The following is a 57671-nucleotide window of genomic DNA, read 5'->3' on the forward strand; positions in this document are numbered from 1 at the left end:
TTCAATTCTTTACCTGTGCCGCTCAGGGAAATACCGAGACGACGGCTCAATTTAAATTTAGGACCAGTGTAACGTGCCATTATAGAGTTAACTCCTTCATAATTAAAATTTGAGTTGGGGCTCTCTTTGCGCTCCAATTTGTTCGGCGCTACCTAGTAAGGTGAGACGCACTACTGACAGAAAAGTTCAGCCGCTGTCCTGTCAGCAACAAATAAGATGAGGGTGACACAAACTGTTACGCCCAAAATTTAAGATCCGCACAGTAGATAGTTTCTGCCGTACAGTCTTTTTCAATAATATATATTATATGTAATGGTGGGTCAATGTCAAGAAGAGAAAAAGAATGAAAACGTCAAAATTTGTCGATAGGGCTTTAGAACTAAAAAAATGGGACGAATTTCTGAAAAATGGATGCAAATTTCTAAAGTTGAGAGTAAAATAGATCATATTATGAGCTATAGTGGTGTATAGCCGCTGTCTTGGTACAGCTAATTTTGCTGTGAAGGAGCGCCTTAATATGTCGGAATTTTCAACAACGGATCAGCAAACGCTTGACAGTAAAACAGTCCAGGCTAGCGGTGCTCCGCTGTTTGATGATAAAGGATATACGTCTTTTGCCTGGCTCCAGAACATGGATATGACACCCTATGATTACCCCTATATTAATCAGCTTCTCGTCCAAGGATATCGGAATTGGTTACAGCAGAGCAATGGGATATCCTGGATCAACGAAGAGTACACTGCTGTTTTTAATTTTACAGGTGTTCGAGTTGCTGGTAGGGAAGAAGACGATGACGAGGATTTAGAGTTGGTCGAGCGTTGTTGCATATCTAGAGAGATGGAAGTGAGCCAGCGTAAGCTTCGAGACGGGAGCCTTGCGTTTGTATACATGGTTCCCATACTATGCCGCAATTACAGGAGAGAGCCCTTTGCTGCTCTTCGTTTTACACGGCCTGCTCAACATTCTGTCTCAAATCAGGATGCATTGTTAGTGGCTTCTTTGCATTTTAGATCCTGCTTTTACTCAAAGTTTGAGTATATATTTATGGAAGACATCCTGGGGATGCAGAGTCGGAGCGAACGTGAAGGCAGACGCCGCTCTATTTTATTTCAGATTGTAAAACGGATGCATGACAAGATTGATGTGGAGGGTGTGCTGGACGAAGTATTCGGAAGCATCGCCTATTTGTTTCCCCATGTGGATATCACGTTGTACATGAGTCAGGATCGGCACAGTCGAAATCCTCAGGTTAAGCCTTTGTTACTGCATGAACGGGACGAGGATGTATGTGTCCGTGCATTTATGAAAGGGCAAATGGCTGTGAATGAGCCTACTGGTTTACAAGATGAAATAACTGAAATCGGTATCCCATTACGTGGCAAGCAAGGCGTATACGGTGTTTTCCATATGATTCTTCCGGCAGGAGCGGGTAGTATGGAGAAAGTGGATGTAGAGCTGATTGCGATGATGGCAGATACAGCTGGCACCGCATTTGAAAATGCGAAACTACTGGAACAATCGAATGTACTAATCCATGAATTACGGCTCATTAATGAACTGGTTCAGCGTTTGAATCAGAGCCTCAAATTAAATGAAATATTTGAGTTTGCTGTGCAGGAGTTACTAAAAATGTTCTTGGCCGACTTTTGTTGTATTGTGCAGTTGGAGCAGGATGAAAGCTGTTTTAAGGTTATGTCGAGCAATGTGGAAAGTTTAAAGCTGGAGAGCTACCCTCGGGAAGGTGGATTTGCTGGGCTGATATGCAAAACAGGAGAACCTGTGATTGTGTCAGACTATAGAAAAGATGGGAAAATATCTTCTCGGTTTATGGATACAACAGACTCTCAGTCTTTGATGGCTGTGCCTATGAAGAACAGAGGTACTCCTAGAGGGGTTATATTATTGTCGAGCAAGCTTCCGCACTTCTTTTCTTACGATAATTACAAGATGCTGCAAATGCTAGCTCCTCACATCGGGCTGGCTGTAACCAATGCTATGTTGCATGCGGAGGTACGGCGTCTGGCGAATATGGACATGTTAACAGGTTTGTATGTACGTCATTATGTAGACCGAATTATTCAGGAACATCAGGAAAAGGACTTCTGTGGCTCTCTTATCTTGGTAGATATTGATCAATTCAAGCAGGTGAATGATATGTATGGCCATCAGACGGGTGACGAAATTCTTAAAAACGTCAGCAATATTGTTCGTTCGGCGACTCGTGACGAGGATGTATGTGCCAGATGGGGTGGAGAGGAGCTTGCCATTTACTTGCCACAGTTGGGGGTACAGCAGGCACTGGAATATGCAGAAAAAATACGTTACCGCGTACAGTATGAAACTGATCCTCAGGTGACTGTTTCCTGCGGGATTGCTGAATGGAACTGGCTGGACGAGCAGATCAGTATCGAATCTTTATTTTATAGGGCTGATATGGCCTTGTATGAAGCGAAAAATGAAGGGCGTAATCGTATAGTTATTGATCATATTGGTGATATGTAGAGAATATTCCTTAGGGAATGTTCTCTTTTTGTCTTGCATAACCGATTGTGGACAGGTAATCCTAAGCGTAACGATAACATGGATGTTCTGCAAAAAAATTTTATCATGATTACAGTTATGCTTAGGATAGGACGGATGATGGTATGTATTGGAGAAAGCAATGGGTGATGCGGGGTTGTGTGTTTCTAATCATATGTGTGTTAGGCGGTTGTACACTGGATCGACAATATACCCCTGAGCAGATTTTTAGAAGAGCTGTTGCGGGAATGGCTGGCAAAGAGAGGGTAACATTTACTGGACAGACTGGGATCAGGGCTAACGGCGGCTTACCTCCGACTAAACAGTTTAAATATACTGGAGAGGTGACTAATCACGATGAACTGATCATGCAGTGGGAAGCTGCAGAGAATTTCCGTAAGCAAGGCGACCATGTAGCCCTGACAAAAGATAAGACAAAGTCTGGTGTTGCACATGAACGGTTCCTTCGTCAAAAAGGAAAATGGATTGCGCTGGCATCTGGGGATACCTCTATGGCCCAAAATGGCATGTTGAATCGTTTCAATCCAATTCAGGAGCTTGAGGAATTAAACACACTGAATAAGAACGTTCGTATGGAACAGGGAGCTGCCCGAGGAACTTGGGTGGTGAGGATTGAACCAGAACCTGCCTCGGCAAAACGTTGGTTGAAAGAGCATCTAATGGAAGAAATGAATGCGTTAAATCCTCAAACTGGGATATTAAATGCGCAGTATACAGCAACGAACCAAAAGCTGCAACAAAAGCTGAGCCAAGTATGGAAGCAAAGTTGTGAAGATATGAACAATCAGCTAGAGCATTCCACTGTGCGGACTGTGTACCATTTAACAATAGATCGCCAAACGGGTTTACCCTTAAAGCTGTCATCTGAATGCCGAATTTCCCGACAGGTTACGAATGAAGAACAACATCAAGAGGCTCTGATAACCAGAGTTGCTTTTGAGGACTACAAGTAACGGAGCGGGCATGATACAATGGATTTTGAATTAACCGTTGTTCAAAAAGAGTGAAATAAAGAAGGAGAGACGCTACATGAAAGATCCTAGAATACTTAAGCTGGCGGAAAACCTGGTAGGTTACTCTGTTGAAGTACAGCCTGGAGAAAATGTATTGATCGAAATGATCGGTACAGAACGTGACTTGCTTAACGCCATTATTCATGAAGTTGGTAAAAAGGGCGGAAATGTTTTTGTTCAGCTTACAGATCGTAAGGTACAGAGCGCTATGCTTCGCAATGCGACAAAGGAAATGCTGGAAACCTGGGCTGAAATTGATCTCAACCGCATGAAGCAAATGCACTGTTACATCGGAATTCGTGCAGGGGAAAATGTAAATGATCTGTCAGATGTACCGGAAGATAAAATGAAAATGTATAATTCCATTTATCAGCATGCGGTACATAGCGAACAACGTGTAAAACACACCAAATGGGTAGTGTTGCGTTATCCGAATGACAGTATGGCTCAATTGGCCAATATCAGCACCGAAGCATTCGAAGATTTTTATTTCGATGTATGCAACCTGGATTATGCTAAAATGGACAAAGCTCAAGATGCATTGGCAGATCTAATGAACCGGACAGACAAAGTACGGATCAGCGGTCCAGGTACAGACCTGAGCTTCTCGATCAAGCAAATTGGAGCCATTAAGTGTTCGGGCCAATGTAATATTCCAGACGGCGAAGTATACAGCGCGCCTGTACGTGATTCAGTTAACGGAACCATCAGCTATAATGCACAAACTCTGTACAATGGAATTACTTTTGAGAATGTTAAATTCCGTTTTGAAAATGGTAAAATCGTGGAAGCGACAAGCAACGATACAAAGCGGTTAAATGATATTCTCGATTCCGATGAGGGAGCACGCTATATTGGCGAGTTTGCAATCGGGTTTAACCCGCACATTTTACATCCAATGAAGGATATCCTGTTTGACGAGAAGATCGCAGGTAGCTTACACTTTACACCAGGCCAAGCTTATGAAACAGCGGATAACGGTAACCGTTCTTCGATTCATTGGGATTTGGTGCTGATTCAGCGTCCAGAATACGGTGGCGGTGAAATTTACTTTGATGATGTATTGATCCGTAAGGATGGGATTTTTGTGCTGCCTGAACTGGAGCCTTTAAATCCTGAAAACTTGAAATAACGATATCTGTTCTTGCTGAGAAAGCGATTTCAATGTATCATTATGAATGAGCATTGATACATGACAATCCAGTAAAGCGAGGGATCTTACTATGTCCAACAATAATGCGGTGGTTGTTGAAATTGCACAGACAGCGAGCAAATTCACTTCTTCCATCGTCCTTCATTCCGAAAATAAGTATATTGATGTGAAAAGTATACTGGGCTTGTTCACGACCTTGGTCAGCAGCCACAGTTATGAACTGCACGTTCACGGCCCTGACGCCGAGGAAGCCAAAAAAGCGATTGTTGAGGTATTCCAGAAGCATGGTCTGCACATTTCAGTAGCCACCTAACTTATTGAGGAAGCAAAAAGCATCCCTACCTGTAACTGTAGGGATGCTTTTTTTGTCAGGTTCTTGTATTAGCCTGCAATTTGGTCTAATATTAAGGTTAGGACGTCTTGTGCGACATTGAGACATAGGGGGGAAGAATCCATGACTTCATCTGATTTGCAGGAACAATTGAATATCAAGGCCGTTAATCTGCTTCAGGAAGATGCAGATAAAATAAAGAAGCTTATTGAAGTACAGATGGAGAATCTGGCAACCCGTTATTGCCCTCTCTATGAGGAAGTGCTGGATACTCAGATGTACGGATTTTCCAAGGAAGTGGATTTTGCGGTTCGCGCCGGACTTCTTCCGGAAATGGTAGGTAAACAGCTGGTCAGTGAGCTGGAACGCAATCTGGCTATTCTATATGAGGCCATGAATAATAAGGCTAATTAGGAAGACGGTTGAATGAATGAGAGCATGCGAAGTTTGAGAGCATGCTTTTTTTGATGCCTTTTTTAAAAGGGGACGAGGGAACTAGTTCACCTTTGCCCTTGAATTTTGAAAATTTAAGCGGCTATATCATCTTAAAAAATTCAAGAGCAACAGTGACCAGAAGATGAAGTGAAACTTTAAAACCATTGGAAGCTATACGAGGAAGAAGGATACACCTAACAATACATACACTACCAGCAGCATGAGTCCCTCATACCAGTTGGTTGAGCCGTCCTGGGTGATGGATTTGGCGATAAATACAGCGACGGCAATGGCTACCAGTTCAATGGTGGTGAAAACGATATTCATCGTATTTCCCATAAAGTAACTGACAAAAATCAGTACAGGGGCAACGAATAGGGCAATTTGTAAACTGCTGCCGACCGCAATTTCGACAGCTGCACCGATTTTGTTCTTCATGGCCAGTAAAATGGCGGCACTATGTTCAGCTGCATTACCAATAATAGCAACAAGAAAAGCACCTACGAATAATTCGCTGAGTCCAAATTGAGCCGTAAAGATCTCCAGTGTACCAACCAGCCATTCACTGACAAAAGCGACCATAACAGTAGCGAGTACCAAATACGTAATGGATTTATTTCTTGACCATACAGGAGCATGTTCATGTGGCAATTCCTGATCTTTTTGTTCGGTTACATCAGCCAAATAGTCTTTGTGCGTAATCATAGAAAAAATAAGCCACGCAATATACGCGACAATGAGCGTGCCTGCAACAATAAGGCTGAGTGTATCTGATTCGCTATCCGTGATCACATGTGTGTTCAAAAAGACAGCTGGAACGAACAAAGCGATAACAGCCACAATCATTAGGGAGCCGCTTAAACCAGCCAGCGATATATTGAAATTTTGTACTTTGTATTTCAAACCGCCAGCGAACAGACTTGCTCCGAGCACCAGCAGTAGATTGCCGATGATCGAACCGGTAAGGCTGGCCTTTACCATATCGTAAAGGCCCTCTTTGACAAGAAAGATGGCGATAATTAGTTCGGCTGCGTTACCGAAGGTAGCATTTAGGAATCCACCTAAACGTTGGCCAGCATAATGTGCGACACTTTCAGTCGCCCTACCGAGAAAACCAGCTACAAATACAACGGAAATCGCACAAATGACAAATTGGGCTATGGCATTCCAGTGTGTGTAATGACCGACTGCGCTAAGAGCGAATGTCACTATAAGCAAAGCGGGAGATAACCATTTTTTCAATGAAGAGCACCTCGATATCAATAGTTGTGTACAAGTTTGGTGAATACTGTCACTTGTATGGATTTTCTAAATTAATATACCCAAAACGATATAGGTTGTAAACGAACGATATTTTTCATATGTAAGGTTTGCATTTGGTGTGGCTGAGGCTTTACAATACAAATAAAGGATGGATGAAGGGGGACATAGGTCATGGCAGAGCAAATTCAACAACTGGAAGCAGGAAACATCAAGATTTCCAACGATGTCGTAGGAAAAATTGCCGGGATGGCCGCATTAGAGACACCAGGCATTGCTGCAATGTCTGGCGGTTTGTCGGAAGGCTGGGCTAAAAGGCTGAGCGGTAAAAATGTGCAAAAGGGCGTATCAGTGGAGGTTGGACAACTGGAAGCTGCCATTGATCTACGTATTATCGTGCTCTACGAAACACCTATTCATGAGGTGTCCCGAATTCTTCAGCAAAATGTGCGAGAAGCCGTCGAAAGCATGACGGGTTTGCGGGTTGTGGAAGTGAATGTAAAAGTGGAGGGTGTCGCCTTCAAGGACGATGCAGTGTAATAGAGTCGTCACATGCTAGATGGACATTTTTCGCCAATGGTATAGATGCAGGAATTCCCTGCGATAACCCGAAAAAGAACACGAAAACTGGTGGTTATAAAACGCCAGTTTTTGTTTTGTGAATTTACCTGTATAGTATTTTTCAGACAGACTCGTAAGGTAATACATATACAAAAAAAGAACTTCCAATGCCACCGCGAATAGTGGTCATATGGAAGTTCTTTTTTTAACGATAACGGTTGGCTCTGCGAGTTTGGAAACGATTGGGGACTTCATTGCGGACGGTTACCCCTGTAGTGCGTTCCTGCACTGCTTGTTTGGTGTTCTCACGAGAAATACTGAGCATAATGCCCATGGAAAACATCATGATAAGTAGGGAGGAGCCACCAAAGCTAATAAATGGAAGCGTCACACCAGTGATTGGAATGGTTTGGGTTACCCCGCCGATATTAATGAAGGCCTGAATCGCGATCAAGCCCATGATGCCAGTACCCACCAACGTTCCGAACGGATCATGACAACGAAGTGCGATGATCATGCCTCGCCAAATGAAATACAAATATAGCATCAGGAAAATAGCTGTTCCGATAAATCCAAATTCTTCACCAATGACAGAAAAGATAAAATCATTAAACGAGTTGGGCAGATAATGCAGCTTGATAATACCTTTACCAAAACCTGATCCGTTTAGGCCGCCCTCGCCAATAGCTTGCAACGACTGAACCAGATTGTATCCCGTTCCTTGTCTATACTTCTCGGGATTAAGAAAGGCTTGAAAGCGTCCGATTTTATAATCTTGCTTGGCAGCTGCAGTTTGCCCATTTGTGCTATCGGAATTTCCTCCAAACAACGAGCCAATACCAAATACAATGGAAGCACCCAGCACGAGCAGGAGGATTGATGCTGTAATGTGCTTGACGCTTGCTCCCCCGGCATAAATAATCAAGCCACTGGTGGCTACCAAAATAAAGCAGGAGCCTAAATCCGGCTGAAGCATGATGAGTCCAGCAACAAAGCCTACAATGACAGTTACAGGTATGTAGCCAGTCCGCAAATCTCTAAATCGATCTCCTTTTTTGACAATTAGTGCGGATAAGTAAAGGATAATGGAGATTTTTGCGAGTTCTGTTGGCTGGAAGCCAATACTACCGAATCTGAGCCAGCTTTTTGCGCCGTTAAGAGAGCCTGTAAAAAGAACGATGATTAGCAGTAATATAGTTATGAAAAATAAAGGCACAAAGAGCTTTTTATATTTTTCCATCTTAATATTCATAGCTACCAGCATAATAAATAGTCCAAGTACAGCAAATGCGGCCTGGCGCTTCACAAAATATAAGGAGTCAAAATTGTATTCTTTATTCAGCAGAGCTACGCTGGAGCTGGAGCTAAATACCATGATGACACCGAATCCAACCAGCAACAAAGTGAGGATCAGCAATTGGAAATCCGGTGTCCCTCTTCTTCGAGTCTCCGGCTTCGTATTTCTCATATCAGCTTCCCCCGGTATTCGCCGCAAGGTATATTCCTCGCAGACGTTTATCATTTTATCGTTTATCCATTTTATCATAGTATGTTTGATAGGCTTCTGCAACCATCTAGAGCAACAGATATCACAACAATTCCATATCTGCTACAATAGGATAAAAATAAAGATTTGAGAGAAACGGCACATACAGGGTAAGCTGCATGACTGATCGGGAACTTGCCCGATGTCTTAAAAGGAGAGGTGGAGCATAATGACACAACAAGCGATGGACCAGACCTGGTTCGATCAATTACAAGAAAGTATGGTGGAGTGGAGAAGACATTTACATAAGAATCCCGAAATTTCTTTTCAGGAAAGCAAAACCGCAGCTTTTGTAGCAGACAAGTTAGAAAGCTGGGGAGTAGAAGTTCGCCGACAGGTAGGGGGACACGGCGTTGTAGGTACCATTCGTGGTGCCAAACCTGGACCTGTCGTTATGTTGCGTGCCGATATGGATGCTCTTCCTATTCAGGATGAAAAGGAATGTGAATATCGCTCCAGCGTGGATGGAGCCATGCATGCGTGCGGACATGACGGACATACGTCTGTTTTGCTTGGGACCGCATATTATTACAGTCTGAACCGCGATCAGCTGGAAGGAGAAATCCGATTTTTGTTCCAGCCTGCGGAGGAATTGCTGCCTGGAGGTGCGGTCCATGTAATCAAAGACGGCGTGCTGGAAGGCGTGGATGTCATTTATGGCATTCATTTATGGACACCATTTCCGGTCGGGACCGCTGCGAGTTGTGCCGGGCCATTGATGGCGGCGGCCGACGATTTTTATATTGAAATTACGGGTAAGGGTGGGCATGGTGGCATGCCCCAGTCCACTAATGATAGCGTGGTGGCAGGTTCGGCTCTTGTTATGCAACTACAAAGTATCGTAAGCCGTTCAGTCGACCCGCTAAGACCTGCTGTGTTAACCGTGGGAACCATTCAAGGGGGCTCTGCGCAAAATGTAATTGCGGAAACCTGTCGCTTGAGCGGAACCATTCGTACGTTTGATGAGCAGACCCGGACGGTCATGAAGGAGCGACTGCATGAGGTAACTGAGCTTACAGCAGCCACATACGGGACATCAGCCCATATTCGCTACATTATGGGATACCCGCCAGTTGTCAATGATGCCCAAGAAGCGACTCGCTTTTTTAAGGAAGCAAAGTCTGTGTTCGGCGAAGGGAATGTACAGGAAGCGTCAAAATTGATGCCAGCCGAGGATTTTGCGTATTATTTGGAACGTGTGCCAGGTTGTTTTATGTTTGTAGGGGCGGGGAATCCGGCTAAAGATGCAATTTATCCGCATCACCATCCAAAATTTGATTTTGATGAGGATGCTATGATCAACGCAGTTCGTCTGTTTATTGCTATGTCTAATGGGTATGCTGCTGGGCGGAAAGAAGGGGCAATAAACGGCTAATACGAATTAAATTGGGAACATGCAATCAGGAGTATGAGCTGAATGAAATGGGGTACCCTACTCTTGAAAAGGAGGGAGTACCTATGAAAAAGGTTCAGGAAGTTATGACTAAAAAATGTGTAACGGTTACCCCGCAGGATAATATTTACGAAGTAGCGGTCAAAATGAAAGACAATGATACGGGCTTTATCCCAGTTGTGGAAAGCGAAGGCAGTGACAAGCTGATCGGTGTGGTAACGGACCGTGACCTTGTTATTCGCGGCTATGCGGCTAAAAATTCTGGCTCTGGTTCGGTGGATACGGTAATGACCACAGGTATTCGTACAGCCAGTGCTGACATGTCGGTGGATCAAGCAGCTGAACTGATGGCAGAGCAGCAAATCCGTCGCTTGCCTGTAACAGAAGGAGATCGCCTGATCGGGATTGTTTCGATTGGGGATTTGGCTGTGCGTAATATCTTTGCAGACAACGCCGGAGAGGCACTTAGCCAAATTTCCGAGCAGGTACACTAGAAAAATAATAAGGCAGACATCAGTTTGGGACGGTCTTTATCCCAAGCTTCTGATCAGGAGTTCAACCCGATTATGGGTTGGACTCCTTGCTATTCCGGTTGATAGTACGAATAAACGGATAAGCTATTTAGTATAGAACTTTGAGTGCCAGGAGGTAGTTATGAATCCAGATCATCCTTGTATTGTACAACGTGATTTTACTATTTTGCTGGAAATGGGCTTGCCTGATTCGGAATGGGCTCGTTCACAGTTGCAGATTTATGCGGAGTTAATTAAAAGCCCGTCTGCTTTTCATACATATCACATCACTCCATTGTCGCTCTGGAACGCAGCTGCGCTCGGGTGGAGTGCTGAAGACATTCAAAATAGTTTGCACTCTATGTCGCGTTGGGATATTCCACGTGATTTGTTAAACGATATTGAACAGCTTGTTTCTCGTTACGGGACATTGACGCTGTCACGGGCAAGTGTAAAAGAAGTACAACCTTGCGGTACAGAACCGCTTAACGCGTATCGTGATGAACATGAACCAGACAGAGGTACAAAGACGAGAAAAGCTACCGACACGTATACCATGGGTGATCGCTTGATCTTGGCAGCAGAGACTCCAGTTTTACTGGATGAGCTTCTGAACAAGAAAGAGCTAAAACAGCTTGGTTTGCTTCGCACCAATGAGACAAATGTATCCGTACCGCCTGAAAACCGAGGCTTGCTCAAGCAGGAATTAACTCGCTTGGGATATCCCGTGATGGATACGGCAGGTTATCTTGAGGGGAATGAGCTTCGTTTTACCTTGGGGAAGGGACAGACGAAGTTGCAGCTCCGTGATTATCAGGTGAAAGCCGCCGATGCATTTGAAGGCGCAGACGGATTAGGGGGGAGTGGTGTACTGGTACTCCCATGCGGAGCCGGAAAAACAGTGATCGGTATGGCGGTGATGAATCGGCTTCAGTGCGAGGTGCTTATTTTAACCTCCAATACTACATCCGTGCGGCAATGGATCGAGGAATTAAAGCAAAAAACGAACATTCCTAGCGATTCTATCGGGGAATACAGTGGTCAGAAAAAGGAGGTGCAACCGATTACGGTGGCAACCTATCAGATTTTGACGCATCGTCGTACCAAAGACGGAGAGTTTGAACATATGAAGCTGCTGAGTGAGCGGAAGTGGGGACTCATTATTTACGATGAGGTGCATTTGCTGCCTGCGCCTGTATTCCGGGCGACGGCTGACATTCAGGCTACCCGCCGTTTGGGACTAACAGCTACGTTAGTGCGAGAGGATGGGTGTGAGCGGGATGTTTTCTCTTTAATTGGACCCAAACGATATGATATGCCGTGGAAGGAACTGGAGCGGCAGGGTTGGATCGCTCAGGTCGATTGTGTAGAGCTGCGTTTGCCCATGACCACTGAACTTTTGGAGCGAAGTATGCGTGCTGAAGGTAGACAGCAATACCGAATTGCAGCCGAGAATCCAGTTAAGCTGGAGGCCGTACGCAGTCTGCTGCAGCAACACAAGGGGCTACCAACGCTTATTATTGGTCAATATTTAGATCAGTTACGTAAATTGGCACAGGAACTGAACGTCCCGTTGGTTACGGGTTCCATGACTCAGAGCGAGCGGGTACGTTGGTTCGATGCGTTCCGCAAGGGTAATATTCAAACCCTATTAGTCTCCAAGGTGGCGAACTTTGCAGTGGATTTGCCGGATGCAGCGGTGGCCATCGAGGTATCGGGCAGCTTTGGTTCCCGTCAGGAAGAGGCACAGCGACTTGGCCGCATTTTGCGCCCAAAGGCAGGCGAGAATAAAGCTTATTTTTATGCATTAGTGACGGAGAACAGCAGAGAGCTGGATTTTGCAGCACGTCGTCAGCTGTTTCTGATTGAGCAGGGTTATGAATATGCGGTTCACAGGTTTAATGGGACGGTGGCCAGCAGAAGCCAGGAGAACGAGACTGAAGATGGCGGAAAGAAAAAGGAGGCCTAATTAAGGATGGGCATAACGAATACGCAAGGCAGTTGGAAAGAGCTTTCCGCGGATGAACTGCTGGTGCTTAGACGATGCTTTATTCGGTACGCGGCACAGCCTATGAAGGAAGAGGAGCCTATGCAGCTTACTCGAGGTACCTTAAGCGGAGTCGAAACAAAACTTGCACTCCATGAGCTCCGCACCCGTGGGTGGCTGGAGGCAGTCATCAAATCGTGGGGTGAACGGATTTTATATATTCCGGTTGATCGGCTACCCGCTCTGTACGATATGTTGTTAGAACAAACTCCAATGAACAGAATACATACGGATCATCCGACAACGATACATGAGGCAATGACAGGATTGGAGTCCGAATTGCTGCATGTGTTGTCACGTATTGCGGTACAGGGAGTCCCTTTGACAGCTAAAGGAACCATACATAAGCGGTCATTGCAAAAATTGAATGAACTGACTCCCTTTCATGCAGAAGACCTGGAGGGACTAGGCTTACATTATGCGCATGCCGAGCTGTATCCAGTCCAAACAGTAGTAATGATCGATTTACTATTCAGCTTGGGGCTATTAGTGAAAGAAACGGTGTCTCTTCGCATTCAGGAAGCGGAACTGGCGACATGGATTCGTTTGTCTGCTGAGCAAATGCGCAAGCATATTTTTGCTATCCTCATGGAAAGGTACGGCAAGGCTGAAGCGTCCATGCAGCATTTTCGCTATATGCTATGTGCCGTCTCGAAGTATGTAGGAACAGATGGGTGGATATCTATTCAGCGTTTGCTGCAATGGATGCTTCAGGTGGGATTAATGCCGCAGAATAGTTTAAGTGGAAAGGATTCTACGAACAGAACCCTTATAGACATTGTTCCTACAATCACAAATATCGAAGAGCTTGCGGATGAAAGGGCATCTGATTTTAATTTCAACGGTACTCTTATGGAAGAGATAAAGGGTTGGCTGAAAGGCCTAACTGCTTTTGGAATGGGGGATTGGGGCCAGACCACATCAGGCGAGCTGTGTTTTCGCTGGAATGTCTCCGTGACAGATCTGCTCTGTGCACAGAATGACGAGGAAGCACATCAAGAACAAGGTGCCTTTTATGTGCAGCCTGATTTTGAAATATTGGTCCCACCAGATGTGGCATATGATGTGCGCTGGAGATTGGAATGCTGTTGTGAGCGTGTGTCAGGGGATCGGATGATTGTCTATCGAATGACCAGAGGGAGTGTTACAGAGGCAATCGAGATGGGCATGAAGGCCACAGCGATTCCCGCTCTTTTGGACAAGTACAGCCGGACAGGTGTGCCTGAACATGTACGGCTGGCAGTAGAGCAGTGGGCAGGCGATGTCGGACGAACGGCTTTTGCGACGGTAACACTGTTGCGGTGCGGCACTCAGGAGGATGCGGACTTGGTTGCACGTCATCCTGCGCTGAAAGGATTACTGGAGAGACTCGGCGACAAAGATTTTATTATTCCGGCACGTTCTGTTGAAAAAATACGAAAAGCACTCACTGCAATAGGATTAAGTCCGCGTCTTGAGCCAGAAGGTGTAGATGAGCCAGCTCATCATTATCCATTGTTGACAGAGGCAGAGAATCTAGATTCAGGTCGTGCACTATTTTCCCAAGAGGGAAGAGCTGGTTTGGTTTATACAGGGCGCACGTTGCATTTTTATGAGCAAGAGCACACTTTGCCTGATCCGTCTGACTATTTTCCGGAAAGATCCACAGTCCCCTCTTCATGGACGAAAGAATGGAGGAGTTACCATACTTCCACTTCCAGGCAGTTAATGGAGCAAGCGATCCGTTGGCAGGCAGCGGTTGGACTGCGAATCGATGGGAAAGACGTTAAATGGATACCGGAATCAGTGGTTTCCGGTGAACCTTGGAGTGTCACAGGCTGGTACGCCTCTGAAATGGATGAGCAAATACCTTCTCGTGTGACTTTGCAGCCAAGTGATTGGTCTGATATGAGGCTGTTGGTTTCTTTTACATAGTAGCGCCAGGAAGTGCATGAAACTCCTTCTTCTCAAAAGGAGGATGTGGTATGATAAATGAGTCTACTTTTATTGGGTAGAACTTTATATAAAGTGAGATGACATTCATGAGCGTAGCCGAGTTAAACACGGTCAATATGGCAGAAGTGCTTATTAACGCCTATGAATTGGGCGATATGGTCAACCGGTCCTTCGAGGTATCGGATTATTTATATTGGAAGCAGCGTGTGGAATCGAACCCGTCTATTCAGGCGTGTGTACGCAAGCTGGATGCCAAAAAGGAGCTTTTCGCTGAAACGGAGCGTTTTGGGCATTTTCATCCAAATTACCATGAAGCGAAGGATGCAGTGCAGGTTGTTGAACTGGAACTGGAGCAATTTGAGGCTGTTAAGGAGTTCAAGCGCGCTGAAAAGGCGCTGGATGATATGCTTCATGCCATGTCTGAAACGATTGCATATTCTGTGTCCGAGACCATTAAGGTGCCGAGCAACGATCCAAATGTGAAAAAGGGCGGATGCGGCAGCGGAGGGAAATGCTCCTGCGGATAGGCCATAGGAATGATACGGAGGGGAGATGAAGCGAGTGTTTGCCGAGCGGACAGGGTACATCATTTGGGTAAGCGATATCAAGGCTGCCCGCAATCTGGAGAAATACGGAAATGTCCACTATATTTCAAAGCGTATGCATTATGTAGTTATTTATATGAATGCGGATCGGGCAGAGGACACCGTTAAAAATATTCGCAGACTTTCCTATGTGCGTAAGGTTGAGCGCTCTTTCCGAAATGAGATTAGGACGGAGTACAACGACGATAAGGAAAAGATGAAAGAATATGAAATATAAGCTTTGATTGTCTATACATTGCGTTTCTCAAAAAAAGGTCAGCCTGCGGGCTGGCTTTTTTTTGTAAAGTCAGGACTTTTGCATACCGATCTTAATGCTGTTAGACCTAAAAAATCTTTAAAAAACCCCCATAAACTTCAATTTTGTAACTTGTAGTCCCGGGTCTGTTGAGGTAACATATGAATATATTGGTAGATATAAAGACCTATCTGGTGGGGAGAGTGATCCCGTGCGTGACAAGGCAATGCAGCGATGGAGTACATACGAACCGTTCTACGTGGAGATGGGCGATAAGAAAGTCGCCGATATCGTGATTACAAATCATGCGAAAACACGTTATTTAGATCGGGTAGAGCAGAAACAGTCCGAGACGAATCATATCGCCGCCTGGCTTTGGGAATGCCTGAAGCAAAACAGGATGGAGTCCTACTATCATAATGAAGAGGATGTATATTTGATTGATGGCGATCTGGTCGTTGTCGCCGAATTTGGTGAGTTGCCAGGTGAGATGGACATTGCGGGGAATCCGCTTCATAAGATGATTATCATAACCTTTTTGGGTCGGATGTCGGAGACCATTGAATTAAGAGACTTGAAGTCCTACTATTCATGGCTGCGTCATTCGCGGCGCATGACACTGATGAAAAGCACTCGTAAGCAAAAATAGACGGTGATTTAGCGGAAGGTTCTATCAAAAAAAGAGATATATGCTCATTGATCTCGTCGAGTTTGAGTAGAAGTATGCAGTTATCAGCTGCATGCTTTTTTATTTTGCAAGTACATAACTATATAAATTCGGTAAGTTTACTCGGAAATTATTCGCCAGACGTTTTTCTTATGCTAAAATAAGGAGATCAGAGGGGAGAGGACTGTCAGTATGAACTTTCATCAGCTGCACATTTTTTATACCGTAGCGGAACGCGGAAGCTTCTCGGCTGCGGCACAAGCGCTGCACATGACGCAACCTGCGGTGACGATGCAAATTCAATCTTTGGAAGATTATTTTGGCACGAAGCTACTGCACCGATCGACTAAAAAAATTGAGCTTTCGGAGGCCGGAGCGACCTTGCTGCCTTTTGCGAAAAGAAGTATGCAACTGATCAGGGAAGCTGACGAGGCGATGTCTGCTTTTACTCACATGCTGGAGGGAAGACTGCATATAGGAGCCAGCCTAACGATTGGTGAATATATAGTGCCAAGAATGCTGGGACCGTTTGGTCAGGAGTACCCTCACATACGCATGGCGATGAATGTAATGAATACGACTCAAATTATGGATGATATACTCAAGCATCAGTTGAATTTAGGGCTGATTGAGGCCCCGGTTCAACACCCGGATATTGTGGTGGAATCTGTGATGCAGGACGAACTAAAGCTGATTGTTCCTTCGGGACATGTGCTAGCCAAGGCCAAAAAGGTAGTTTTGGAAGATGTATTTAAGCACCCTTTTGTAGCCAGAGAAAAAGGCTCTGGTACACGACAGGTCATAGAAGACGGACTGAAAAGTCGTGGTGCGGATGCCTCTAGACTGGATATCGTAATGGAGATGGGTAGCACTGGAGCGGTCAAATCAGCAGTGGAGGCCGGACTGGGTATTACTATGCTATCACCTTCTTCGGTCAAACATGAGGTTGCGCTCGGATTATTAAAAATTGTAAATATTTCAGATACTACCTTCAAACGAGAATTTTATGCCATTCACTTGAAATCAGCGTTGCTACCGATTCCGGTAGTAACTTTCCTATCTTACTTACGTCGTCATGATCAGGGAATGGACGTATTCGAGGATTCGCAAACAAGCTTGTAGAGATGAAAGAGGAGGAGAATGTGTGTAATGAAGGAACAGATGAATTCACAGCGATATGATCTACATACTCACACTCAAGCATCTGATGGTATGCAATCACCTGCTGATAATGTACGCTGGGCGAAGGAAAAAGGACTGGCCGGTGTGGCTATTACAGATCATGATACGGTGGCTGGTCTGGATGAAGCTTTGGAGGAGGGAAGACGCATAGGAATGAATGTGGTGCCGGGCGTGGAAATCAGTACACGTGCTGGCGGCAAAGACATTCATATATTAGGTTATTTTATGGATTACCGAAATAAAGTGTTTTTGGAACGGTTAGAAAAGCTGAGACAGGCGCGGGATACCCGTAATGATTTGATTTTGAGTCGATTGCGTAGCTTGGGCGTGGAAATCACGCTTGATGAGGTGGTGGCTACGATGGGCAGACCACTGGCACCGGATGAGAGCATTGGACGTCCGCATATGGCAGATACGCTGGTTCAAAAGGGTTATGCGAAGGATATGCGGGATGCGTTTGACCGTTACTTGGCCGAAGGTGCGCCCGGATACGCATCTGTGCCTCGTGTAGAGCCTGCGGAGGCGATAAGCTGGATTCGTGAAGCAGGAGGGGTGCCTGTAGTGGCCCACCCCGGCTTGTACGGTAATGATGAGCTGGTGCGTTCCATTATAGAGGCAGCGAAGCCTGTAGGGTTGGAGGTGCGACATTCAGATCATGATGCTGAGGCTGAGAGCCGATATACGGCTATGGCGGTGCATTACGGGCTGATCGCAACGGGCGGCTCGGATTTTCACGGTGCGCGCCAAGGTGTGATTTTCCACGGTGATCTGGGTAGCCGTAGTGTGGATGGTCAGGTTGTCGCGGAATTGAGAAAGGCTGCTGTTGGACAAAAGTAAATGAAAAGCCCCTTGCCACCGCATGGAACACCAGAAGTGCACCATGCAAAGGGCAAAGGGCTTTTTTTGTGGATTTCATATGTTGGTGAAACCTAGCCGTTTTTGATGCGATTCGGCAGCTTTTTGACCAGTTCCTCATCAGGTGTGATAAAGAGCGTACGCTGATGATCGTAGATGACAAAGCCGGGCTTCGCTCCGCTGGGCTTGCGTACATGTCGAATCAAGGTGGCGTCTACAGGTACGCTGCTGGACTGCTTGGCTTGGCTAAAATAGGCAGCCAGTTGTGCAGCTTCCTCCAACGTTGCATCTCCGAATTTCTCGGCACGAATAACGACGTGTGACCCTGGAATATCCTTTGTATGCAACCACGTGTCATTGGGTCCGGCCAGTCGGTTGGTCACATATTCATTCTGCAAGTTATTTTTGCCAACCAGCAGCTCGATACCTTCGGAAGAGGTATATACGTGCAAGGTCGGACGGTCATTTTTCTTCTTTTTCTTTCCTTTTTTGGCCCGATCTCTAAGATATCCCTGCTGAACCAATTCTTCTCGAATCTCCTCAATGTCGTTGATAGAGGCATGGGCTAGCTGCTGAAGAAGATTGTCCATATAACGAATTTCTTCGTGCGTCTTCTCTAGCTGTCCATCTATGACAGCCAGGCTGTTTTTATATTTGTTGTACTTTTTAAAATACCTTTGTGCATTATCGGAGGGATTAAGGAGCGGGTCCAATGGAATGGTTATCGCACCCTGTTCTTCGTCATAGAAGTTGGTGAGCGTTACTTCCTTGTCCCCCTTTTTTACCTCATGCAGTGAAGCAAACAGTAGCTCTCCGTAAATCCGAAATTGATCGGCATCTTCCGCTTCGGCCAAATCCTGATGGAGATGGTCGAGTTTTTTTACGTTTTTGCTTCGCTCGTTTTGCAGAAAACGCAGCAAATCGCTAACCTTTTGCTTAACTGTGTCCCTTTCTGCCTTTTCACCGAAAAAGTCCTCCATACACTCGCTGATGGTAGCGTACTCCTTACGCTCTCCTTGGATCAACGTCAGTGGAATGGCCGAAAATATTACTTTATCTTGTGCATCCAGTCCAGACACCGGCTGAAAACGATGATCCCGTACGTCATTCATGATGCCGCTGAATGTCCTCCACAGTCGAAGACCCTTATCACCAGATGCTTCTTCATTAGATGCTCGGGTTAGTATCTCTTCAGCAATAAGAGGGCTAAGCCCAGTAAAAGTGTTCACGATCCAGCGTTTAGGAGCTTCCTCGGCCTCAAGGGCTGCTTGATACGAGGAAATGAAGGCTGTTTCGTCAACTTCTAGCGGATTCAGCTTGTTTTGTTCAGGAGGCTCTGTGTATTGAAAGCCTGGCATAACGACCCGATAGCTGCTGATAGAGGGTGTGACATGATGAATGCCATCCAGCATCATACCTGTTTCTGGGTCAAGCAAAATAATGTTGCTATGTCTACCCATCACTTCAATGATAATCCGCTTAAATGAAATATCCCCCAGTTCATCACGCTGACGTATATCCATATGAATTATGCGTTCCATGCCCACCTGCGTGATCTTCTCAATAATGCCGCCTTCGCAATGTTTGCGAAGAAGCATACAAAACATAGGTGCTTCTGTCGGATTGAGAAAGCTTTGCTCCGTAAAATGTACACGCGGAAATGTCGGATTAGCCGACAGTAACAGCTTTACGCTCCCGCCTTGCGCTCGCAGGTTCAGCACGATATCGCGTTCGTTAGGCTGATGTATTTTATTAATGCGCCCGCCACGGATGGTTTGCAGTTCGTGTACGATAGCGCGGGTTACGATTCCGTCCAATGCCATAATGTATGTTCTCCTTTGAAGCAAATGTATTTTCGCCTTCCTTCTATGATACATAACTTTGGGACAAAACTTAAGCGGCATTGTGATATTTCGAGTCCTGTCCGAATAGATTGAATCAAGAAAGTCTGTCCAGCATATCAGCAATCGCGGCACAAAAATATAATAACGGGCAGCCATCCTACGCACAACCGACGGAAACGGACTATCTGACCGGGAGGGAATTGGGGAGAATGGAACAAGCACACTGGCACCAATTAAGCAATGAACAGCTTTCAACAAGTCTGGAAGTCGACCCGAAGCAGGGTCTTTCGGAGGAACAGATTGCGGAACGAAGAGAAAGGTCGGGATGGAATGAGCTGAGCGAGGGTAAGCGTGTTTCGGCAATCTTGCTACTGCTCAACCAGTTCAAGGATTTTATGATGCTCGTATTGATGGGAGCGACCCTGATCTCCGGCCTGCTCGGCGAGTATTTGGACGCGATCACCATTATTGCTATCGTTGTACTGAATGGAGTTCTCGGCTTTGTACAGGAATTCAGAGCTGAACGTTCATTGCGAGCTTTAAGACAGCTCTCTGCTCCAACCGCCAAGGTGCTGCGAGGCGGCAAACGAGTACAAGTTCAGGCTAGAGAACTGGTGCTGGGCGATATCGTGCTGCTGGAAAGTGGTGATCGTATCCCCGCAGATGTAAGGTGGTTGAGTACGAACGGCTGTGATGTGGAAGAGTCTGCCCTGACCGGTGAGTCAGTTCCGGTGAGCAAGCATTGCCGCCCTATTCATGCTGCCGAAGTACCTCTTGGGGACCAAAAGAACATCGGTTTTATGGGCACCATGATGACCAGAGGCACTGGGCAAGGGGTGGTCATTCGTACAGGCATGAGCACCGAAATGGGGAAGATTGCAGACTTGATCGAAAATACGGAATCGCAAGAGACACCGTTGCAGCACAGATTAGAACAATTGGGAAAAATTTTGATTATCGTGGCGTTGGCGCTAACCGTGCTCGTAGTCGTAGCGGGCATTTTGCATGGTCAACCAGCCATGAACATGTTTCTGGCCGGCGTGAGCTTGGCTGTGGCAGCTATACCGGAAGGATTGCCCGCAATTGTAACCATTGCACTCGCTTTGGGTGTACAGCGTATGATCAAGCGCAAGGCAATTGTACGCAAGCTGCCTTCCGTCGAGACGCTCGGCTGTGCATCTGTCATTTGCTCCGATAAAACGGGCACACTGACTCAAAACAAAATGACAGTCACCAAGCTATGGCTGGATGGCCGTTTTTGGGGAGTTACGGGGGAAGGCTATGACCCACATGGTCATATCATGGACAGGGATCTTCCTGCTGACCTTAAAAACGGACAATCCTTGCGTAGATTGCTGCAAGCCAGTGTACTTTGTAATAATGCAGAAATCGTTCAAGCTGACATAGATGAGCTGCGTTCGAAAAAGAAAGCCAAAGAGCCGACGCCTTCTGCTGTGTGGGAGCTTAAAGGTGATCCGACAGAAGGAGCGCTGGTCACGCTGGCTGCCAAGGGCGGAGTCACGCGACAAGGGCTGTATGAACTGTACACACGGGAGCGAGAATTCCCTTTTGACTCGGATCGCAAGCGGATGTCGGTACTCGTGCGCCACCAGGGAGGACACATTGTATTTGCCAAAGGAGCGCCGGACGTGCTACTGGGCCAGTGCTCTTACATTTTATGGGAAGGGAATGTCGTTCCGTTAACGGGTACGCTGCGCCAAAAGGTATTGGCAGCCAACGAGGGCATGGCATCGGAGGCGCTGCGTGTACTTGGTGTGGCCTACCGTGACATCCGCTCGCACGAGCGTGTCTCTACGGTTGAGGAGGCTGAAGCACAGCTGATTTTTATCGGCTTGACTGGCATGATTGATCCGCCACGTCGCGAGGTTCGCGAGGCCATTGGCAAGTGCCGTCGTGCCGGCATTCGCACCGTGATGATTACGGGCGATCATGGTACAACTGCGGAGGCGATTGCACAGCAACTGGGTATTCTCCAACGCGGCTCACAGGTGTTGACAGGACAGCAATTGTCAATCATGGATGATGCGGCGTTGGATAACGCCGTTGATACTGTCTCCGTGTATGCGCGGGTGTCGCCGGAACACAAGCTGAGAATCGTCAAATCACTGCAAAGACGCGGACATGTCGTAGCTATGACTGGAGATGGCGTCAACGACGCACCAGCGATCAAGGCATCGGATATCGGCATTGCAATGGGCATTACAGGGACAGACGTGACCAAAGAAGCGGCTGCACTTGTGCTGAGTGACGATAATTTCTCAACGATTGTAGCGGCGATTGAGGAAGGACGAAATATTTACGAAAATATCCGTAAATTCATCCGCTATCTACTCGCCTCCAATGTTGGCGAAATTTTAACGATGTTCTTTGCCATGATGGCTGGGCTGCCACTGCCTTTGCTACCCATTCAGATTTTGTGGGTAAATCTGGTGACTGACGGTTTGCCAGCCATGGCTCTAGGGGTGGATCAGCCGGAAAAGGATCTTATGGAGCATAAGCCTCGTGGCGCAAAGGAAAATATTTTTGCACGTCGACTGGGCTGGAAAATTATTAGTCGCGGTCTGTTGATCGGCTTATGTACACTTACGGCCTTTTGGTTAACTTTACGGATTGCTCCAAATGATGCAGGGCAATTGATCAAAGCACAGTCGGTTGCCTTTGCTACGTTAGTGCTGGCACAGTTAATTCATGTATTTGATTGCCGCAGTTCCCGTTCCGTCTTCCATCGTAATCCGTTTCAAAATACTTATCTCGTGCTTGCTGTACTGTCCTCCGTAGTGCTGATGCTGGTTGTAATGTACGTGCCTGTGCTACAGCCTATTTTCAAAACGGTACCCCTTGGTTTACGTGAATGGGCGCTATCGATTGTCGCAGCTGGAATTCCAACGTTCCTGATGGGAGCTGGAAGCGTATGGGGTGGTCGCCGTAACCGTCATCGTGGCGGAAATACGCACTTTTCAGCGGGACGTACCAAGTTTTCAGCCTAGAAAGCCATACATTACATTGCTTTCCCGCTTTTGCCCTGTATGCTATGATGGAATCAAAGCTTCAAAGAGGAGCATGAGATCAGCAGCAACAGCGGGGGGAAGCTATGGAATTCACTAAAATGAACGGTCTGGGTAATGATTTTATCGTTTGGTACGGGCATCAGGAATTGCCATCTGACGCCTCGGAATTAGCTGTTCGGCTATGTGATCGACATTTTGGTATTGGCGCCGATGGATTGGTATATATATTGCCGTCTGACAAGGCAGATTTTCGTATGCGCATCATTAACTCGGACGGTTCGGAGGCTGAGCAATGCGGTAACGCTATTCGTTGTGCTGCCAAATATGTGTATGACCGTAAGCACATCAACCGTGAACAAATTACGATCGAGACACTGGGTGCTGGTGTGCAGCAGGTTGAGCTGACTGTAGAAAACGGAACTGTACGTATGGTGAGGGTAGATATGGGAGAGCCGATTCTGGAGGGATTGAAAATTCCAACTACACTGGATCTGACTAACGTAGTTAACGAGCCCATTGAAGCCGGAGGAAGTGGTTTTCGTTTTACGGCTGTATCTATGGGGAATCCGCATTGTGTCATTTATGTTGAGAATGCGCCTAGCTTTGAACTGGAGGCCTGGGGGCCGAAGCTGGAGCGCCATCCGTTATTCCCTAATAAAACAAATGTAGAGTTCGCTACAGTACGAAACCGGAAGCACATAGATATGAGAGTATGGGAGAGGGGGGCCGGGCCTACGCTAGCTTGTGGGACTGGAGCCTGTGCCACGCTTGTTGCTTCTGTACTCAACGGATACAGTGATCGCCGCGCTGTGGTAAGCCTGAAGGGCGGCGATCTAGATATCGAATGGAGCGAGGATGACAATCACATCTATATGACAGGACCTGCTGAGATTGTGTACGAAGGCCGTCTGTTCTAAATGATGTGAGTTATAGGAATAGCGCGCAACTGGCCCAGAAATCTCATAGAAATGAAGGGGAAGAAGACCTTAGCTGGTCTTCTTTTTTTGGCCTTTTATGCCGCTGTTTACTGGGAATATGGTGAACAAAGCGATATTCTGTCTTTTTTTGACGTCTGAACAATGTATAATATAGAAAATGAGAAAACGATAAGGAGGCCGTTCATAGTGCGGAAATTTCGTTGGATTTCAGCAGTTGCAATCCTAATATTTATAGCCACCGCGCTTCCGGTTCAAGCGGCGACTATTCCTGCTGCTACGGAAACGACGGACAAGCAGGTTGGCTCGTTAACTCCGACAGTCGTAAGCCGTTTAGAAAAAGCAGTGCAAGAACTTATCGGTTCAAAAACTGCATTTCAATTTGATGATGTGACGGATATGGGGAAAACCTGGATTGTCGAGGGTGAATTAGAAGACGGAACAGCTACGTTGCAGACAGAATATAATAAAGAGAAAAATAGAGTGGATTCTACAACCATACGATATAAGATAAGTAGTTTGGGAAAAGCGATGAACGCGCCGCTCAAGGCAAAAGTATTAAACAGCGCCAAAACGTTTGACAGCAAGCGTCCTTTACAATTTGAAGCATTCTGGCGGGTCAAATCCCCTTATCAGTCCAATAAGCCTTCAAATTACTGGGTATTCTGGGGCGCAGGAGAAAAAGCTTCCTCATTGTATGTTGATGTGGACCAAGGCAACGGTATAACCATCAATGCAGACTACGCACTGAAGCAGGTGGACCCTGTTTTATTGAACCGTGCAATGAACACATTTAAGCGAGTGAGTGGACAGCGAATCACAGTGCAGCATGCCTCACGGTACAAGGATGAGAAGAATGGGCTTTCATATTGGTCGTTCGAGGATGCAAGCGAGGCGAGTGAGGTGAAGATTGACGCGGTAACCGGCAAAGTGCTGGCTGTTTCCACCTCTGGGATGGACTGGAATGATGATGCAGATTTCAAAAAAACTTTTGCAAGTCCAAAATATACTGCCGCAGAAGCTTTGAAGCTGGTCAAGCCAAAGGTCCAACTGTTGTTTAATATCAATTTGTCCGACTATAGAGTGAAAGTTCAAGGAAATCAATATACGTTCTCCAAGCAGCAAAAGGGAGCGGATTCTGTTGTCGCTAAAGTGAATAAAAAAGGGAACTTTTACGAATTCTCTCTCCATCCTTCTGATGGGAAAATGCTATGAGAATATAGTGGAAAATAGATCATGATCAATCCAGTCGCTTCACTCCTGATATCATATTATCGGGACGTGAGGCGGCTTTTTTTGTTTTTGGCTTATGTTTGTAGTCTCTTTATGTTACATTAGTATGAAAATAAAGAGCGGGGTGGAGCAGAGGACATGAAACCGGATTTGCGTACTGTACTGAATCGTGAAATTATTGTCGGAGACGGCGCTATGGGGACTTTTTTGTCCCAGCTAGGATTTCCAGTGAATACGTCTTACGAAGAACTGAACATTACTTCGCCTGATGTCATAGCAGAAGTGCATGGTCAATATTTAAATGCAGGAGCACGATTGCTGGAGACGAATACATTCTCTGCAAATGATTATAAGTTGGCCCGTTTTGGACTGGAATCTAAGGTAGAAGAAATCAATCGTGCCGGTGTGAGAATTGCCAGGGCTGCGGCTGGACCTGAACATTATGTAGTAGGTGCGGTCGGTTCCATATGTGGAGGCAAACGTCTTAGCATATCTAAGCTAGAACTGTCAAGAAACTACGAGCAACAGATCGATGCTCTTCTTTCCGAAGGTGTTGACGGCATTTTATGTGAAACATTTTATTCACTGGACGAAATGCGCATTGCGCTTCACAGTGTACGTAAATACAGTGACATTCCGGTAATTTGTCAATTTGCGGTTGATCAGGTTGGGCGTACCCAAGATGGTTTTTTAGTAGCACAAGCTTTTTCAACACTGCGTGGTGAAGGAGCTGACATCCTCGGTTTTAACTGTCACTCCGGTCCGCAGGGAATTATGAGTGTCATGGAGCAGTTGGACGGTCCCTTGTCTGTTCCGCTGTCGGTATATCCGAATGCGGGATTGGCAGATTACGTGGACGGTCATTATGTATACGGGGCATCACCTGAATATTTCGGGGAATGTGCCACATCTTTTGTAGATCTCGGTACGAGGCTGATTGGTGGTTGCTGTGGAACGACACCAGACCATATTGCTGCTATTTCCAAAGCTTTAAACGGTTTGCACCCCCCCCTGCTGGCTCCAAAAGAAGCCTTTTCGGCGGAAGTCATTCATGTGGTGGAACAGACAGCAGATGAAGGGGGACGAGGAAATGGCAGACATGCCAGCGAACCCAACATTGTGGATCTGGTTAAGGAACGGCATACGGTCATTGTAGAGCTGGACCCTCCGCGAGATCTTGATATTACCCGGTTTATGCAAGGTGCACATGCGTTGAAGAAAGCCGGAGCCGATGCCCTTACACTCGCAGACAATTCGCTTGCAGTCACTCGTATGAGCAATATGGCGCTGGGGCATCTGGTCAATATTGAAACAGGCTTGCGTCCACTAATTCATATCGCATGTCGGGACCGTAATCTGATCGGTACTCAATCCCACATGATGGGTTTTGACGCACTGGGTATTAACCATGTACTGGCGGTTACTGGGGATCCGGCACGGTTCGGTGATTTACCAGGCGCCAGTTCGGTGTATGATATGACATCTTTTGAAATCATACGCATGATCAAGCAGCTAAATGATGGTGTTGCGTTTTCTGGTAAGCCACTGAAGCAGAAAGCTAATTTTGTGGTGGGAGCCGCTTTTAATCCGAATGTTAAGCATTTGGGTAAAGCCGTACAGCGGTTGGAAAAGAAAATTGCCTCCGGGGCCGATTATATTATGACCCAGCCCGTTTACGATCCAGAGCTGATTACAGCCATCGCGGCAGAGACTCAGCATCTGGAGGTACCCATTTTTATTGGTATTATGCCGCTGGCTAGTGGCCGCAATGCAGAATACTTGCACAATGAAGTTCCCGGCATTCAGCTATCCGATGAGGTGCGTGCACGTATGTCAGGGCTGGAGGGTCCAGAAGGACGAGCAATGGGCGTGTCCATTGCCAAGGAGCTGCTTGATACAGCCATGGAGTATTTTAATGGAATCTATTTCATGACTCCCTTTATGTTCTATGAAATGACAGCTGAGCTGACTTCATATGTATGGCAAAAATCAGGCCGAGTACAGGCCCCCTTGTTTCGACTATAATAATCAATTACAATAGTATAATGGATGTGATGCCGATGTCATTGAGTATGACCGGATACGGTCAAGCCATCCTTCATTATGAAGGGTATAAAGTGCGCTTGGAATTGAAATCGGTCAATCACCGCTATTGCGAAGTGATGATGAGAATTCCGCGTGAATGGACTCGCTATGAAGATGGCTTGAGAAAAACGGTTCAACAGCAGATTAAACGCGGTCGTATCGACGTATTCATCCACAGGGAACGTGATGAAGAACAGATACCCGCCGCACGATTGAATGACACTGTAGTGCAGGCATACCTGCGTGCAGCGGAGCAGCTGGCGGATCGTTATGGCGTGAAAGGATCGTTAGGTATAAGTGATATCCTTGCTTTGCCTGATGTTCTGGGTGAGCCTGGAGAGGCTCTCAATGGAGACGAAGAGGACTGGAAAGAGCAGCTCCAGCAAGCTTTGAACGAAGCTTTGCAAGGCTTGCTGGAGATGAGAAGGCGAGAAGGCGGGCATTTGGCGCAAGATGTGGAATCCCGTATTTTACGTCTGGAATCCCTCCATCAAGAAATGACGGTGCTGGCTCCTCATGTTGTGAGCGACTACCGTAACAGGCTGAAGAACAGGCTTAAAGAGCTTCAGGACGGTTCATTTACGCTTGATGAACATAAGTTCGGAATGGAGATTGCGTTATTCGCGGATCGCAGCAATATTGATGAGGAGCTTACCCGGCTTCAAAGTCACTTTAGACAGTGCAAAGAGTTGCTGCTGTCGGACGAGCCGGCCGGTCGCAAATTAGATTTTTTAATCCAGGAAATGAACAGGGAAGTCAACACGATTGGCTCCAAGGCTAATCATCTCACATTAGTTAATTTGGTCGTCGAGATGAAAGCAGAGCTCGAAAAAATTCGTGAGCAGGCTGCAAATATTGAGTAGCTACCTGGTAGCGGCACGGCTGTAATAGTCACATGTATAGGGGGAAAGACCTGAATATGGCAATCAAATTGATCAATATTGGCTTCGGCAATATCGTGTCAGCCAACCGAATAATCTCCATCGTCAGTCCAGAATCTGCTCCGATCAAGCGGATTATACAGGAGGCCAGGGACCGTCATATGTTAATTGATGCTACCTATGGCCGCCGGACACGGGCTGTTATTATTACAGACAGTGATCATGTAATCCTGTCTGCGGTGCAGCCGGAGACGGTCGCTCATCGCCTATCCACTAAAGATGATGACAATGACGAATAAAAATGGAGTGTACTATGGCTAAGGGATTATTATTTGTAATATCTGGACCTTCGGGTGTCGGTAAAGGGACAGTAGGCAATGCATTACGCGAAAAGCTACCTGAGATAACGTATTCCGTATCTGCTACAACTCGAACACCTCGTTCAGGCGAACAGGACGGAGTGACCTATTTTTTCAGAACGCGTGAAGAATTTTTGGGTATGATTGAACGGGATGAGCTGTTGGAGTATGCAGAGTATGTAGGTAACTATTATGGCACTCCACGTGATTTTGTAGATCAGACGCTTGCGCAGGGTAAAGATATATTCCTAGAGATTGAAGTTCAGGGCGCGCTCAAAGTTAAAGAAAAATTTCCGGAAGGCATATTCATATTCCTGCTTCCACCTTCGTTGGATGAATTAAAGGATAGAATTCGGGGACGTGGCACAGAAACTCAAGCAACCATTGACCACCGCATGTCGGTAGCTGTGGACGAAATGAATCTGTTGCGCCACTATGATTATGCAGTTGTCAATGATGAGATTAATTTCGCTTGCAAACGAATAGAATCCATTATTACCGCCGAACATTGTAAGGTTCGACCTTAAGCGCGGGCTTTACATATGCCGAGCGTACCAAAAGTGAAATAATACTGTATAAGCTGAGCTTGAAGGTGTACACTGGAGTTCAGCTTATACAGATTAAAACTACATGAAGAGGTGTCTATTCGTGCTGTATCCTTCCATTGATGAAATGATGAAAAAGGTAGATAGTAAATATTCGCTGGTTGTAGCGGCATCACGCCGTGCTAGACAGTTACGTGAGGGCGAGAAGACGAGCTTGAAGAGTCCTAGATCTCACAAACAGGTTGGAGTAGCTCTGGAAGAGATCTATGCAGATCATCTTTTACTTGAAAGCGGCGAAGAAGAATAAGAATTATAGACAATCATTATAGCCAGGCGCAATGCCAAATCCTTTGACAACCGCAAGGTTGTTATTTTTTTCGGTCAGGGGGAGTTAACGATGTTGAAGGGGAAAGTTATTATTCTTGGTATAACCGGCGGAATTGCTGCTTATAAAGGGGCAGCGCTGTGCAGTAAGTTGACGCAAAAGGGAGCCGATGTTCATGTGATTATGACGGCTTCTGCCAAGGAGTTTATTACCGAACTTACGCTGCAATCGCTCTCTCGCAATCCGGTATACAGTGATACATTTGATGAAAGAGAGCCGTCCATCGTATCCCATATTCATTTGGCCGATGCGGCTGATTTGGTGCTGGTTGCTCCTGCAACGGCGAATATCATCGGAAAAATGGCACATGGTCTTGCGGATGATATGCTTTCGACAACATTACTGGCTACGACAGCGCCTATTATGGTAGCCCCTGCGATGAATGTACATATGTACACTCATCCGGCCGTCATGCAAAATATGGAGACGCTCGTATCACGTGGTGTGAAGATGATTGAGCCGGGTGAAGGATTACTGGCTTGCGGTTACGTTGGCAAAGGACGTTTGGAAGAGCCGGAAACTATTGTGCAAACGATTGAGCGCTTTTTTGATCAGCAAGCACAGGAACCTGGAGTCACAATCAAGGCTGAACCACGGTGGTTTGGAGAAGAATCTACGGAGAATCAATTAACTGAGCCATGTGCAAATAAGAATGAATTGGCGCTTTCGGGGAAAAAAGTTATTGTTACGGCTGGGGGCACGATTGAGCGAATTGATCCTGTCCGTTATATTACGAATGATTCATCCGGTAAAATGGGATTTGCCATTGCGAAAGTGGCTCAGGAGATGGGGGCAGAGGTGCATTTGATTGCTGCCAACACGAGCGCGGAGCCGCCTTCAGGTATATCCCTTGAAAAAGTCCAGTCTGCTGAAGACATGTACCAGGCTGTATTAAAACAATGGGAAACGAGTGATATGGTCGTTATGGCTGCTGCCGTTGCAGACTATCGACCACGTGAGGTGGCACAGACCAAGATTAAGAAAAAAGACAGTGTATTTACGCTGGAGTTAGTGAAGAACGTCGATATTCTCGAATCACTCGGACGCAGCAAAAAACATCAATTTTTAATTGGCTTTGCAGCAGAAACAGGGGATTTGGAGACGTATGCAATAGATAAATTAGAACGCAAAAATTGTGATTTGCTTGCGGCAAACGATGTAACTGTGGATGGTGCTGGTTTTGGCGTTGATACAAATGCTGTTCAAATATATGACCGAAGCGGGATGGTAGAACATATTCCTGTACAGTCAAAGGAAGAAGTTGCGCGTAAATTGCTTACTCTAGCCGCGGAACGCATGGGTGGGGTGCTGCATTAATGGAGATGGGCAATTTAGTTGCCAAGGTCATTGTCGATGTGCCTGCCAAAGACACAGACCGCACTTTCGATTATCTGATACCGAATTCAATGAGGCCTTGGATTGAGCCAGGTAGTCGGGTAGCTGTGCCGTTCGGCAAACGAACAGTGCAGGCTTTTGTAATCTCGGTAGTTCCAGCTGAGGAACCGCCAAAATACAGGATGAGGGCGATTCAGGAGCTGCTGGATTTAGTACCGCCCTTATCTCCTGATCTAGTCGAACTAGGCAAGTGGATGAGCGAACGTTATGCCTGTAATCAAATTATGGCACTGCAAGTGATGATTCCTACTGCGCTTAAGGGCAAAGCGGAACGTTATATCTCAATAGCCGAGCAGCATGCGTTTACGAATCCACAGCATGCGATGCTGTCGGATCAGGAGGGTGAAATCGAATGGGCTCTTCTGACCGACGACGGTATGAGCGATCCAGCGGAGCGTCAGATTGTCAGTTTTATTCAGAGTAAGGAACAAATTCCGTTGCAGCAACTCAGCAGACGCTTCCCCGAGCAGGCGGAGGTTATCAAATCGCTGTTGCGCCGCGGAGTGCTTCAGGAGAGTCAGGTTATTAAAGATAAGCTTGGCAAAAAGACGATGAAGGCTGTTGATCTGGCTATCAATATAGATGAGGCAGCAATGGTACTGGAGCAATTTTCTGCCAAGGCGCAGCGCCAGCGGGAGGTACTTGCTTTTTTGCTGGAACGTAGCGAGTTTCTGCCTCTGCCGCTGAAGGAAGTAATGACCTCGCTAAGTGTATCGGCCGCCACGGTTAAGGCACTGGAAGAGAAGGGCTATGTATCACAGGAAGATGTTGAAGTATTCCGCGATCCCTATCGGGGCAGACACTTCAAGCCTACAGACCCATTGCCTCTTACTGCAGAGCAGCAGTCGGTGTATGCCCGGATTGTTCGTCAGCTGGACTTACGTGAGCAAGGAGCCTTTTTGCTGCATGGAGTCACAGGGAGTGGTAAGACGGAAATCTATCTCCAGACAATTCAGCGCTGCATTGAGCAGAATCGGCAGGCCATCGTGCTCGTACCTGAAATATCCTTAACGCCGCAAATGGTTGAACGTTTCAAAGGCCGTTTTGGCAACCAGGTCGCAGTAATGCACAGTAGGTTGTCCGGTGGAGAACGGTACGATGAGTGGCGTAAAATACGCGAAGGCCGTGTGAAAGTGGCGATCGGAGCTCGCTCGGCGGTATTTGCCCCTTTTCGTGAGCTAGGGCTTATTATTATGGATGAGGAGCATGAAACCTCCTATAAGCAGGAAGAGACGCCCAAATACCATGCGCGTGATGTAGCTATTCGCAGAGCACACCAGCACGGAGCTGTCGTTATTCTCGGTTCAGCTACACCGTCGCTGGAAAGCTACTATGCTGCTCGTTCCCAAAGCAATGATGAGTTTGCGCCGTTACTGCTTGAAATGCCGACTCGTGCATTGGGGAACACGTTGCCTGAAGTCCATATTATGGACATGCGTGAGGAACTGCGGGCTGGCAACCGCTCCATGTTCAGCCGCGCATTGCATAATGGAATCGCAGAGCGATTAGAACGTAAAGAGCAGACAGTACTGCTGCTGAACCGGCGTGGGCACTCCACGTTCGTGATGTGCCGGAGCTGCGGCTATGTGGCGGGGTGTCCGGATTGCGATATTTCGCTTACCTATCATCAGCGGTCGAACAATTTACGTTGCCATTACTGCGGCTATTCCGAGCACGTGCCTCAGACCTGCCCAGAATGCGGTAGTGAGCATATTCGCTACTTCGGTACAGGTACCCAGCGAGTGGAAGAAGAGCTGGCTAAGCTATTCCCTGGTATACGTGTTGTCCGAATGGATGTTGATACAACGACAGAAAAAAACGCTCACGAAAAGCTGCTCAAGCAATTTCGTGATAAAAAAGCAGACGTGCTGCTGGGTACTCAAATGGTAGCCAAAGGGCTGGACTTCCCCGATGTAACTTTGGTTGGTGTCATTACTGCGGATTCGGCTCTTAATTTACCGGATTTTCGAGCCGCGGAAAAGACATTTCAGCTATTGACACAAGTAGCTGGGCGTGCGGGAAGACATCAATTGCCGGGGGAAGTATTCGTACAGTCCTATACTCCAGAGCATTATTCGGTGGTTCACGCCAGCCGTCATGATTATGCTTCTTTTGTGAGGGAAGAATTGAAACATCGCCGCAATCTGCACTACCCGCCATATTGCCGACTTATTTTGGTGACTTTTTCCCATGAACAGCTTCCTGTACTGGTTCGATTGGCTGAAAATTATTCAGCGACATTACAGGGACGAGCCAGACAACGGGGCTGGTTCGGGAATATGGACCGGCTCACATCGGATGTGCTGGACATTTTGGGACCTGTAGCTTCACCCATTTCGAGAATCAAGAATAGATACCGATTTCAATGTATGATAAAATGGCGTGGAAATATTGATGCAATTGGTTTAGCTCAGCAAGTAGCTGATGAAATGGCCGAGTCCGCACAAGCACAAAAGTTGCTGATTAGTCTGGATGTTGATCCGCAGATGCTTATGTAGAGTGTTAACACAAAAGTTATTAGCACAATTGATGCGGACAAGCCGTCCGTACATAGGATAATGTAGCAGTCGCGTTTGTGATGAATACAATTAAGCCTAAATGAAGGAAAAAGAGGAAGGTGTTCTGTTGTCATGTCAATTAGAATTATAGTGTTGGAACCGGATGATGTATTGCATAAAGTAGCAAAGGAAGTTACTAAAATTACGCCTAATGTGCAAAAGCTGCTGGATGATATGGCAGATACGATGTATGAAGCGGAAGGAGTAGGTCTGGCCGCTCCACAAGTAGGTATTCTGAAGCGGCTTATCGTCGTAGATGCTGGAGATGAGCATGGCTTGATTAAAATGATCAACCCAGAAATTGTAGCTGAAGAAGGGGAGCAATTGGGACCTGAAGGCTGCCTGAGTATTCCGGGGTTGAACGGGGATGTACGTCGTGCTGAGAAGGTTACAGTCAAGGGACTGGATCGCGAGGGTAAGGCTATTTCCGTTACAGCGACAGGATTACTTTCTCGTGCTTTTCAGCATGAAATTGACCATTTGAATGGAGTATTGTTCACGGATATTGCAGAAAAAGTATATGAGGTTGCTCTGGAACAGCCAGGACCGAACCGTCAGACAGGGGAGTGAGGTTCGATGAATCAAGACATTCGTATTATCTTTATGGGTACACCCGAATTTGCAGTGCCGTCGCTGAACATGTTGCTGGACAACGGATATAACGTGGTCGGTGTAATTACTCAGCCGGATAAGCCACAGGGACGGAAAAAAATATTGATGCCTACACCAGTCAAAGAAGCGGCTGAGAAGCGCGGATTGCCTGTGCTGCAACCGACACGCCTGCGTCAACCGGAAGCGGTAGCTCAGGTGGCGGAATTGCGTCCCGATCTAATCGTAACCGCAGCTTATGGACAAATTTTGCCTAAATCCGTATTAGACCTGCCTCGTTTCGGCTGTCTGAATGTGCATGGTTCGCTACTTCCCCGTTATCGGGGAGGTGCCCCGATCCAGCGCGCAATTATTAACGGTGAAACTGTGACAGGCGTGACGCTAATGTATATGGCAGAAGGACTGGACACTGGCGATATGATATCGCGGGTTGAGGTGGCTATAGAGCCGGAGGATACGTCGGGTACCATTTTTGAGAAGCTTAGCGTAGCCGGAGCGAGACTTTTGCAGGACGAGCTACCTAAGTTGCTGGCAGGGCAATCAGACCGTATACCGCAAAATGATGATGAGGCGACCTATGCCCCGAACCTGACTCGCGATGATGAGCGTATTACATGGAATGATAATGCGCAGCAAATATACAACCGGATTCGCGGCCTGGTACCTTTTTCTGGCGCGTTTACGCTTTGGGAGAACAATGTTTTTAAAATATGGGCTGCGGAGCAGCCTTCCGTAAATAATGAAGCGAGTAGCTCAAATGCTCCAGCACCTGGTACGGTTCTTCAATTAACCTCGCGTGGCATTGAGGTGCAGACTGGTGAAGGCACTCTCTGGCTGACACAGGTTCAACCGGCAGGCAAAAAGGTTATGGAAGCTGGAACTTTTGCGCGCGGCGGGCAGATGAAGCCTGGCACGGTGCTCGGATGAGCGGGGGACACTCCCGTCCGGGAGATCGACGTCAGGGAGTGAGTGCCAGATCCGGCAAGACTCGCAAACAGACGGCACGGGAAGTTGCACTTGATGTGCTGACCGGTGTGGAGCAAGAGGGCGCGTATAGCAATCTTGAGCTTAATCGCCGGCTTCAGCAGGCAGGTTTATCTGCAAGTGACGTTGGTCTGACGACGGAACTTGTGTACGGTACAGTTGCACGACGAAATACACTGGATTATTTTTTGAATAAATTTGTACAAAAAGGAACGGCCAAGCTTCAGCCTTGGGTACGTTCATTGCTACGGATGAGCGTGTATCAGCTGGTGTATCTGGACCGAGTTCCCGATCACGCAGTTGTTAGTGAAGCAGTGACCATTGCCAAGCGGCGCGGGCATCAGGGGATTTCCGGTATGGTCAATGGCGTGCTTCGCAGCATGTTGCGTGAGCCGGACAAGCTTCGTATTCCTGAAGGTCTGTCAGCAGAGGAGCGGATTTCACTAGAACATTCCCATCCACTGTGGCTAGTTAAGCGCTGGATCAAGCAATACGGTACGGATACAACTGAGGCTATCTGCAAGGCTAATAACGAGCCCCCTGCGGTCAGCGTACGAGTGAATACGACGATGACCAGTCGTGATCAGCTGTTGGATGAGATGGTTGCAAAAGGGGTTAATGCCGTTCCTTCGGCCATTAGCCCTTATGGAATTGTTGTTCGTAGCGGTGGAAATATGGCGCTTACTTCATGGTATATGGACGGATTATTGTCTGTACAGGATGAAAGCTCCATGCTTGTTGCCGAAGCGGTCGCTCCTGAGCCTGGCATGACAGTGCTGGATTGTTGTGCAGCTCCAGGTGGCAAAACAGCACATATGGCTGAGCTGATGAAGGATCGAGGTCGGATCGTTGCGAACGATCTGCATGCCCACAAGCATCAACTAATCCGTGAGCAAGCGAATCGGCTTGGTCTGGATGCCGTTGAGACCGTTACTGGTGATGCTTTGGACTTAAAAGAGCGATATGCCCCAGCTTCTTTTGACCGCATTTTGCTGGATGCGCCATGCTCTGGCTTTGGGGTGATTCGTCGTAAACCAGACTTGCGTTGGAGCAAAACTGTGGAGGATGTTCACGACATTACTCAACTGCAGCATGAGTTGCTGGACAGTGTGGCCGGGCTATTGAAGCCGGGGGGGATTCTGGTATACAGCACTTGCACAATTGAGCCTGATGAAAATGAAGGACAATTGGCTCGGTTTTTAAGTGAACATCCAGAGTATGAGTTGGCAAAGGATCATCCTTTTCCAGATGTGAGTCAAGCAATGGATGGTACACAGAAAGGCTCGATCCAGCTGTTGCCGCAGCATTTTCACAGTGACGGATTTTATATTGCACGTCTACGCCGGGTAAAGTAGTCTGGGGCATAATTCCAGGAAGCTACCCACCAGTATTTCCACAATCCGCCGGGTGCCTCCGGCGGTTTTTTGCATGAAGACGAAAAATTTTTACCCCCTCAGGGATTTGTGCTAAAATAGGAAGAATGAAAAACACGATCTGCGATCAAACAGAACTTAACGAAGAAGGAACGGGTGCAAATATTGATGAAACCTTTTATATATGATTTAACACTGGAAGAGCTTCAGGACTGGGCCAAAAACAATGGCGAGCCTGCCTTTCGGGGAGGGCAAATTTTTGACTGGCTGTATGTAAAGCGGGTCAATAATTTCAGTGAGATGACGAATTTGTCTAAGCCGCTGAGAGAGAAGCTAGAGGAGCAATTCAGTTTTGTGACGCTTCACGAAATTACAAAGCTCGAATCGAAAGATGGTACTGTTAAATTTCTGTTTGGTCTACACGATGACCATGCTATTGAGACGGTTATCATGAGACACAATTACGGAAACAGTATTTGTGTAACGACTCAGGTGGGTTGCCGGATTGGCTGTACTTTTTGTGCCTCGACGCTAGGAGGGCTTAAACGAAACCTGACGGCTGGTGAAATTACTGCACAGGTGGTGCAGGCTCAGAAAATTCTGGATAAAACGAATGAACGAGTGAGCAGCATTGTAATTATGGGCTCAGGTGAGCCCTTTGAGAACTATGAAGCGACGATGAAGTTTTTACGTACAATGATTCATGAAAAGGGCCTGAATATTGGGCAACGTCATATTACAGTATCAACCAGTGGTATTGTACCGAATATTTACAAATTTGCTGACGAGGATACACAGATCAATCTGGCAATATCCATTCATGCGCCTAATGATGCGCTTCGTTCAAAGCTAATGCCTGTAAATCGGCGTTATCCTTTTAAAGATGTTATGGATTCTCTACGTTATTATCTTGCTAAAACAGGGCGAAGAATTTCTTTTGAATATGCCTTGATCGGTGGGGTGAACGACCAGGCGGAACATGCTGAAGAGCTTGCGGATGTGTTGAAGGACATGCTGTGTCACGTCAATTTGATTCCAGTCAACCATGTGCCTGAGCGTAAGTACGTGCGCACATCGCGCAGTGATATTTTTAATTTTCAACGTATTCTTGCCGAAAAAGGCGTCAATGTGACGATCCGGCGTGAACAGGGTCACGATATTGCCGCTGCCTGCGGTCAGTTGCGTGCAAAGCATATGGAGTTGGGGTGAAACCATTTGATCAAAACAGTTCATGTCAGCCATGTCGGACGTGTGCGTTCGGTGAATGAGGATTCTGCCTGGATCAGGCACTTGGAGCAAGGCTATATTCTTGGAATTGTTGCCGATGGCATGGGAGGGCATTTGGCCGGTGATACGGCCAGCCGTCTTGCGGTAGAGACACTTGCCGCTGATTTGGCGACGCTGGAGAGCGGATTATCCGCACATTCTTTGACGGCGGCGCTCAGCGACGCTATTTTGCATGCCAATGAAGTCATCTTCCAAACGGCTGCGCGCGATGAGCAATATCATAATATGGGGACGACAGTTGTTGCTGTTTTGCTCAACGATGCATCTGGAATTATTGGGCATATCGGTGACAGCCGCGCCTATGTGATTTCCAAAGGAACGGTACGCCAGCTTACAGAAGATCATACATTGGTGAATGAGTTGTTCAAAAACGGGCAGATCAGTAAGGAAGAGCGGGAAAACCATCCCCGTCGCAATGTGCTGACACGGGCATTGGGCACTGATTCCGAGGTAAAGGTGGACATTGACACCATTACGCTGGAAAAAGGCGATGTGCTATTACTATGCAGCGACGGACTGAGCAATTTGGTAACAGAAGAACAGATCAGTAAGGTAGTAGGTGCCGCAGAAAATCCTTTGGAGGAACGTGCTGATCGTCTGCTACATTTGGCGCTGCTTGCCGGTGGAGACGATAACATTACTGTAGCTTTGTTTGAATTGCCCGACAACACGGTTTCATTGAGTGAAAAGGGGTGTGAAGCATGATCGGGCACCTGCTTGGGGGAAGATATGAAATTATTGAGCGCATCGGTGGCGGCGGTATGGCGCTGGTGTATAAGGCTCAAGACATTTTGCTGAATCGCAATGTCGCAGTTAAGGTGTTGCGTCAGCAATTTGTTCATGATGAGGAATTTATTCGCCGATTCCGGCGCGAGGCTCAGTCGGCCGCCTCGCTTTCTCATTCGAACGTGGTCAGTATTTATGATGTCGGCCAAGAGGATGAAATCCATTATATTGTAATGGAGTGCGTCGAAGGCAAAAATTTGAATGAGATTATTAAAGAACGTGCGCCATTACAAGTGGATGAAGCAGTGCGGATTGCTTCCCAGATTTGTGATGCGCTGGAACATGCTCACCAAAATCAGATTATTCACCGGGATATTAAGCCTCATAACATCTTAATTGGACGTAATGGACGGGTTAAGGTAACCGATTTTGGGATTGCTCGAGCTGTTACGTCAACAACAATTACCCAGACAGGTTCTGTTGTGGGTTCTGTTCATTATTTTTCACCTGAGCATGCAAAGGGTGTCGTCACCGGCGAAAAATCGGACTTATATTCTTTAGGTATTGTCTTATACCAAATGTTGACGGCACAGCTTCCTTTTTTGGGAGAGAGCCCAATTAGTGTGGCACTCAAGCATTTGCAAGAGGAATTTGAGGAACCGCGTAAAATTAATCCTTTGATTCCGCAAAGCGTGGAAAATGTCATTTTAAAATCAATGCGCAAAAATCCAGAGGAACGTTACCAATCGGCAGACGAAATGCTAAGAGATTTGGAAACCTGTTTGCTACCAGGGCGGCGCAATGAATCCAAGCTGGAGTTTACACATTTGGATGATGAGGACCAAACGCGGGTTATTCCAGCTATTAAGCCTCAACAATTAGGTGTGTCTTCCAGTGGGGATGATGTCCCTGTCCAACCTCGTGAGTCTGAACAGCTTTCGAGCAAGCAATCCTCCAAGAAAAATAGAAAAAAAACGATATTCTGGGTAACACTAGTATTGGTGCTACTTTTATGCATGGGTGGCGTGGTGTACTACGTGCAAAGTGCACTTGTCGTGCCTGAGGTGAAAGTACCAAGTGTATTGACACAAACAGAAGACCAAGCGAAGCTCGTTCTAAGTAAAGCAGGACTAGTCATTGACGAGCCAATCCAGCACGAATATAAAGAAGGGATTGCACCAGGAGTTGTTTTTTATCAAAGCTACCCTGAAGGTTCTCTAGTCAAGGAAGGAACGGAGATTAGTCTGAAGGTTGGGATTGCCAAGCCGCTCACCCCGATGCCGGATGTCAAAGGGCAAAGCTACGAGAATGCAGTCAAGCTGTTGACGGCTCAGCAAATTAAGGAAACGCAGATTCAGCAAAATGAGCAGTTCAGTGATCAACCCGAAGGGACTGTTCTTAGCCAGACACCTACTGCAAATGAGCCTTTTGATAAGGATTCGGTTCAGGTAGTGCTCACAGTCAGCAAAGGCGCTGCTACTGTAAAAATGCCGAATCTGGTGGGGATGACGCAGAGCCAAGCGGAAAATGAGGTCAAAAAGGCGGGACTGAAGGTTGGCTCGATTAAAGAGGAGTCCAGCTATGAGCAGGACAAAGGAAAAGTAACTAAACAATGGCCGTCAGAGGCGGGCAGTGATTTGCCTCCAAATACGGAAATTACGTTTTATGTAAGCACCGGTTACCCGCCAGAAGCCATTACGTTACCGTTTAATGTACCTGTGGCGCCGAAGGAAGAGGGCAAGAACAGTAAAATTCGTATCACTTATACAGATGCACGTGGAGAAAATCAGGAGTGGGGAAGTCGTACGATTAATACGACACAGGTGTTTACGATTAACCTCCTGATGGCCCCTAACAAAGACAGTGTCGTCTCAGTATTCAGAGATGGAGCTTTTGTTGACACATATCCTGTTTCTTATATTGATGCCAAAAACGGAACGGTGACGATGCCTCAAATTGCTCCACCTGCGGGAACATCACCGACCGATGCTCCTGGTGGTACTTCCTCGCAGAATGGAAGTGGAAACGGCGAGGAAGGAAACAGTGGGGAATCTTCTAATGATAGTGGTAATGGTGGAGGCGACTCTAGCAACCAGGAGGGCACAGAAGGCAATGGTGACCCTTCTGCCTTTGCCCCAAGAAATGATTCCGCGGGAGTTACGCGCAGTGAGTTAGCGGTTAGCAAAAAAAACAACCCCGGTCATAGTTCCCATAAAAAGAAGGACAAAGTGATCGAGGCTGCGCAGCATCAGTGAGCTTGCTAGAAGAAGATGCTCGACCTGTTACACGAATGAAACTTAAACATTATGAAGGAGGACATCTTATACATGCCTGAAGGTCTGATCGTCAAGGCGCTTAGCGGATATTATTATGTCTCCAGCCTGGATCAGGATGGGCGTCCGGTATCCGGCGAAGCCACAGTACAATGCAGAGCACGCGGCCTTTTCAAGAAAAAAGAGATTACACCTCTTGTTGGTGATCGGGTTGTTTACGAACTGACCGAAAACGGGGAAGGTATGGTCAAGGAGATTAGAAAGCGTACGTCGGAGTTAATTCGTCCTCCAGTAGCTAATACCACATTGGCCGTGCTGTTGTTTTCTCTGCGTGAGCCGGATTTAAACCTGCCTTTACTGGACAAATTTTTAGTCCATATTGAGCATGCTGGACTGGATACGATTATTTGTCTGACCAAGCGCGATTTATATGAAGGCAGCCCTTCAGAGGATGATACGGTGCTGATGGTGCAGGAAATGTACCAGAAGATCGGTTATGAGGTGCTGGTAACCAGTGCCCGTACCGGAGAGGGTACGGTTGAGCTTAAGAAGCTGTTAGCCAACCAAATCAGCGTGTTCTCTGGTCAGTCAGGTGTAGGAAAGTCCTCTATGCTTAATGCTTTGCAGCCCGGGTTGACGCTGGAGACGAGCGCCATCAGCAATAAGCTGGGACGAGGTAGACATACGACTCGTCATGTGGAGCTAATTCCTTTAGACAATGGTGGGTTTGTAGCAGATACACCGGGGTTTAGCCAACTGGATTTTTTGGAGCTGGGTGTGGATGAGTTATCGCCTTCTTTTCGGGAATTCCAGCAGTATGCCGAAGGATGCAAATTCCGAGGTTGTACGCATATTCACGAACCTGGCTGTAAAGTAAGAGAGGCCTTGGAAGAAGGACATATTTCACAGGGACGATATAATAGCTATCTGCAATTTTATCAGGAATTAAAAGAAAAAAAGCGGAGGTATTGAGCATATGTTAAAAATAGCACCGTCGATTTTATCCGCTGATTTTGCTCGTTTGGGCAGTGAAGTTGCGGAAGCCCAAGCAGCGGGAGCGGACTGGATTCATGTGGATGTTATGGATGGTCATTTTGTACCCAATATTACACTTGGTCCCCCTATCGTTCAGGCTATTCGGCCGCATACAAATCTTCCATTGGACGTTCATCTCATGATTGAGCACCCTGAACGTTATATTGGTGATTTTATAAAAGCAGGAGCCAATATCATTACGGTTCATGCTGAGGCCTGTGTTCATTTGCACGGTGTCATTCACTTGATCAAGCAGCAAGGAGCGCTGGCAGGAGTGGCTCTCAATCCGGGGACATCACCATATGCGATCAAGGAAGTGCTGCCCAATGTGGATATGATTCTAGTGATGACGGTTAATCCTGGTTTTGGGGGACAGTCCTTCATCCCAGAGACCTTGAATAAAATTAGACAAATCCGTGCTTGGTTGAACGAATTGGGTCGTCCAGACGTACATATCGAGGTGGACGGAGGTATTGCGGAGGAGACGGCACCAGCCGTATTTGAAGCGGGTGCTGACGTATTGGTAGCAGGTAGTGCGGTTTACGGCAGAGCGGACCGCGCAGCAGCTATTACTGCTATTCGGGACAGTGTCACTCATTTGTCCAAGTGAAGCTAACTGAAGCACTGTGGATGACCTTAGCGAGCATGCTGACGGGCTTGACCCTCAGCTGTTTCTCGCTAGTGAAGTCGCCTTGGAATGCCATTCTTTCACTTCTGGCTGTTCTTATTGTACTGTTTTATTTTCGTAAAAATGAACGGCGTGGTTTGCGTATCGGTTTTGTGGTGTGCTGTGTGCTTTATTATATTCTGTTTATTTTTATACTTTCAGCATATCTCTATCTTCGCGGGCTTGTCTGATGGTATAGCCTGGGATGGTTGTGCATAAATATGGTTACATGAGCGGGATTCTCATGTAGCCTTTTTTTGTGGGGCAACAACCCTTTACAGGTTGCATAAACTACAGAGAACGGATGCAGGAGGATGATGGGGAGGGTGAGGCATGAAGTTTTATACAATCAAGCTGCCAAAATTTCTGGGTGGATTCGTCAAAGCCATTTTGAATACATTCCAGAAAAACTGAATTCAACGTAAGGCTAACACAGGATGTAGGATGAAAGCCAAAGGTACATCAGGGGCACGCTTCCCGGGCACAGCAGATCGATAGCTCGGCCGTAAACGACAGGAACGCACGGGAAGGTGCCTGACATTTTGTTCTCCTGAATCAGTGAAGTATTATTCGAATAACCAAAAAAGCACCCGTTTAAAACGAGGTGCCTTTTGTTTATAACGATATTTTTTTACGATTACACGCGAGTCACTTTACCGGCTTTCAATGCACGAGTGCTGACATAAACGCGTTTCGGTTTACCGTTAACGAGAATGCGAACTTTTTGTACGTTGACGCCCCAAGTACGGCGATTACGGTTGTTAGCGTGAGATACGTGGTTACCGCTGCTAGGCTTTTTGCCTGTTACAGAACATTTACGAGACATGATTCCACCTCCTATTCTGAAAATAACCAAACTCCATATGGAATGGGTCGCTCTTCAGGCCGACTGGCTCAGCCGGACTTTACAAGTCACTAACCTGAACAAAACAATACTTAAATATAATATCATAGTCAAAAAAGCTCCGTCAACTGATTCAAAAACTTTATTTATTTCTCTTTCGCATTATAGTACAATATGGGATAGCTATTGCTGTGATTATTTTGTTTTTTAAGGAATGTGAATTCTTAATCCAGTCATGCCGGGCAGTTCAGAGGCGGGACCATAACTATTATTCCGGCCAATGATTTTTTGTTGGGCAGTGACTGGTTTTTCATATTATATGAGCTATGGAAGAGAACCAGAGTAGGGGTACGGAGGCTTACGAAAGGGTGACATTCGTATTCGTCGTCTGGCTTTAGTATAATTCAATTAAACCTTGAACAAGTGTTGTGAAGATGGATTGTAAAACAATTGTATTAAGCTAGGAAGGGGAATTCTCTTGAGTAATCGTTCTTTGAATGGAACAGACTTTACCGCGATGGTTTTAGCCGGGGCGGAACAATTACAGCAGCATGCGGAGCATGTCAATTCACTAAATGTATTCCCGGTACCAGACGGTGATACGGGGACTAATATGAATCTGACGATGAGCGCGGGCGTAACGGAATTGAAGAGGGGGGATTCTTCCTCCATCGGTGTCATGTCCGGCATATTATCCAAAGGTTTGCTGATGGGAGCCCGCGGCAATTCAGGGGTTATCCTGTCTCAGTTGTTCCGTGGCTTCAGCCGTTACGCTGCCCCATACGAGGAATTGAATACTCTTCAGTTCGCATCGGCATTGCAGAGCGGGGTGGATGCGGCCTACAAGGCGGTGGTTAAGCCGGTGGAGGGTACAATTCTTACCGTGGCGAAGGAAGCGGCCAGACATGCTGTGTTTTTCTCGCGCCGTACGAACGACATCACAGAGCTGATGGAAGAAGTGCTTGCCAAAGCAAAAGAAACGCTTGCCATGACGCAGGACATGCTTCCTGTATTGAAACAAGTAGGAGTTGTAGACTCGGGTGGGCAAGGGCTTGTGTATATTTATGAAGGATTTATGCAGCATCTTGGAAGCGGACTGGTGACATCTCCAAGTCTAAAGGGTAATAATGTACGTCCAGTTTCTGCTCCTTATGTATCGGAGAGACCGACTGCTGCGCCTGTTGCTCCTTCTCCAGATGCGCCGATTTCTGCGCAGGCGAAGCTCGAAACGGAGAATATTGAATTTTTGTATGATATGGAGTTTTTTATTAATCGACAACTGGGCGAAGCGCAAGGTACGAGTTTTGATGAGGAAGCTTTCCGGAAAGCGTTGTCAGTTGATGGCGATTCGATTATCGTTATTTCGGATGATGATGTCATCAAGGTTCATGTGCATTCTAAGGCCCCAGGTGAAGTCTTAAATCTTGCGCTGCGCTACGGGGAAATTACACAGATTCGAATTTTGAATATGCGCGAACAGCATCGTGATTTGTTGTCTGCGGGTATGGACGGTGCTCCTGAGCCTGAGTGGTTTGCTGAAATACCAACAGAGCCTGCGCGTGAGGAAGAGCCATCTGAGCCCCCAGCTCATGAATTGGCACCCTTTGGTTTTATAGCTGTGGCATCTGGTGAAGGGATTGCTGATATTTTCAGAAGTCTGGGAGTTGATGTTGTCCTATCTGGTGGTCAGACAATGAACCCGAGCACAGAGGACTTCGTGAATGCGGCCCGCTCAATTGCGGCTCAACATATTTTTATTCTGCCGAATAACTCCAATATAATTTTGGCAGCTGAACAAGCACGTGAATTGCTAGAGGTGGAACGTTTGGTATCGGTTATTCCAAGCAAAACAATCCCTCAGGGCATTGCAGCAGCATTTGCCTTCCAAGAGGAGGAAGCCTTTGAGATAAACCAAGATAATATGCGGGACGCAGTCACCCGTGTGAAGTCTGGACAAGTGACCTATGCGGTACGGGATACGACACTTGATGATCTGCATATTACAGCGGGTCACTACATTGGTATTCAGGATTCCAAAATTGTGTCGACTGAGGAGCAATTATTAGGAACTGCTCGTCTTTTGCTGGCGAAAATGCTGGTGAATGGCGATGAAATTGTTACGATTCTTACAGGATCGGACGCAAAACAAGAAGAGACAGATCAGCTTGTTACGTGGCTTGAAGAAAATTATTCGGATGTTGAAGTGGAAGTTCATGAAGGTGGTCAGCCGATTTACCCTTATCTGTTCTCAGTGGAAACCTGATGTGGTGGAACGTAATTTAGTAGCCCACTATAAGGAGGCCTGACCGATGAGCAGTACCATCATTTTGACAGATAGCACAGCTGATATTCCACAGGAATTAGTAGACCGACTCGGTATAGTTGTTGTACCACTAACGGTGATGTTCGGCAGCACAGCATACCTGGACGGCATAGAGATGTCAGCTGCGCAGTTTTACAGTGAGTTGGTACGGGCTGATAGCCTGCCTACGACGTCACAGCCATCACCCGCCCGCTTTTTAGAGACGTACAGGGCGTTGTTGGAGCAATATCCCGAGAGCCAGATTATCTCTATCCATTTGTCCTCTGGTGTGAGCGGAACGTACCAATCCGCTCTGCTGGGCAAATCCATGTTGGAGAAACATGAAGATAGAGTGACCGTAGTGGATTCCAAGTCGGCGTCCTATGGCTACGGTATGCTCGTAGTTTATGCCGCAGAGCTAGCTGCTGCCGGGCAATCCCCGGCTGTTATTGTTCAGGGTGTGGAACGTCTTGGGGAACGCCGTTGTTTGTATTTCCTGGTGGATACACTGGAATACTTGCAAAAAGGCGGACGAATTGGCAAGGCAGCTGCTATGGTTGGTACGTTGCTTAACATTAAGCCAATTCTTTCGATTGACAAAGAAGGGATTATTTACTCGGCTGATAAGGCAAGAGGGTATAAAAAAGCGACAGCACGAATTATTGAATTGCTGGAGCGGGATTTAAAAGGCCAAAAAATTAATATTGCTATAGGTCATACGGCAGATCGTTCGGCGGCTGAAGCGTTCGTTGCTCAGTTGGCAGAGCATTTTGAGCTTGGAGATCAAATATATACCGAACTTGGTGCCGTGATTGGAACTCATGTGGGACCAGGAACGATTGGTATTTTTGCATGGCCGGCTGGAGATGAGAGGTAATATGCTGCAATTGGATCAAATACCTTTAAAACAAATACACGGCGTGAGTGCTCTCAAAGAAGGAGAGCTTCACGCTTTTGGCATTTCTAATGTGCAAGACATGCTGGAATATTATCCGTTTCGGTATGAAGATTACCGACTACGCTCGCTAAGCGAAGTGAAAGACGGAGATAAGATTACAGTACAGGCAAAAATTATGGGCATTCCGGTGCTTCAACGTTACGGACGTAAATCAAGGTTGACTTGCAAACTGATGGCCGAGGATTGGATGTTTACTGCAACCTGGTTTAATCGGCATTTTTTGAAGGACCAGCTAACATCAGGTCGCGAAATTGTGGTGACTGGTAAATGGGATCTCAAGCGAATGCAGATGACTGTTGCAGACTCTGAATTCCCTGATAAAGGAGTGGCCCGCTCAGGGACACTTCAACCAGTGTATTCTATAGGGGGCAAGATTACGCAGAGTTGGATGCGGAAAACAATGAATCAAACGCTCCAGCAGTTCGGCCAAATAATTCCCGAGATATTGCCGGATCTGCTGGTGCGCAAGTATAGTCTGATGCCGCGCAAGCAGGCGATTGCAGGCATACACCAACCTCAGGACAATCGAGAGGGACAAGAGGCTCGGCAACGGATGGTGTATGAGGAGCTATTTTTATTCCAACTGAAAATGCAAGCATTCCGGGCGTTAAACCGTGGTCGAGCGGACGGGGTGGTGCATACGGTGGATAACGCCACGATTCGTGAATTTGTGAGGGCTTTGCCCTTTGAATTAACGGATGCACAGAAGAAGGTCGAGCTTGAAATACTGCAGGATCTACGCTCACCTTATTGCATGAACCGTCTGCTTCAAGGAGATGTGGGCTCGGGAAAAACAGTGGTTGCCGCCATCGGTTTATTTGCCACCGTACGTTCCGGTTTTCAGGGAGCACTCATGGTGCCAACCGAAATTTTGGCCGAGCAGCACATGCGGTCGCTTCACAAGCTGTTTGAACCCTTTGGAATCAGTGTTGGGCTACTGACAGGAAGTACAACTGGGAAAAAGCGCAAGGAGTTACTTGCCGCTCTTCAAATGGGGCTGCTGGATATTATTGTGGGCACGCATGCCCTTATTCAGGAGGATGTGTATTTCCGTCAGCTTGGACTGGTTGTAACGGATGAGCAGCATAGATTTGGAGTAAACCAGCGTAGTGTATTGCGCCGCAAGGGCTACAATCCCGATGTGCTGACTATGACGGCCACACCGATCCCACGTACGCTGGCGATTACTGCTTTTGGTGATATGGATGTTTCTACGATATCAGAGCGGCCCAAAGGACGTATTCCAATTTCTACGTACTGGGTGAAGCATGAGCTGATGGATCGAGTGCTTGGCTTTATTTCCCGTGAAGTAGATCAGGGACGGCAAGCTTATCTGATTTGTCCGTTGATTGAAGAGTCGGAGAAGCTGGACGTACAGAATGCCATTGATCTGCATATCCAAATGCAGCAAGCCTTTCCACATTATCGTGTTGGGCTACTGCACGGACGAATGACTCCTGCAGAAAAGGAAGAGGTTATGCGTTCCTTCTATGCAAACGAGGTCCAGTTACTCGTTTCAACCACGGTTGTAGAAGTAGGGGTAGACGTGCCTAATGCGACGCTAATGATCATAATGGATGCAGATCGCTTTGGATTGTCCCAGTTACATCAGTTACGTGGACGTGTCGGACGGGGCGCACATGCCTCGTACTGTGTACTGATCGCTGATCCTAAGTCGGAGGTTGGTCAGGAGCGGATGAAGGTTATGACCGATACGGACGACGGTTTTGAGGTTGCTAGACGCGATCTGGATTTGAGAGGGCCGGGGGACTTCTTTGGTACTAAGCAGAGCGGGTTGCCCGAGTTTCGCTTAGCAGATATGGTAGCGGATTTTGAGGTACTGGAAAAGGCACGTGAGGATGCAACTGACCTAATCAAGGACTCCTCTTTTTGGACTTCTCCGCAGTATGAAGCACTTCGTGGTTATTTGCAAAAAGAGCAGATTTTCCAGGGAGATCTTATCGACTGATCTGCCATAATTATGAAGGTGCTCTAAACGTTTTTAACAGATAGGCACAATGGACAGGCTGGCCGTCATATATTTGGGAATGACCGAATGATATGGGAGGTGTGGCACATTGAGCTATCAGCAATATGGAATTAGTCCACAACTGGTAGAGCGGATTAAGTTAAAAATGAAAAATCGTGCGCTCAAGGAACGGGTTAAGCAGCAGATCGAGGGTGTAACTAAAGCAGATCTGCAAAATAAAGCTAAGGTGCGTCATCTTGTGAAGACCACTTCTGCTATTTTAAACGAACGATTGACGGCTGCCCAGGAAGAGCAACTGACCGCCTTCGTATTGGCACAAAAAATTGATCCGTCCAATACGTTCCATCTGATCAAGCTATGGGGAATGTTCCGTTGATTGTTGTTCGCAGAGGTGCTTCAAAGCACTTTCTATGTTTTATGTGAAGCATAGATAAAAAGGATTGCCTGATGCTAGGCAATCCTTTTTGGCTTTATTTTAAGCTTTTGTATTTCATTCCCCGGGCAATAGACCGTGGTTTTAGTGTGAAATTCTATTTGGTAATGATCACCAATCAGGATAGAATGTTTCATGGCTTATACACCTGGAGGTACTGTTGTTCGGTGCAGATGCTGCTCCCATGTCTTAGAAAGTTGTATAGGCTAGCATGGCGACTGCTCTAGTAAGCGCACCACCCGAAGGACTAGAATCTGGTTACTGTAAGGATGGTTCACCTTGTTCCCGTCTTGCCCGAACTTCTTGGACGATTTTATTGTTCATTGTTTCCGTCAGTTCATAATTCTTCATTGGAAATACGGAGAGAAATGTCAGGACTCCCGGAATAATCGTAAATAGTAGTGTGAGCCAAATAAGGGTTGTATTTGATTGGACTATATTGGGCTGATAACCCGCCAACGCTAGCGCATAACCACCCACGGCGCTGCCGATTGCGGCCGCCAATTTGGCCCGAAAAACGTTGGCTGAGAAAACCATTCCCTCTGATCGGTTTCCTGTTTTCCACTCTCCATAATCGACGCAATCTGCTAGCATGGTGGACATGACAACATAGTTCAGCCCTACGCCAAATGAAATGATACAGCTGAGAATAAAGACAAGAACAATAGAATTGCCGCAAAAGAAGAGGGCTACCATGGATATGGAGGTGATTAGCACCCCTGCTATGCTAGTGCTCTTTTTGCCGATCCACTTGGCAATGAACGGAACTGCGACGTTGCCTGCAATCTGAAAGCCCACCGTTAGTCCCATAAATAATGGAATGAATGCTTCGGCACCTAGGTTGTATTTAAAATAATACAGAGTAAACGCATTACGGATGTTGGCGGTCATTTCGATAATGAAAAACGAGATGATCAACAGTCGCAAAGGTCGGTTTTCAAAGAAGAATAGGCGGAGTACCCCTTTGAACGTCTGTTTTTCATGGCGAGGCACTACGTGTTTTTCTTTTACACCAAACACCGTAAACATCATGCAGACGAAGAACAGACCACAAAGTACAGCAACCGCTCCAGCCCAGCCGTTGAAGAAATGGACGAGGGGAAGCGCTACGACATTGACCGTCCACAAGCCGGCGCTTGCAACCGTACGAGGGACAGTCACGACTTTGGTTCGTTCTGCAGCATCCTTGGTTATAGCTGCGGACAGTGACCAATACGGAATATCCAATATGGAATAGCTAATGCTCCAAGCGATATAGGTAACATAGGCGTAAACCAGCTTCCCGGCGGAAGAAAGGTCCGGACTGAGGAAGAGTGCCAAGGTGGTGAGTGTTACCAAGAAGGCTCCAATGAACATGTAAGGTCTAAATTTCCCCCAACGCGTATTCGTGTTGTCGACGGCAATGCCGATAAAGATGTCAACTACCGCGTCAATCACCCGTGCCACCATCAGCAATGTCCCGACTGCAAGCGCATTCAATCCAAAGCTGTCAGTATAGAAGAACATGAGATAAACGGCGGTTAAATTGTAAATAACATTCATCCCATAGCTGCTCATTGAGTAAGAGATTAGTGTTTTTAAACTGACTTTGTCGTTATTTTTTGCAGATGCAGAAGTAAGCATGTTTTAACCCCTTTCAAAAATTGACGATCCTAACAGGCTGTTATGATGTGCTGTTATGGAAACCTGTAAGCGTTATCTTGTGATACAGAATAACAAAAGCTGTAGCAGGAGTACATGCTTTTTCTAAAGTAGAGGATAGCAAAAACAAAGATTATTTCATGCATTTACAGATTAAGGTATCATTTTTGGCCTTATGATATGCTTCTTAATTTATGCTATATTTATTTATGAGGACACCGCCCTTGGTTAACTATAAAATTTTGAAGCATGGAGGTTAGGGATGGGTGACAATATGATTCAATTTGTAGACACACGCACCAGTTCAAAACATAAAAATATTACAGATTTAATTCTATATAATTGTGGCTCGGAACCTTGTTCTCCCAATCAGGATTTTGGACCTATCGCCAGGGATTTTAATCTTATTCACTTTGTATTAAAAGGGAGAGGCAAGCTGGTATTAGATAAGGAAACATACAACATAGAGAAGGGACAGGCTTTTTTAATCCCTGCCAATAAGGCCGCTTATTATCAAGCTGATGAGTACGAGCCATGGGAGTACAGCTGGGTGGGTTTTATGGGGATCAAATCCGAAATGTACTTACAGAATATCTCTCTTGTTCAGGATAATCCGTATGTAGTAAGTATCGAAGACATCACTTTTTTTCATTCGACTATTCTTGAAATGCTTCGTATAGGGAATAACACACTTTCTTCATCCTTAGCTATTCAGGGCTACTTATGCCATATTCTCGCCAAGCTGGTGCATGAATCAGGTGAGACGATGCCTGTGAAAGAAGAGCTTCCCTATTCAGTTCAAGCTATCAACTATATGGAGAAAAACTACAACGGGGGCATTCAAATCAGTGAGGTGGCAGAGTATCTCGGGCTTCATCCAAATTACTTAACCTCTGTTTTTAAGCAGGAAATAGGCGAAACACCAAAGCAGTATTTAATGAACATCCGAATTAAAAAGGCATGCGAGCTGTTGCAGGATACCAGTTACTCTATTCAAGTAATCTCCAACTCGGTCGGTTACTCGGATCAGCTGACCTTTTCACGGGCATTTAAAAATATGGTAGGAATTTCCCCAAGCGCTTATCGTGAAAATGTTCTTTGATTTTGCTATATGTATCTTATAAAAATACTGGTGCCTGAGGCAGGGTGGTTTTGATATCGTAGAGCTGTTGGTTTTTCCTGCATGACATTTTAAAGGATTGCAGAGAAGAACTCACTTTACGAGAGGGGAACTGCATGTGGATACACTCATTGCCTTTATTCCAGCTATAGGATGGGGATTTATGCCAATACTGGCACAAATGACGAAAGCTAGTCCTCGCGAGCAACTGACGGGGACAGTCATAGGTGCCGTATTGTTCGCACTGTGCCTGTATTCGTACTCACCTGTTAACTTTCAAATCACACCATTTATTGTGAGCTTTGTCTCTGGTGTGTTTTGGTCCGTAGGACAACTGCTTCAATTTCAAGCTTTCCAGAAAGTAAGCGTTTCAATGGCCATCCCTATTATTTGCGGGCTGCAACTTATGGGAACGACGCTTTTTGCAGCACTAATCTTGGGCGAATGGACGAGCGGGTACCAATTTGGTATTGGATTAGCAGCGCTTATATTTATTTTGTCTGGGATCTTGCTGACGAGCTATCAGGGGAGATCAAGTGGTTTGTCCAAGCCTTTACCCCTTCAAATTCTCGTCATGTTGGTTTGTTCAGCTATTGCCTTAACCTTGTATGTTATTATTAATCAAGTCTTTCATGTCTCCGGTCTGTCGGTCATCTTGCCGCAATCACTTGGCATGCTGTGTTCAGCGCTTTTAATGAACTGCAAGGGAGGGCAAAAGCTCCATCTGATTCAGATACTGCGCAACTTGTCTACAGGCTTGTCGTGGAGCGTAGCGAATTTGGCGTTATTCATTTCGAATGGGCTTATTGGGGTCGCTGCCAGTTTTCCGATCTCTCAGGCGAGTATCGCCATCTCCTGCGTTGGCAGTATTCTGATTTTTAGGGAAAAGAAGAGTCCCAAGGAATGGCTTCGTCTACTGGTCGGCATTGCGGTAATCATGGCCGGAGTAGGATTGATCAGCCTGGTCAAGCTCTGAAAATATTCAGAAGTAAGAGGTGTCATGCAGTACGGCTGCAGATGGCCAGGGGATTTATGTCTTGATCTATGATCATAATTATGAGACGGATTAGCTATGGGAGGTTTTAAGGATATATTTTTTGCAAAAGTTAAATGAATGGTAGTAAACTATTGATGGCACCAATTGGGGGGCCTTATCTGATTCAACAGTTTGAATTTTTCCTAAAACCGTAAACAGGGGTCCCCTTCAGGAAAATGTGGATTTAAAACGCTAAGCATATTTTCCTGACGATTCCCCTGTTTTTAACAATATTAAGAAAGTTTTAGTGGTCTTATAGAATTTAATGATACTACTTTTTTTGTATTAAAATCGTTATTCTCCCAGTGAATTGATATGTTCCCAGCCTAAAGCTGACATATGATGCAGTAAGTTTATATTGGAAATACCTAATATTGGAATCAGAGGATTACATATTAATACAATATGAAAAGCTATTATGAGCGATTTCATCATTTCTATATCTCTAGCCTTCAGTTTCTCTGGACGTCCCTCAAGATGCTCACCAGTTCAAGCTTTGAGGGTTTCCCGATCAGTGACATGTTTTATGACTGCAACATATTTTGAATAGACTTTTTCATTCCTACTACAAACCGGTGACGAAATTCAGGTGTAAGTTCAAGTAATGATAAATAAGGATTTAAGTCCTCTAGCTCTACAAGTAAAAGCTGACCGTCTGTTGTTCTGCATGCATCAACACGTTGAATTCCCCAATTTAAATTATTCCAATCAATAAACTTCTGTGCAAATACTAAGTCTTCTTTTGTCGCATTATAATATTTTAGTTGCCATCGTTTACTTTTATTTAGCGCGTAAAGTGCATATTGAAATTCACGATCAATGAAGTAGAACGACACTTCATATTGAAAGTTCACACAAGGCTGAATAAGTGTATCTTTCGTATGATTATCTACCACTTTTGGCAAATCATCTTTTGAAACAATCGTCATACCAATGGAATCCGCACCGTCTTTTGGTTTGACAATATACGTATCCACTTCGGGTAGTCGATTTAATTCCTTTAGCGTATCAACGGTTGGAATGACTGGAAATTTCTCGTTTGTACACTCAATTAAATATTGCTTGCCATTCATATCGGCTTTTCCATTTAAACTGTTATATGTTTTCAATTGGAACTTATCCATACGTTGTCTGAGAGCCGCATATTCTTCTTTAAACTCAACAACAGGACCCGCATTTCGGAAAACAATGCCGTCAACTATCTGTTCAAATGGTTCGGTGTCTTTCGGGTGACAAATCACTAACTGAAAATCCTTTCGAAGCTCGGATGTGAGATATAAATCTTCTTCGTAATACGCCCGCCCCTTGGCTTCATAGTACAAGTCTGTTATAAATAATAATTTTTTCATTTTCCACCTCTACATATTCTTTAGTCGCTGAGCTATTTTTTATAAATGAGTTTTTAAAAGCTTTGGTCCAATCTATTGTTCATCCCATACCAGTGTCAATCCCCGTGCAGGCACCATCAATTGAAAATCCTAGCCACAGAGGGTGGACCTGTTGCGAATCGGGTATAACAATTCAAGAAATACCGATAATGCAATAATATTATAGCGAGCAATTCCCCCCCAACACCTGTAATCGAGGTGCTAAATAAATGAACAGCTACAAGACCTGCGTTTACACCAATTGCAGTAATCAAACAACCTAGTAATGAATAAAACATTTTCTCCCTCGATCCTTGTGTGATAAAGTATTGCTTTTTAAGAAAGTATAACGATAAACTGTGCATAAATAAAATTTAACTTTTAGATGTTAACATGAAAAAAAATGATGTATGGAGGGTAGAAAGTTGAGCTTAGCGAAATATGAAGTATTTTTAACGGTGGTTGAATTAGGTAGTTTAACAAAGGCAGGTGAAGCCCTCCAGTTGACACAATCAGCTGTAAGCTATTCTATTTCTAACCTCGAAATGGAACTTGGTTTTCCATTACTGATTCGTACCCGTACTGGGGTTAGTTTAACGGAAAACGGAGAAAGAATTCTAATCTATATACGAAAAATTTTGCACTGGGAAGAAAAAATGAGACAAGAGGCTGCAACTATCAATGGACTTGCAGTTGGTACAATTCGCATTGGGGCGTTTACAAGTATATGTACAAGTTGGCTCCCACTATTAATCAAAGAATTTAAACAAGATTATCCTTCCATTGAAATTAAAATCTTACAAGGCGGTTATCAGGATATTGAAGAATGGATTATCCGTGGAGAAGTTGATTTTGGCTTTGTGTCGCTACCTACGCAGGATGTTTTTAAAACCATTCCCATAAAAATAGATCCACTTATTTGTATTTTTTCTAAGAATCATCCGTTTAATAAACAGCAGAAGGTTCGTTTAGAGCAGCTAGAGAATGAGCCATTTATTGTTCAAAAAAGCGGGTATGACAACGATATAAGACGAATTGTTAAAGAAACAAAATGCACATTTAACATTGCATTTGAAATGGCAGATGACCAAGCAATTATCGCTATGGTGGAAAATAATTTAGGTGTCAGCATCATACCGACATTAGTATTACAAAATTCCCCACGACACGTAAGCTTCAGTCCGTTAGAACCTGCACAATTTCGAATGATTGCGATTGGCGCTATTTCCTTAAAAGAACTTTCGCCAGCTGCCAAAGAATTTATTGAATACTTGAAAAAAATGGTAATTTAAAGCAGGGAAGTATAGACGGCATTGATTTAGCAAGTTTTATTAAACAAAAGAGCGCAATGAAGTAATGAAAAAAAATTTTTCTTTATAAATTTAGGGGGAAGTTGGTTTTTTAATATTGGCATTTCTTTATCATTGTAAATCCGCATTTTCTGATGAACCCCATCAGGTCCTTCTCAAAGTCATTAATAACATCTCCCCTACCTGATCATGTACTCGCTGCAATATACTGGTAACCGCTACACTTTGCTTTCATAGATGAAATAGCCTCTTAAAAAATAGAAAGTCGTAGCCATAAAGATGGCTGCGACTTATTCATATGATTCCTCAAATATGGAACATTCGGTGATATAGTAATTGTTAGCATAAGAAGTCCGACTGTAGATGTAACCAAGCCTGTCGTTGCTAAGAGACGAGCCTCGATTTTTCTGATTAACCACCCACAACATTTCCGTCCGATTTTGCCACCAAAACGGAGTATTGGTCTTGATGCTCTCTAAACCAGTTCACTATATAGTCGAAATCTTTGCTTCCGTCTCTAGCGTAGCTGTCCGATTTTCAATCCCCTGATTGTAAATGTCTAGAATACGATTCAAATTCTCTGCTGTTGCTGTTCTAACCCCCCCCACTTACAAGCAAATTAAGCTTTCTTGGTCTTTATGATCACAGAAACAATGTAATTATCCATGTTTCGTACCAGAAGACTCCCAATCTTTGATGAATGATTTACATAACCCTATAAATTACCTGAATACAGAACTAGTGTTTGGTATTATAATATTTAAGAATATATGTTCGCATGTACATGCGTAATCAGTTTTATGGAGGATGCAGTATGACTAAAACAACTGAGCGGACAATTCTTTTGGCGGATTGTCAGAGCTTTTATGCGAGTGTAGAAAAAGCTTCTTACCCAGAGTATAAAAATAAACCGCTTGCGGTAGCAGGCGATCCTGCACGCAGGTCTGGAATTATTCTAGCAGCTTGTCCTATGGCAAAAAGTTTCGGCGTGTCTACAGCAGAACGGCTCGGTGAAGCCCTCAAGAAGTGTCCTGAGCTTGTGATCGTCCGTCCCCGTATGAAACATTATATCGACGTTTCTTTAGCAATTACGGATATATACAAGGAATACACCGATTTAGTTGAGGTGTTTAGTATCGATGAACAGTTTCTGGATATTTCCGGGAGTTTTAAAATTTTTGGAGATTCTTTAAGTGTTGCAAGAGAAATTCAAAAAAAGGTTCTTTTACAAACGGGGGTTTGGGTACGAATAGGAATCAGTTCCAACAAGATTCTTGCCAAAAGCGCAACCGATATTTGGGCTAAGAAAAATAAGAGCGGTATATTCACGTTGCCCAAAACAGAATTAGAGCAATTACTCTGGCCACAACCTGTCAATAGAATGTTTGGGGTAGGTTCACGGATGTCATCCCATTTTGAGCGGCTTGGTATAGTAACCATTGGCGATATCGCCAGAATGTCTTTGTCAGAGCTTAAGACCAAATTTCGTGCTCGTTTTGGAAAACAGTCGGATATACAGGCGGAGGTCATGTGGAAAACTGCTAATGGCTTAGATGAGAGTCCTGTGACTCCACATACCTTTAGTTCCCCACAAAAATCGATAAGTCATATGATGACCCTACCCCAAGATTATTTGGAACCAAATGAAGTAGACACCATATTGCTTGAACTCTCGGAAGAAGTTTGTCGAGACAGCCGTCGTAAAGGGTACATGGGCTCTGTCGTGACCGTTAGTTGTACATGTAGTCCATATGAAGCTCCTACCGGATTTTCCAGGCAAATGAAGCTTACAGATCCGACTAACAATACGAATAAAGTGTACAGCGCAGCAAAAAAAATATTTTATAATTTTTGGAATGGTATGCCGATACGACGCTTAGGTGTTACATTAAGTGGGCTGGTTGACAACCAAACTTATCAACTTTCCTTCTTTGAGGATCATGAGCGTGTCCGTTCCCTCGAAGAAGCAACAGACAAAATTAAAGAACGCTATGGTAGCGCAGCTATCGTAAGAGCGTCCTCTTTGACTCATGCTGGTCAGGCACTGGAGAGATCTCTAAAAATCGGGGGGCATTATAAATAAACATTCCGGGAGTAAGAGGGAACCAGTATCTACTTACAGAGATATAATGTATAAATTGAGCTGCATTTGAAATGGAATTGGAAAAAATAAAGGAGAAAAACATTGAGTGATC

The 57671-nt window shown here is 45.8% G+C and carries 50 protein-coding genes (1 of these 50 cut by a window edge); 43 read left to right on the forward strand and 7 right to left on the reverse strand.

What is annotated here, in order from left to right:
- Positions 1-80: the 5' portion of a 30S ribosomal protein S4 gene (rpsD, locus tag ABEW32_RS15640; RefSeq protein WP_013371873.1), read on the reverse strand. The gene continues 520 nt to the left of window position 1, outside the view; 80 of the gene's 600 nt are visible here — the first part of the coding sequence; the start codon lies at positions 78-80; its stop codon lies beyond the left edge, outside the window.
- A 437-nt stretch (positions 81-517) separates the two neighbouring features.
- On the opposite strand from rpsD, the gene ABEW32_RS15645 reads away from it, so the two are divergent.
- The 5 genes from ABEW32_RS15645 to ABEW32_RS15665 all read left to right on the forward strand — a co-directional run bounded on the left by ABEW32_RS15645 (position 518) and on the right by ABEW32_RS15665 (position 5453).
- Entirely contained in the window at positions 518-2503 is a 1986-nt protein-coding gene (locus ABEW32_RS15645; RefSeq protein ID WP_430189036.1) for a sensor domain-containing diguanylate cyclase, read from the forward strand.
- Between the two features lie 167 nt (positions 2504-2670).
- Positions 2671-3495: a hypothetical protein gene (locus ABEW32_RS15650; RefSeq protein WP_430190381.1), complete on the forward strand. Its 825-nt coding sequence runs from the start codon at positions 2671-2673 to the stop codon at positions 3493-3495.
- Between the two features lie 76 nt (positions 3496-3571).
- Complete coding sequence (locus tag ABEW32_RS15655) at positions 3572-4687, forward strand: aminopeptidase (RefSeq protein WP_013371870.1); 1116 nt, start codon at positions 3572-3574, stop codon at positions 4685-4687.
- Between the two features lie 91 nt (positions 4688-4778).
- Positions 4779-5021, forward strand: coding sequence for an HPr family phosphocarrier protein (locus ABEW32_RS15660; RefSeq protein WP_430189039.1), 243 nt, complete (start codon positions 4779-4781; stop codon positions 5019-5021).
- Positions 5022-5162: 141 nt separating this feature from the next.
- Positions 5163-5453, forward strand: coding sequence for an Fpa/YlaN family protein (locus tag ABEW32_RS15665; RefSeq protein ID WP_430189042.1), 291 nt, complete (start codon positions 5163-5165; stop codon positions 5451-5453).
- A gap of 192 nt (positions 5454-5645) precedes the next feature.
- On the opposite strand, the gene cax is transcribed toward ABEW32_RS15665, so the two are convergent.
- Positions 5646-6716 (reverse strand): calcium/proton exchanger, encoded by a 1071-nt coding sequence (gene cax / locus ABEW32_RS15670; RefSeq protein WP_430189044.1) that lies wholly within the window; start codon positions 6714-6716, stop codon positions 5646-5648.
- A 192-nt stretch (positions 6717-6908) separates the two neighbouring features.
- Between cax and ABEW32_RS15675 the strand changes: the two genes are divergently transcribed.
- Complete coding sequence (locus ABEW32_RS15675) at positions 6909-7274, forward strand: Asp23/Gls24 family envelope stress response protein (RefSeq protein ID WP_013310912.1); 366 nt, start codon at positions 6909-6911, stop codon at positions 7272-7274.
- Positions 7275-7500: 226 nt separating this feature from the next.
- Here the strand turns inward: ABEW32_RS15675 and ftsW are convergent, their stop codons facing one another.
- The gene (gene ftsW / locus ABEW32_RS15680) at positions 7501-8763 is read right to left on the reverse strand and encodes a putative lipid II flippase FtsW (RefSeq protein WP_430189046.1); all 1263 of its coding nucleotides are present in this window, start codon (positions 8761-8763) and stop codon (positions 7501-7503) included.
- Positions 8764-9010: 247 nt separating this feature from the next.
- Between ftsW and ABEW32_RS15685 the strand changes: the two genes are divergently transcribed.
- From ABEW32_RS15685 to ABEW32_RS15725, 9 genes are all read left to right on the forward strand, one after another.
- Complete coding sequence (locus ABEW32_RS15685) at positions 9011-10216, forward strand: M20 family metallopeptidase (protein WP_430189048.1); 1206 nt, start codon at positions 9011-9013, stop codon at positions 10214-10216.
- Positions 10217-10299: 83 nt separating this feature from the next.
- Entirely contained in the window at positions 10300-10728 is a 429-nt protein-coding gene (locus ABEW32_RS15690; RefSeq protein WP_142612190.1) for a CBS domain-containing protein, read from the forward strand.
- Positions 10729-10888: 160 nt separating this feature from the next.
- Positions 10889-12715: a DNA repair helicase XPB gene (locus ABEW32_RS15695; RefSeq protein WP_430189050.1), complete on the forward strand. Its 1827-nt coding sequence runs from the start codon at positions 10889-10891 to the stop codon at positions 12713-12715.
- A gap of 6 nt (positions 12716-12721) precedes the next feature.
- The gene (locus ABEW32_RS15700) at positions 12722-14707 is read left to right on the forward strand and encodes a helicase-associated domain-containing protein (protein WP_430189053.1); all 1986 of its coding nucleotides are present in this window, start codon (positions 12722-12724) and stop codon (positions 14705-14707) included.
- A 107-nt stretch (positions 14708-14814) separates the two neighbouring features.
- Positions 14815-15255 carry a YlbF/YmcA family competence regulator gene (locus tag ABEW32_RS15705; RefSeq protein ID WP_090890024.1) on the forward strand — a complete coding sequence of 147 codons (441 nt, stop codon included), beginning with the start codon at positions 14815-14817 and terminating at the stop codon, positions 15253-15255.
- A gap of 34 nt (positions 15256-15289) precedes the next feature.
- Positions 15290-15550 (forward strand): YlbG family protein, encoded by a 261-nt coding sequence (locus tag ABEW32_RS15710; RefSeq protein WP_017427798.1) that lies wholly within the window; start codon positions 15290-15292, stop codon positions 15548-15550.
- 229 nt (positions 15551-15779) lie between these two features.
- Entirely contained in the window at positions 15780-16217 is a 438-nt protein-coding gene (locus tag ABEW32_RS15715; protein WP_013371860.1) for a hypothetical protein, read from the forward strand.
- Positions 16218-16427: 210 nt separating this feature from the next.
- Positions 16428-17357, forward strand: coding sequence for a selenium metabolism-associated LysR family transcriptional regulator (locus ABEW32_RS15720; RefSeq protein ID WP_430189055.1), 930 nt, complete (start codon positions 16428-16430; stop codon positions 17355-17357).
- Between the two features lie 27 nt (positions 17358-17384).
- The gene (locus ABEW32_RS15725; RefSeq protein WP_430189058.1) at positions 17385-18254 is read left to right on the forward strand and encodes a PHP domain-containing protein; all 870 of its coding nucleotides are present in this window, start codon (positions 17385-17387) and stop codon (positions 18252-18254) included.
- A gap of 92 nt (positions 18255-18346) precedes the next feature.
- Here the strand turns inward: ABEW32_RS15725 and ABEW32_RS15730 are convergent, their stop codons facing one another.
- The gene (locus tag ABEW32_RS15730) at positions 18347-20095 is read right to left on the reverse strand and encodes an Rqc2 family fibronectin-binding protein (protein WP_430189060.1); all 1749 of its coding nucleotides are present in this window, start codon (positions 20093-20095) and stop codon (positions 18347-18349) included.
- A gap of 230 nt (positions 20096-20325) precedes the next feature.
- Here ABEW32_RS15730 and ABEW32_RS15735 point away from each other — a divergent pair, with 230 nt between their 5' ends.
- The 20 genes from ABEW32_RS15735 (at position 20326) to spoVM (ending at position 42889) form a co-directional block, all read left to right on the forward strand.
- Positions 20326-23124, forward strand: coding sequence for a calcium-translocating P-type ATPase, SERCA-type (locus ABEW32_RS15735; protein ID WP_430190384.1), 2799 nt, complete (start codon positions 20326-20328; stop codon positions 23122-23124).
- A 104-nt stretch (positions 23125-23228) separates the two neighbouring features.
- On the forward strand, positions 23229-24062 hold the full coding sequence (gene dapF / locus ABEW32_RS15740; RefSeq protein WP_430189063.1) for a diaminopimelate epimerase: 834 nt from the start codon (positions 23229-23231) through the stop codon (positions 24060-24062).
- Between the two features lie 207 nt (positions 24063-24269).
- Positions 24270-25295: a hypothetical protein gene (locus ABEW32_RS15745; protein WP_430189066.1), complete on the forward strand. Its 1026-nt coding sequence runs from the start codon at positions 24270-24272 to the stop codon at positions 25293-25295.
- Between the two features lie 156 nt (positions 25296-25451).
- The gene (locus tag ABEW32_RS15750; RefSeq protein ID WP_430189069.1) at positions 25452-27338 is read left to right on the forward strand and encodes a bifunctional homocysteine S-methyltransferase/methylenetetrahydrofolate reductase; all 1887 of its coding nucleotides are present in this window, start codon (positions 25452-25454) and stop codon (positions 27336-27338) included.
- A 35-nt stretch (positions 27339-27373) separates the two neighbouring features.
- Positions 27374-28261 carry a YicC/YloC family endoribonuclease gene (locus ABEW32_RS15755; protein ID WP_430189072.1) on the forward strand — a complete coding sequence of 296 codons (888 nt, stop codon included), beginning with the start codon at positions 27374-27376 and terminating at the stop codon, positions 28259-28261.
- A 56-nt stretch (positions 28262-28317) separates the two neighbouring features.
- Positions 28318-28578, forward strand: a complete 261-nt coding sequence (remA, locus tag ABEW32_RS15760; RefSeq protein WP_005548256.1) for an extracellular matrix/biofilm regulator RemA — start codon at positions 28318-28320, stop codon at positions 28576-28578.
- A gap of 14 nt (positions 28579-28592) precedes the next feature.
- Positions 28593-29165 carry a guanylate kinase gene (gmk, locus tag ABEW32_RS15765; RefSeq protein WP_430189075.1) on the forward strand — a complete coding sequence of 191 codons (573 nt, stop codon included), beginning with the start codon at positions 28593-28595 and terminating at the stop codon, positions 29163-29165.
- Between the two features lie 121 nt (positions 29166-29286).
- Positions 29287-29490 carry a DNA-directed RNA polymerase subunit omega gene (gene rpoZ / locus ABEW32_RS15770; RefSeq protein WP_430190387.1) on the forward strand — a complete coding sequence of 68 codons (204 nt, stop codon included), beginning with the start codon at positions 29287-29289 and terminating at the stop codon, positions 29488-29490.
- 90 nt (positions 29491-29580) lie between these two features.
- The gene (gene coaBC, locus ABEW32_RS15775) at positions 29581-30885 is read left to right on the forward strand and encodes a bifunctional phosphopantothenoylcysteine decarboxylase/phosphopantothenate--cysteine ligase CoaBC (protein WP_430189078.1); all 1305 of its coding nucleotides are present in this window, start codon (positions 29581-29583) and stop codon (positions 30883-30885) included.
- A complete protein-coding gene (gene priA, locus ABEW32_RS15780) occupies positions 30885-33461 on the forward strand; it encodes a primosomal protein N' (protein WP_430189081.1) in 2577 nt (858 codons plus the stop codon). The genes coaBC and priA overlap by 1 nt, the downstream gene beginning before the upstream one ends.
- Positions 33462-33593: 132 nt before the next feature.
- The gene (gene def, locus ABEW32_RS15785; protein ID WP_430189084.1) at positions 33594-34091 is read left to right on the forward strand and encodes a peptide deformylase; all 498 of its coding nucleotides are present in this window, start codon (positions 33594-33596) and stop codon (positions 34089-34091) included.
- Between the two features lie 6 nt (positions 34092-34097).
- Positions 34098-35057, forward strand: coding sequence for a methionyl-tRNA formyltransferase (fmt, locus tag ABEW32_RS15790; protein WP_430189087.1), 960 nt, complete (start codon positions 34098-34100; stop codon positions 35055-35057).
- Positions 35054-36469 carry a 16S rRNA (cytosine(967)-C(5))-methyltransferase RsmB gene (gene rsmB / locus ABEW32_RS15795; protein ID WP_430189090.1) on the forward strand — a complete coding sequence of 472 codons (1416 nt, stop codon included), beginning with the start codon at positions 35054-35056 and terminating at the stop codon, positions 36467-36469. The genes fmt and rsmB overlap by 4 nt, the downstream gene beginning before the upstream one ends.
- Before the next feature lie 186 nt (positions 36470-36655).
- Positions 36656-37696, forward strand: a complete 1041-nt coding sequence (gene rlmN, locus ABEW32_RS15800; protein WP_430189093.1) for a dual-specificity RNA methyltransferase RlmN — start codon at positions 36656-36658, stop codon at positions 37694-37696.
- 6 nt (positions 37697-37702) lie between these two features.
- On the forward strand, positions 37703-38479 hold the full coding sequence (locus tag ABEW32_RS15805) for a Stp1/IreP family PP2C-type Ser/Thr phosphatase (RefSeq protein WP_430189096.1): 777 nt from the start codon (positions 37703-37705) through the stop codon (positions 38477-38479).
- On the forward strand, positions 38476-40755 hold the full coding sequence (pknB, locus tag ABEW32_RS15810) for a Stk1 family PASTA domain-containing Ser/Thr kinase (RefSeq protein WP_430189099.1): 2280 nt from the start codon (positions 38476-38478) through the stop codon (positions 40753-40755). Before ABEW32_RS15805 ends, pknB begins: the two co-directional genes overlap by 4 nt.
- Positions 40756-40827: 72 nt before the next feature.
- On the forward strand, positions 40828-41745 hold the full coding sequence (rsgA, locus tag ABEW32_RS15815; protein WP_430189101.1) for a ribosome small subunit-dependent GTPase A: 918 nt from the start codon (positions 40828-40830) through the stop codon (positions 41743-41745).
- A 4-nt stretch (positions 41746-41749) separates the two neighbouring features.
- Positions 41750-42418 carry a ribulose-phosphate 3-epimerase gene (rpe, locus tag ABEW32_RS15820; RefSeq protein ID WP_430189104.1) on the forward strand — a complete coding sequence of 223 codons (669 nt, stop codon included), beginning with the start codon at positions 41750-41752 and terminating at the stop codon, positions 42416-42418.
- Positions 42415-42666, forward strand: a complete 252-nt coding sequence (locus tag ABEW32_RS15825) for a hypothetical protein (protein ID WP_430189107.1) — start codon at positions 42415-42417, stop codon at positions 42664-42666. The genes rpe and ABEW32_RS15825 overlap by 4 nt, the downstream gene beginning before the upstream one ends.
- 142 nt (positions 42667-42808) lie before the next feature.
- Positions 42809-42889, forward strand: a complete 81-nt coding sequence (gene spoVM, locus ABEW32_RS15830) for a stage V sporulation protein SpoVM (protein ID WP_010345573.1) — start codon at positions 42809-42811, stop codon at positions 42887-42889.
- A gap of 223 nt (positions 42890-43112) precedes the next feature.
- On the opposite strand, the gene rpmB is transcribed toward spoVM, so the two are convergent.
- Positions 43113-43301, reverse strand: a complete 189-nt coding sequence (gene rpmB, locus ABEW32_RS15835) for a 50S ribosomal protein L28 (RefSeq protein WP_007430992.1) — start codon at positions 43299-43301, stop codon at positions 43113-43115.
- Positions 43302-43797: 496 nt separating this feature from the next.
- Here rpmB and ABEW32_RS15840 point away from each other — a divergent pair, with 496 nt between their 5' ends.
- From ABEW32_RS15840 to ABEW32_RS15855, 4 genes are all read left to right on the forward strand, one after another.
- Positions 43798-45582: a DAK2 domain-containing protein gene (locus ABEW32_RS15840; RefSeq protein ID WP_430189110.1), complete on the forward strand. Its 1785-nt coding sequence runs from the start codon at positions 43798-43800 to the stop codon at positions 45580-45582.
- 46 nt (positions 45583-45628) lie between these two features.
- Positions 45629-46498, forward strand: a complete 870-nt coding sequence (locus ABEW32_RS15845; RefSeq protein WP_430189113.1) for a DegV family protein — start codon at positions 45629-45631, stop codon at positions 46496-46498.
- Position 46499: 1 nt separating this feature from the next.
- Positions 46500-48548: an ATP-dependent DNA helicase RecG gene (recG, locus tag ABEW32_RS15850; protein ID WP_430190390.1), complete on the forward strand. Its 2049-nt coding sequence runs from the start codon at positions 46500-46502 to the stop codon at positions 48546-48548.
- A 109-nt stretch (positions 48549-48657) separates the two neighbouring features.
- A complete protein-coding gene (locus ABEW32_RS15855; protein ID WP_430189115.1) occupies positions 48658-48945 on the forward strand; it encodes a stage VI sporulation protein F in 288 nt (95 codons plus the stop codon).
- Between the two features lie 315 nt (positions 48946-49260).
- Here ABEW32_RS15855 and ABEW32_RS15860 read toward each other — a convergent pair whose 3' ends face one another.
- Positions 49261-50625 carry an MFS transporter gene (locus ABEW32_RS15860; RefSeq protein ID WP_430189117.1) on the reverse strand — a complete coding sequence of 455 codons (1365 nt, stop codon included), beginning with the start codon at positions 50623-50625 and terminating at the stop codon, positions 49261-49263.
- Positions 50626-50905: 280 nt separating this feature from the next.
- Here ABEW32_RS15860 and ABEW32_RS15865 point away from each other — a divergent pair, with 280 nt between their 5' ends.
- Complete coding sequence (locus tag ABEW32_RS15865) at positions 50906-51745, forward strand: AraC family transcriptional regulator (protein ID WP_430189119.1); 840 nt, start codon at positions 50906-50908, stop codon at positions 51743-51745.
- A 136-nt stretch (positions 51746-51881) separates the two neighbouring features.
- Complete coding sequence (locus ABEW32_RS15870; RefSeq protein ID WP_430189123.1) at positions 51882-52739, forward strand: GRP family sugar transporter; 858 nt, start codon at positions 51882-51884, stop codon at positions 52737-52739.
- A 584-nt stretch (positions 52740-53323) separates the two neighbouring features.
- Here ABEW32_RS15870 and ABEW32_RS15875 read toward each other — a convergent pair.
- Entirely contained in the window at positions 53324-54148 is an 825-nt protein-coding gene (locus ABEW32_RS15875) for a hypothetical protein (RefSeq protein ID WP_430189124.1), read from the reverse strand.
- A gap of 443 nt (positions 54149-54591) precedes the next feature.
- On the opposite strand from ABEW32_RS15875, the gene ABEW32_RS15880 reads away from it, so the two are divergent.
- A complete protein-coding gene (locus ABEW32_RS15880; RefSeq protein WP_430189127.1) occupies positions 54592-55458 on the forward strand; it encodes a LysR family transcriptional regulator in 867 nt (288 codons plus the stop codon).
- An 832-nt stretch (positions 55459-56290) separates the two neighbouring features.
- The gene (locus tag ABEW32_RS15885; RefSeq protein ID WP_430189130.1) at positions 56291-57559 is read left to right on the forward strand and encodes a DNA polymerase IV; all 1269 of its coding nucleotides are present in this window, start codon (positions 56291-56293) and stop codon (positions 57557-57559) included.
- Positions 57560-57671 lie beyond the last annotated feature (112 nt).

Origin of the sequence: Paenibacillus jamilae, assembly GCF_050482105.1 — a bacterium.
Taxonomy (GTDB): Bacteria; Bacillota; Bacilli; order Paenibacillales; family Paenibacillaceae; genus Paenibacillus; species Paenibacillus jamilae_B.

What these genes read in the sequence shown, in the direction of transcription:
- ABEW32_RS15645 (WP_430189036.1), top strand. Translation starts at nt 518, where the DNA reads ATGTCGGAATTTTCAACAACGGATCAGCAAACGCTTGACAGTAAAACA.
- ABEW32_RS15650 (WP_430190381.1), top strand. Translation starts at nt 2,671, where the DNA reads ATGCGGGGTTGTGTGTTTCTAATCATATGTGTGTTAGGCGGTTGTACA.
- ABEW32_RS15655 (WP_013371870.1), top strand. Translation starts at nt 3,572, where the DNA reads ATGAAAGATCCTAGAATACTTAAGCTGGCGGAAAACCTGGTAGGTTAC.
- ABEW32_RS15660 (WP_430189039.1), top strand. Translation starts at nt 4,779, where the DNA reads ATGTCCAACAATAATGCGGTGGTTGTTGAAATTGCACAGACAGCGAGC.
- ABEW32_RS15665 (WP_430189042.1), top strand. Translation starts at nt 5,163, where the DNA reads ATGACTTCATCTGATTTGCAGGAACAATTGAATATCAAGGCCGTTAAT.
- ABEW32_RS15675 (WP_013310912.1), top strand. Translation starts at nt 6,909, where the DNA reads ATGGCAGAGCAAATTCAACAACTGGAAGCAGGAAACATCAAGATTTCC.
- ftsW (WP_430189046.1), bottom strand. Translation starts at nt 8,763, where the DNA reads ATGAGAAATACGAAGCCGGAGACTCGAAGAAGAGGGACACCGGATTTC.
- ABEW32_RS15685 (WP_430189048.1), top strand. Translation starts at nt 9,011, where the DNA reads ATGACACAACAAGCGATGGACCAGACCTGGTTCGATCAATTACAAGAA.
- ABEW32_RS15690 (WP_142612190.1), top strand. Translation starts at nt 10,300, where the DNA reads ATGAAAAAGGTTCAGGAAGTTATGACTAAAAAATGTGTAACGGTTACC.
- ABEW32_RS15695 (WP_430189050.1), top strand. Translation starts at nt 10,889, where the DNA reads ATGAATCCAGATCATCCTTGTATTGTACAACGTGATTTTACTATTTTG.
- ABEW32_RS15700 (WP_430189053.1), top strand. Translation starts at nt 12,722, where the DNA reads ATGGGCATAACGAATACGCAAGGCAGTTGGAAAGAGCTTTCCGCGGAT.
- ABEW32_RS15705 (WP_090890024.1), top strand. Translation starts at nt 14,815, where the DNA reads ATGAGCGTAGCCGAGTTAAACACGGTCAATATGGCAGAAGTGCTTATT.
- ABEW32_RS15720 (WP_430189055.1), top strand. Translation starts at nt 16,428, where the DNA reads ATGAACTTTCATCAGCTGCACATTTTTTATACCGTAGCGGAACGCGGA.
- ABEW32_RS15725 (WP_430189058.1), top strand. Translation starts at nt 17,385, where the DNA reads ATGAAGGAACAGATGAATTCACAGCGATATGATCTACATACTCACACT.
- ABEW32_RS15730 (WP_430189060.1), bottom strand. Translation starts at nt 20,095, where the DNA reads ATGGCATTGGACGGAATCGTAACCCGCGCTATCGTACACGAACTGCAA.
- ABEW32_RS15735 (WP_430190384.1), top strand. Translation starts at nt 20,326, where the DNA reads ATGGAACAAGCACACTGGCACCAATTAAGCAATGAACAGCTTTCAACA.
- dapF (WP_430189063.1), top strand. Translation starts at nt 23,229, where the DNA reads ATGGAATTCACTAAAATGAACGGTCTGGGTAATGATTTTATCGTTTGG.
- ABEW32_RS15750 (WP_430189069.1), top strand. Translation starts at nt 25,452, where the DNA reads ATGAAACCGGATTTGCGTACTGTACTGAATCGTGAAATTATTGTCGGA.
- ABEW32_RS15755 (WP_430189072.1), top strand. Translation starts at nt 27,374, where the DNA reads ATGTCATTGAGTATGACCGGATACGGTCAAGCCATCCTTCATTATGAA.
- remA (WP_005548256.1), top strand. Translation starts at nt 28,318, where the DNA reads ATGGCAATCAAATTGATCAATATTGGCTTCGGCAATATCGTGTCAGCC.
- gmk (WP_430189075.1), top strand. Translation starts at nt 28,593, where the DNA reads ATGGCTAAGGGATTATTATTTGTAATATCTGGACCTTCGGGTGTCGGT.
- coaBC (WP_430189078.1), top strand. Translation starts at nt 29,581, where the DNA reads ATGTTGAAGGGGAAAGTTATTATTCTTGGTATAACCGGCGGAATTGCT.
- priA (WP_430189081.1), top strand. Translation starts at nt 30,885, where the DNA reads ATGGAGATGGGCAATTTAGTTGCCAAGGTCATTGTCGATGTGCCTGCC.
- def (WP_430189084.1), top strand. Translation starts at nt 33,594, where the DNA reads ATGTCAATTAGAATTATAGTGTTGGAACCGGATGATGTATTGCATAAA.
- fmt (WP_430189087.1), top strand. Translation starts at nt 34,098, where the DNA reads ATGAATCAAGACATTCGTATTATCTTTATGGGTACACCCGAATTTGCA.
- rsmB (WP_430189090.1), top strand. Translation starts at nt 35,054, where the DNA reads ATGAGCGGGGGACACTCCCGTCCGGGAGATCGACGTCAGGGAGTGAGT.
- rlmN (WP_430189093.1), top strand. Translation starts at nt 36,656, where the DNA reads ATGAAACCTTTTATATATGATTTAACACTGGAAGAGCTTCAGGACTGG.
- pknB (WP_430189099.1), top strand. Translation starts at nt 38,476, where the DNA reads ATGATCGGGCACCTGCTTGGGGGAAGATATGAAATTATTGAGCGCATC.
- rsgA (WP_430189101.1), top strand. Translation starts at nt 40,828, where the DNA reads ATGCCTGAAGGTCTGATCGTCAAGGCGCTTAGCGGATATTATTATGTC.
- rpe (WP_430189104.1), top strand. Translation starts at nt 41,750, where the DNA reads ATGTTAAAAATAGCACCGTCGATTTTATCCGCTGATTTTGCTCGTTTG.
- spoVM (WP_010345573.1), top strand. Translation starts at nt 42,809, where the DNA reads ATGAAGTTTTATACAATCAAGCTGCCAAAATTTCTGGGTGGATTCGTC.
- rpmB (WP_007430992.1), bottom strand. Translation starts at nt 43,301, where the DNA reads ATGTCTCGTAAATGTTCTGTAACAGGCAAAAAGCCTAGCAGCGGTAAC.
- ABEW32_RS15845 (WP_430189113.1), top strand. Translation starts at nt 45,629, where the DNA reads ATGAGCAGTACCATCATTTTGACAGATAGCACAGCTGATATTCCACAG.
- recG (WP_430190390.1), top strand. Translation starts at nt 46,500, where the DNA reads ATGCTGCAATTGGATCAAATACCTTTAAAACAAATACACGGCGTGAGT.
- ABEW32_RS15860 (WP_430189117.1), bottom strand. Translation starts at nt 50,625, where the DNA reads ATGCTTACTTCTGCATCTGCAAAAAATAACGACAAAGTCAGTTTAAAA.
- ABEW32_RS15865 (WP_430189119.1), top strand. Translation starts at nt 50,906, where the DNA reads ATGGGTGACAATATGATTCAATTTGTAGACACACGCACCAGTTCAAAA.
- ABEW32_RS15875 (WP_430189124.1), bottom strand. Translation starts at nt 54,148, where the DNA reads ATGAAAAAATTATTATTTATAACAGACTTGTACTATGAAGCCAAGGGG.
- ABEW32_RS15885 (WP_430189130.1), top strand. Translation starts at nt 56,291, where the DNA reads ATGACTAAAACAACTGAGCGGACAATTCTTTTGGCGGATTGTCAGAGC.